At 46.6% G+C, this 51,204-nt stretch carries 50 protein-coding genes and 2 rRNA genes (1 of these 52 cut by a window edge); 5 read left to right on the top strand and 47 right to left on the bottom strand.

What is annotated here, in order from left to right:
- From BM099_RS16735 to ftsY, 13 genes are all read right to left on the bottom strand, one after another.
- On the bottom strand, positions 1-533 hold the 5' portion of the coding sequence (locus tag BM099_RS16735) for a flavodoxin family protein (protein ID WP_090729605.1). 64 nt of this gene lie to the left of the window's left edge; the window shows 533 of its 597 coding nt (coding positions 1-533); the start codon lies at positions 531-533; the stop codon falls past the left edge of the window.
- Between the two features lie 295 nt (positions 534-828).
- Positions 829-1,881: a quinolinate synthase NadA gene (gene nadA, locus BM099_RS16740; protein WP_090729606.1), complete on the bottom strand. Its 1,053-nt coding sequence runs from the start codon at positions 1,879-1,881 to the stop codon at positions 829-831.
- Between the two features lie 115 nt (positions 1,882-1,996).
- Positions 1,997-2,695, bottom strand: a complete 699-nt coding sequence (gene queC / locus BM099_RS16745) for a 7-cyano-7-deazaguanine synthase QueC (protein WP_090729608.1) — start codon at positions 2,693-2,695, stop codon at positions 1,997-1,999.
- A gap of 47 nt (positions 2,696-2,742) precedes the next feature.
- The gene (gene ybgF, locus BM099_RS16750; RefSeq protein ID WP_090729610.1) at positions 2,743-3,588 is read right to left on the bottom strand and encodes a tol-pal system protein YbgF; all 846 of its coding nucleotides are present in this window, start codon (positions 3,586-3,588) and stop codon (positions 2,743-2,745) included.
- Positions 3,588-4,130 (bottom strand): peptidoglycan-associated lipoprotein Pal, encoded by a 543-nt coding sequence (pal, locus tag BM099_RS16755; protein ID WP_090729611.1) that lies wholly within the window; start codon positions 4,128-4,130, stop codon positions 3,588-3,590. The genes ybgF and pal overlap by 1 nt, the downstream gene beginning before the upstream one ends.
- Positions 4,131-4,258: 128 nt before the next feature.
- Positions 4,259-5,548, bottom strand: a complete 1,290-nt coding sequence (tolB, locus tag BM099_RS16760) for a Tol-Pal system beta propeller repeat protein TolB (protein ID WP_090729613.1) — start codon at positions 5,546-5,548, stop codon at positions 4,259-4,261.
- Positions 5,549-5,550: 2 nt separating this feature from the next.
- Positions 5,551-6,570, bottom strand: a complete 1,020-nt coding sequence (gene tolA / locus BM099_RS16765; protein WP_090729615.1) for a cell envelope integrity protein TolA — start codon at positions 6,568-6,570, stop codon at positions 5,551-5,553.
- Between the two features lie 8 nt (positions 6,571-6,578).
- Positions 6,579-6,995 (bottom strand): protein TolR, encoded by a 417-nt coding sequence (tolR, locus tag BM099_RS16770; RefSeq protein ID WP_090729617.1) that lies wholly within the window; start codon positions 6,993-6,995, stop codon positions 6,579-6,581.
- Between the two features lie 12 nt (positions 6,996-7,007).
- Positions 7,008-7,688, bottom strand: coding sequence for a protein TolQ (tolQ, locus tag BM099_RS16775; protein WP_090729618.1), 681 nt, complete (start codon positions 7,686-7,688; stop codon positions 7,008-7,010).
- Positions 7,689-8,046: 358 nt separating this feature from the next.
- Entirely contained in the window at positions 8,047-8,445 is a 399-nt protein-coding gene (locus BM099_RS16780) for a TraR/DksA family transcriptional regulator (RefSeq protein WP_090729620.1), read from the bottom strand.
- 98 nt (positions 8,446-8,543) lie between these two features.
- Complete coding sequence (gene ruvB, locus BM099_RS16785; RefSeq protein ID WP_090729624.1) at positions 8,544-9,557, bottom strand: Holliday junction branch migration DNA helicase RuvB; 1,014 nt, start codon at positions 9,555-9,557, stop codon at positions 8,544-8,546.
- Positions 9,558-9,590: 33 nt separating this feature from the next.
- Entirely contained in the window at positions 9,591-10,220 is a 630-nt protein-coding gene (ruvA, locus tag BM099_RS16790; protein WP_090729626.1) for a Holliday junction branch migration protein RuvA, read from the bottom strand.
- A 108-nt stretch (positions 10,221-10,328) separates the two neighbouring features.
- A complete protein-coding gene (ftsY, locus tag BM099_RS16795; protein WP_090729627.1) occupies positions 10,329-11,732 on the bottom strand; it encodes a signal recognition particle-docking protein FtsY in 1,404 nt (467 codons plus the stop codon).
- Positions 11,733-11,876: 144 nt separating this feature from the next.
- Between ftsY and BM099_RS16800 the strand changes: the two genes are divergently transcribed.
- The gene (locus BM099_RS16800) at positions 11,877-13,490 is read left to right on the top strand and encodes a cation:proton antiporter family protein (RefSeq protein ID WP_090729629.1); all 1,614 of its coding nucleotides are present in this window, start codon (positions 11,877-11,879) and stop codon (positions 13,488-13,490) included.
- A 156-nt stretch (positions 13,491-13,646) separates the two neighbouring features.
- On the opposite strand, the gene prpF is transcribed toward BM099_RS16800, so the two are convergent.
- The 6 genes from prpF to BM099_RS16830 form a co-directional block, all read right to left on the bottom strand.
- Complete coding sequence (prpF, locus tag BM099_RS16805; protein WP_090729630.1) at positions 13,647-14,825, bottom strand: 2-methylaconitate cis-trans isomerase PrpF; 1,179 nt, start codon at positions 14,823-14,825, stop codon at positions 13,647-13,649.
- Positions 14,826-15,180: 355 nt separating this feature from the next.
- Positions 15,181-17,790: a Fe/S-dependent 2-methylisocitrate dehydratase AcnD gene (gene acnD / locus BM099_RS16810; RefSeq protein WP_090729632.1), complete on the bottom strand. Its 2,610-nt coding sequence runs from the start codon at positions 17,788-17,790 to the stop codon at positions 15,181-15,183.
- Between the two features lie 90 nt (positions 17,791-17,880).
- A complete protein-coding gene (gene prpC / locus BM099_RS16815) occupies positions 17,881-19,011 on the bottom strand; it encodes a bifunctional 2-methylcitrate synthase/citrate synthase (protein WP_090729634.1) in 1,131 nt (376 codons plus the stop codon).
- A 97-nt stretch (positions 19,012-19,108) separates the two neighbouring features.
- Complete coding sequence (gene prpB / locus BM099_RS16820) at positions 19,109-19,999, bottom strand: methylisocitrate lyase (RefSeq protein WP_090729636.1); 891 nt, start codon at positions 19,997-19,999, stop codon at positions 19,109-19,111.
- Entirely contained in the window at positions 19,992-20,705 is a 714-nt protein-coding gene (locus BM099_RS16825) for a GntR family transcriptional regulator (protein WP_090729638.1), read from the bottom strand. The genes prpB and BM099_RS16825 overlap by 8 nt, the downstream gene beginning before the upstream one ends.
- Before the next feature lie 147 nt (positions 20,706-20,852).
- Complete coding sequence (locus tag BM099_RS16830) at positions 20,853-21,710, bottom strand: alpha/beta fold hydrolase (protein ID WP_090729640.1); 858 nt, start codon at positions 21,708-21,710, stop codon at positions 20,853-20,855.
- 124 nt (positions 21,711-21,834) lie between these two features.
- On the opposite strand from BM099_RS16830, the gene pabB reads away from it, so the two are divergent.
- Positions 21,835-23,262 (top strand): aminodeoxychorismate synthase component I, encoded by a 1,428-nt coding sequence (gene pabB / locus BM099_RS16835; RefSeq protein WP_232349122.1) that lies wholly within the window; start codon positions 21,835-21,837, stop codon positions 23,260-23,262.
- Positions 23,263-23,345: 83 nt separating this feature from the next.
- Here pabB and BM099_RS16840 read toward each other — a convergent pair whose 3' ends face one another.
- From BM099_RS16840 to amrB, 5 genes are all read right to left on the bottom strand, one after another.
- The gene (locus tag BM099_RS16840) at positions 23,346-23,477 is read right to left on the bottom strand and encodes a DUF2986 domain-containing protein (RefSeq protein ID WP_090729642.1); all 132 of its coding nucleotides are present in this window, start codon (positions 23,475-23,477) and stop codon (positions 23,346-23,348) included.
- A gap of 100 nt (positions 23,478-23,577) precedes the next feature.
- Complete coding sequence (locus tag BM099_RS16845) at positions 23,578-23,940, bottom strand: YacL family protein (protein WP_090729644.1); 363 nt, start codon at positions 23,938-23,940, stop codon at positions 23,578-23,580.
- A gap of 60 nt (positions 23,941-24,000) precedes the next feature.
- On the bottom strand, positions 24,001-24,507 hold the full coding sequence (locus BM099_RS16850; protein WP_090729646.1) for a M48 family metallopeptidase: 507 nt from the start codon (positions 24,505-24,507) through the stop codon (positions 24,001-24,003).
- A gap of 44 nt (positions 24,508-24,551) precedes the next feature.
- Entirely contained in the window at positions 24,552-25,121 is a 570-nt protein-coding gene (gene amrA, locus BM099_RS16855) for an AmmeMemoRadiSam system protein A (RefSeq protein ID WP_090729713.1), read from the bottom strand.
- Complete coding sequence (amrB, locus tag BM099_RS16860; RefSeq protein ID WP_090729648.1) at positions 25,108-25,878, bottom strand: AmmeMemoRadiSam system protein B; 771 nt, start codon at positions 25,876-25,878, stop codon at positions 25,108-25,110. Before amrB ends, amrA begins: the two co-directional genes overlap by 14 nt.
- A gap of 64 nt (positions 25,879-25,942) precedes the next feature.
- Here amrB and amrS point away from each other — a divergent pair, with 64 nt between their 5' ends.
- Complete coding sequence (gene amrS, locus BM099_RS16865) at positions 25,943-27,019, top strand: AmmeMemoRadiSam system radical SAM enzyme (RefSeq protein ID WP_090729715.1); 1,077 nt, start codon at positions 25,943-25,945, stop codon at positions 27,017-27,019.
- A 43-nt stretch (positions 27,020-27,062) separates the two neighbouring features.
- On the opposite strand, the gene BM099_RS16870 is transcribed toward amrS, so the two are convergent.
- On the bottom strand, positions 27,063-28,040 hold the full coding sequence (locus BM099_RS16870; RefSeq protein ID WP_177201217.1) for a tRNA dihydrouridine synthase: 978 nt from the start codon (positions 28,038-28,040) through the stop codon (positions 27,063-27,065).
- A 39-nt stretch (positions 28,041-28,079) separates the two neighbouring features.
- Here BM099_RS16870 and thpR point away from each other — a divergent pair, with 39 nt between their 5' ends.
- Positions 28,080-28,607: an RNA 2',3'-cyclic phosphodiesterase gene (gene thpR, locus BM099_RS16875; protein ID WP_177201218.1), complete on the top strand. Its 528-nt coding sequence runs from the start codon at positions 28,080-28,082 to the stop codon at positions 28,605-28,607.
- Here thpR and BM099_RS16880 read toward each other — a convergent pair whose 3' ends face one another.
- The 16 genes from BM099_RS16880 to leuC all read right to left on the bottom strand — a co-directional run bounded on the left by BM099_RS16880 (position 28,608) and on the right by leuC (position 47,123).
- On the bottom strand, positions 28,608-29,825 hold the full coding sequence (locus tag BM099_RS16880) for an O-succinylhomoserine sulfhydrylase (RefSeq protein WP_090729654.1): 1,218 nt from the start codon (positions 29,823-29,825) through the stop codon (positions 28,608-28,610). It abuts the gene before it with no gap.
- A 13-nt stretch (positions 29,826-29,838) separates the two neighbouring features.
- Positions 29,839-31,365: an amidophosphoribosyltransferase gene (purF, locus tag BM099_RS16885; protein WP_090729656.1), complete on the bottom strand. Its 1,527-nt coding sequence runs from the start codon at positions 31,363-31,365 to the stop codon at positions 29,839-29,841.
- Between the two features lie 74 nt (positions 31,366-31,439).
- Positions 31,440-31,934: a CvpA family protein gene (locus BM099_RS16890; protein WP_090729658.1), complete on the bottom strand. Its 495-nt coding sequence runs from the start codon at positions 31,932-31,934 to the stop codon at positions 31,440-31,442.
- A gap of 56 nt (positions 31,935-31,990) precedes the next feature.
- Positions 31,991-32,542, bottom strand: coding sequence for an SPOR domain-containing protein (locus BM099_RS16895; RefSeq protein ID WP_244889953.1), 552 nt, complete (start codon positions 32,540-32,542; stop codon positions 31,991-31,993).
- A gap of 11 nt (positions 32,543-32,553) precedes the next feature.
- The gene (gene folC / locus BM099_RS16900) at positions 32,554-33,834 is read right to left on the bottom strand and encodes a bifunctional tetrahydrofolate synthase/dihydrofolate synthase (RefSeq protein ID WP_090729662.1); all 1,281 of its coding nucleotides are present in this window, start codon (positions 33,832-33,834) and stop codon (positions 32,554-32,556) included.
- 52 nt (positions 33,835-33,886) lie between these two features.
- Complete coding sequence (gene accD / locus BM099_RS16905) at positions 33,887-34,849, bottom strand: acetyl-CoA carboxylase, carboxyltransferase subunit beta (protein WP_090729665.1); 963 nt, start codon at positions 34,847-34,849, stop codon at positions 33,887-33,889.
- A 34-nt stretch (positions 34,850-34,883) separates the two neighbouring features.
- On the bottom strand, positions 34,884-35,687 hold the full coding sequence (gene trpA / locus BM099_RS16910; protein WP_090729667.1) for a tryptophan synthase subunit alpha: 804 nt from the start codon (positions 35,685-35,687) through the stop codon (positions 34,884-34,886).
- Positions 35,688-35,708: 21 nt separating this feature from the next.
- Complete coding sequence (gene trpB, locus BM099_RS16915; RefSeq protein ID WP_090729669.1) at positions 35,709-36,899, bottom strand: tryptophan synthase subunit beta; 1,191 nt, start codon at positions 36,897-36,899, stop codon at positions 35,709-35,711.
- 13 nt (positions 36,900-36,912) lie between these two features.
- Positions 36,913-37,539, bottom strand: coding sequence for a phosphoribosylanthranilate isomerase (locus BM099_RS16920; RefSeq protein WP_090729672.1), 627 nt, complete (start codon positions 37,537-37,539; stop codon positions 36,913-36,915).
- 59 nt (positions 37,540-37,598) lie between these two features.
- Positions 37,599-38,453 carry a tRNA pseudouridine(38-40) synthase TruA gene (gene truA, locus BM099_RS16925; RefSeq protein ID WP_232349123.1) on the bottom strand — a complete coding sequence of 285 codons (855 nt, stop codon included), beginning with the start codon at positions 38,451-38,453 and terminating at the stop codon, positions 37,599-37,601.
- Complete coding sequence (locus BM099_RS16930) at positions 38,450-41,431, bottom strand: motility hub landmark protein FimV (protein WP_090729674.1); 2,982 nt, start codon at positions 41,429-41,431, stop codon at positions 38,450-38,452. The genes truA and BM099_RS16930 overlap by 4 nt, the downstream gene beginning before the upstream one ends.
- Before the next feature lie 171 nt (positions 41,432-41,602).
- Positions 41,603-42,625 (bottom strand): aspartate-semialdehyde dehydrogenase, encoded by a 1,023-nt coding sequence (locus BM099_RS16935; protein ID WP_090729676.1) that lies wholly within the window; start codon positions 42,623-42,625, stop codon positions 41,603-41,605.
- 64 nt (positions 42,626-42,689) lie between these two features.
- Positions 42,690-43,805: an aspartate-semialdehyde dehydrogenase gene (gene asd / locus BM099_RS16940; RefSeq protein ID WP_090729681.1), complete on the bottom strand. Its 1,116-nt coding sequence runs from the start codon at positions 43,803-43,805 to the stop codon at positions 42,690-42,692.
- A 105-nt stretch (positions 43,806-43,910) separates the two neighbouring features.
- Positions 43,911-44,993 (bottom strand): 3-isopropylmalate dehydrogenase, encoded by a 1,083-nt coding sequence (gene leuB, locus BM099_RS16945; protein ID WP_090729683.1) that lies wholly within the window; start codon positions 44,991-44,993, stop codon positions 43,911-43,913.
- A 27-nt stretch (positions 44,994-45,020) separates the two neighbouring features.
- Positions 45,021-45,668 carry a 3-isopropylmalate dehydratase small subunit gene (gene leuD, locus BM099_RS16950; RefSeq protein WP_090729686.1) on the bottom strand — a complete coding sequence of 216 codons (648 nt, stop codon included), beginning with the start codon at positions 45,666-45,668 and terminating at the stop codon, positions 45,021-45,023.
- A gap of 33 nt (positions 45,669-45,701) precedes the next feature.
- The gene (gene leuC, locus BM099_RS16955; protein WP_090729689.1) at positions 45,702-47,123 is read right to left on the bottom strand and encodes a 3-isopropylmalate dehydratase large subunit; all 1,422 of its coding nucleotides are present in this window, start codon (positions 47,121-47,123) and stop codon (positions 45,702-45,704) included.
- A gap of 253 nt (positions 47,124-47,376) precedes the next feature.
- Here leuC and BM099_RS16960 point away from each other — a divergent pair, with 253 nt between their 5' ends.
- The gene (locus BM099_RS16960; protein WP_090729693.1) at positions 47,377-47,640 is read left to right on the top strand and encodes a hypothetical protein; all 264 of its coding nucleotides are present in this window, start codon (positions 47,377-47,379) and stop codon (positions 47,638-47,640) included.
- Between the two features lie 22 nt (positions 47,641-47,662).
- Here the strand turns inward: BM099_RS16960 and hisA are convergent, their stop codons facing one another.
- The 6 genes from hisA to BM099_RS16990 form a co-directional block, all read right to left on the bottom strand.
- Positions 47,663-48,424: a phosphoribosylformimino-5-aminoimidazole carboxamide ribotide isomerase gene (gene hisA / locus BM099_RS16965; RefSeq protein ID WP_090729695.1), complete on the bottom strand. Its 762-nt coding sequence runs from the start codon at positions 48,422-48,424 to the stop codon at positions 47,663-47,665.
- Positions 48,425-48,510: 86 nt separating this feature from the next.
- Positions 48,511-48,762: a cell division topological specificity factor MinE gene (minE, locus tag BM099_RS16970; protein ID WP_090729697.1), complete on the bottom strand. Its 252-nt coding sequence runs from the start codon at positions 48,760-48,762 to the stop codon at positions 48,511-48,513.
- Complete coding sequence (minD, locus tag BM099_RS16975; RefSeq protein WP_090729699.1) at positions 48,759-49,571, bottom strand: septum site-determining protein MinD; 813 nt, start codon at positions 49,569-49,571, stop codon at positions 48,759-48,761. The genes minE and minD overlap by 4 nt, the downstream gene beginning before the upstream one ends.
- A 55-nt stretch (positions 49,572-49,626) precedes the next feature.
- Positions 49,627-50,328 carry a septum site-determining protein MinC gene (gene minC / locus BM099_RS16980; protein WP_090729701.1) on the bottom strand — a complete coding sequence of 234 codons (702 nt, stop codon included), beginning with the start codon at positions 50,326-50,328 and terminating at the stop codon, positions 49,627-49,629.
- A gap of 345 nt (positions 50,329-50,673) precedes the next feature.
- Positions 50,674-50,789, bottom strand: a 5S ribosomal RNA gene (gene rrf, locus BM099_RS16985).
- A 155-nt stretch (positions 50,790-50,944) separates the two neighbouring features.
- Positions 50,945-51,204 (bottom strand): 23S ribosomal RNA (locus tag BM099_RS16990); the annotation flags it as partial.

A 51,204-nucleotide genomic window follows, 5' to 3' on the forward strand; every position in this document is an offset into this window, starting at 1 on the left:
GACTGCTTTGCAACAAGCCCGGTAAACAGCGTTCCGACGACATGGGCACCGATTACCTTAGCCGTCGTTTTAAGCTGCTTGTGTGTTCCGTTCAACCACCGTCCCAATATACCTGGCGCGGCACAGGAAGAAACCAGTATCGCCTTTTTGGGCAACAAGTCCGCTTTACGAAAAACAGGAGCATTTTGATCCCATGGCCAATATGCATACACTATTAAGCGTTCCATAAAACGTTTAAAAACTGCCGTTACAGAACCAAAATTAGTAGGCGAAGCAAGCACGTAAGCATCCGCCATCTCTATCTTATCGACCAACGCCTGCATTGCATCTTGCTGTACACATTTACCCGGATTATTACCCTTTTTCTTTGTACATTCCCTGCAATTCAGACAAAATTCAATAGGATAATCACGCAGGTCAACCCGATCAACGACAGCGCCTTCGGCCTTAAGCGCCGGCACCATTACATCCAGAGTTTGATCAGTAATACCGCCTGACCGGTATGAGCCATTGATCACAAGTATTTTAGGCATAATTTAATTACCTCCAATCAAGATTAAAGGATGCGCTTTATTATATTTAACTGGAGTCAAGCGAGCTTTAATCTCTATTGAAATGTAATAAAAAGTCTACACTGAAAAAATGACAAACGCAGGATCAGATGAATTAAATAAACGTAACAGAGACTTAAATAATAATGAGGGAAGCTTAAATAAATAAAGGAAAAGCCAAGACATCTACTGAGAAGCTTTTATTGAGAAGCTTTGCTCACTCAGAAAACCACCTGAGTGAGCAAAACCTGAGTGAACAACAAAGGACTGATATGACCTATTTATTCAGGTTGTTCGAGAAATCGAGCATACGCTGCAACGGACGGCGGGCGTCTTCAATTAACGACTCATCAACCAGCACTTCACCCTCTCCGGTTTCCAGAGCAGAGATAATATTTTCAAGACCATTCATTGCCATCCAGGGACAATGTGCGCAACTACGACAGGTAGCACCACTACCGCCTGTGGGTGCTTCTAAAAAGGTTTTACCCGGTGCAGACTGACGCATCTTATAAAAAATGCCCCGATCGGTAGCAACGATAAATGTCTCGTTAGGAAGCTCAGAGGCCGCTTTAATCAACTGCGTTGTCGAACCCACAACATCAGCAATTTCGACGACAGCATCGGGCGATTCAGGATGAACCAATATGGCGGCATCAGGGTAAACGCTTTTCAGTTCAAGGATGCCTTTAGCTTTAAACTCTTCATGAACAATACAAGAACCATCCCACATTAACATCTCAATGCCGGTTTGTTTTTGTACATATTCACCCAGATGCTTATCCGGTGCCCAAATAATTTTTTTGCCCTGCTCTTCCAGATGTTCAGCAACATTAACCGCAATACTAGAAGTGACTACCCAGTCAGCACGGGCTTTTACAGCGGCTGAAGTATTCGCATAGACCACCACTTCATGATCAGGGTGCTGGTCACAAAATGCTGAAAACTCTTCTATCGGGCAACCAATATCCAAAGAACAGGTCGCTTCAAGCGTCGGCATGAGAATGCGCTTTTCAGGATTCAGAATCTTGGCGGTTTCGCCCATGAAACGCACACCGGCAACAACCAATGTTTGCTCTGGGCGCTGTGTACCAAAACGTGCCATTTCAAGCGAATCAGAGATACATCCGCCCGTTTCTTCGGTGATTTCCTGAACAATAGCATCGGTATAGTAATGAGCAACTAAGCAGGCATTTTTCTCTTTAAGCAGTGTTTTAATTCGTGATTTGTAACGGTCGATTTCAGCCTGATCCATCTCATGTGGCAGATGTTCCTGCGCAAAATGTTCCTGAACCAGAATACGATCCGAAATGTCCTTTTTGCTCAACATAGTCAGATATCGCCAGTAAAAAATAAATGGGAGGAGTAGAATACACTATGGCGCAATAATTTTCACGCCACAGCAAATACCAGAAGACTCTCGTAAAATGATAAAATGCCAGAACTCAGGCACTAATGTAGCGTGTAGGGTCCTGCACACCCGCATCTTCAAAACCTTTAGCGCGCAAGCGACAACTATCACAAACACCACACGCGCGTCCCTCATCATCGGCCTGATAGCAGGAAATCGTATCCGCGTAATTAACCCCTAAAGACTGACCTTCGCGGATAATATCGGCTTTGGTCATATTCATCAGCGGTGTATAAATTTTAACACCCTGGCCAGAAACACCCGTTTTAGTGGCCAAATTCGCCATCTTTTCAAACGCATCGATAAACTCTGGGCGACAATCGGGATAACCGGAATAATCGACAGCATTAACACCGATAAAGATAGCAGTCGCTTCAAGCACCTCAGCCCAGCCCAGCGCTAGAGACAAGAAAACCGTGTTCCGCGCGGGAACATAAGTAACGGGAATGCCTCCCGTTTCATGATCGGGGACATCGATGCTGTGATCGGTCAGAGCCGATCCGCCAAAGTCTTCCAGATGAAGACGAATGACTCGGTGCTCGGTGATGCCCAACTGCTCAACAACACACCGGGCAGCATTTAACTCAGTCAGTGCGCGTTGCCCATAATCGAAACTCAACACATAGCAGTCAAAACCCTGATTTTTAGCCATCGCTAATGCTGTTGCAGAATCAAGGCCACCTGATAAAAGTACCACAGCCTTGCGTGCAGGCTTAGGTGCAGGCTTAATCATAACTATTTTATTCCTACTTATTTATTAAACTTTTTTGCTTAAATTTGTTATTGGCCCAGAGCACTGGCCGCCAGCTGCGCCGCTGATGTATCGGGATACTCCTTGACAACACGAGACATAAATATCATCGACTTTTCAAGATTCCCCTGCTGTTTATAAAGAATACCTAATTTATACAATGCATCTGAGGCTTTTCGTGAATCACGGTACTGATCGGCCACACGTAAAAAAGAGGCCTCGGATTCCTTCTGCTTGCCTTGCGCCAAATAAATTTCACCCAGCCAATAATAAGCATTAGCTACACGCGGGCTATCAGGATAATCAGTGAGAAAGCTGGTAAAGCTGTTTGCCGCAGCATTAAAATCACGCTCTCTGACAAGCGCAAATGCCGCCTGATAGTCACTCTGATCACCAGCCGATGAGCCGGCCGTTTCAGACGACGCCGTGGCTGATTTATCCACATTGCTTAATGAAGATGTGTTTCGGCCAGCGGTGTTTTCTTCTGCTGATGTCTTTTCTTGGGCTTTAACATCAACTGATGAAGTGCTGCGTGGCTCTTCACTGCTAACAGCGCCGCTTTCGCCCTGCATCTGGCTTTGCATAATCAAACTAAGACGTCGATCCAGATCGCGATAGCGCTCTTTCTGATCCGTTTCAATACGTTTTAAGCGGTACTCTTGAGACTCAAGCTGGCCTCTTAAACTACGCACTTCGTCTTGCAGTTGTTGAATGGTAATGATCAACTGGCTGCTTTGCGAAAGCGCATAATTGCCTGAGGCTGAGTTATTTTGATTAACCTCAATAACGGGAACAACCTGTGCAGCCTGAGCAGCCACTGCAAAAGCAGTGGCTGCCAGACAGACAGATATTCTTTTTAGGAATATCAACTTCATTAGCGCGCTACATATTTCAGTTCAACACGACGGTTCTGAGAGAGAGAATCTTCTCCTGAACCCATAAAAGCTGGTTTTTCTTCACCGAAGCTAATCGACTCAACCTGAGAGCCATTAACACCGTTTACAGCAAGAAAACGCTCAACTGCCTGGGCTCGACGCTCGCCCAATGCCATATTATATTCACGAGTTCCACGCTCATCTGCATGTCCTTCCAGACGAACAGACGCTTGCGGGTGTGTTGCCAGATATTGAGCATGTGCTTCAAGATCAGCAATACTATCGTTACGCACAGATGAAGTATCAAAATCAAAATAGAAAACAGTTTGAAGATTTGCGACATCAACTGAACCGCCCATACCTGAGCCTGAGCCTGATCCGCTCATACCGGCTCCTGAGCCAGCACCATAGGTAGTAGCAGAGCCGTTAGCTGATGAAGACAAATCGCCGTCTTCAGTTAACGTACTTGGCGAACTACAACCCACAACCCAGACAACTGATAGAGCTAGTGATATTGCTTTTGCAGCACTTGAAACGCGCATGGTAACTCCTGATTAATGACTTCTGGCCTTGGCCTGTGGTTTTGTAACTTTTCTATCTGGAACAATTTATATCTATTTATAACTATTTATATCTGTTTATAACTACAGTTGTTTGAGAACAACCTTTATTACTGTAAAAAAGGAGACCAAGCAGGCTCCCTCACATCCCCCTGTGTATTCGGCATAGTAAACCGAACACGTCCATCCAGAGAAACACCGGCTAACACACCACGACCGCCTTTCTTGGTAGCATAAAGTATAATACTACCATTAGGGGCAATCGTAGGGGATTCATCTAATCCTGTACTGGTCAGAATATCCAGGCGACCCGTTTTCAAATCCTGAACAGCAATATGAAAACCAGAAGCGTCCTGGTGAACCATGCTCAGAAAACGTCCATCCTGAGTCAAACGACCGCGACTATTATACTTGCCTTCGAAGGTTATACGCTTCAAATTCTTTGTCGGCAGATGTAATGAATAGATCTGCGGCATGCCGCCACGATCCGAGGTGAACAGCAACGACTCACCGTCAGGTGCCCAGGTCGGCTCTGTATCAATTCCATAATGACGCGTCACACGCTCCAACTGCCCGGTTGCCAGCGTTAATATATAGATTTCAGGGTTGCCGTCTTTAGATAATACCAACGCTAAACGATCGCCCTGCGGAGACCAGGCAGGCGCACCATTAAGGCCTTTAAAAGATTGAATCCGCTGACGCTGCCCTGTTGCCAGGTGCTGCACATAGATTGAAGGACGCGTACTTTCAAAGGAAACATAAGCCAGCTTACTGCCATCTTTGGACCAGGTAGGCGAAAGAATAGGTTCTTTAGACTCAAGAATCGTGCGAGGACGCGCGCCATCAGAATCGGCCATTTGTAAACGATAACGATATTTATCTTTGCCCAACATTTCTGCCGTTACATACACAATCCTGGTCGAAAACGCACCTTTGATGCCGGTTATCTGCTGGAAAATCTGATCTGCAATATAATGTGCAACATCACGTAGATTGTTACTATTACCATTGACCGTTTCAACCCATATCTGCCGCTCTTTGAGTACATCATATAACTCAACCGTTGCGGTTATTTGGCCATTAGTTGCAGGCTGAAGCCTACCAATAACCAGATAATCACTTCCTGAAATACGCCAGTCGCGAAAAAATACCTGATCACGGCTGCGAGGCGCGCTCAGCATACTTTCGCGTTTCATCATGCTGAAAAAGCCACTGCGTCCTAAATCGTCGGACACAATTTTTGCGACATCTTCACTCAACACCTCACCGTCCCAACCAAAAGGAACCACGGCGACGGGCGTTGGCGCATCAACACCTTGTGTTATTTCAACAACCAAATCTGCACGTACTGTCAAAGCCGATACCAGTAATAGAGCACCAGCCAATAATCGTTTGATCATGCTTACCACCTTAAACCTTCTGGTCGAAACTCAATAATAACCCGACGCAATTCTCTTTCAAAAAAGTGCGGATCCACTTCAGCAACACGTGTGAACTTACCAACTCGCAATACCGCTTGCTCTGCCGATTTATCAAACGCAGCATCACCACTACTCTGTATTATCTCTACACTATCGACCTCACCGGAAGGAAACAAGCGTATCATCACTTTAGCGTTCATGCCGTTACGTGTGTTACTCGGGTATCGCCAGTTTTTCTCAATCAACGCCTGAATATAGCCGCTGATTTCTGCTCGCATTTTATCAGAGCGTTCTGCAGCCGCGGCTTTACGTTTAGCTGCATTTTCTGCTGCCACACGTTCAGCTCCCTTCTGGCGTTTTGTCTCTTCGGCTAGTTTACGTTCAGCTTCTTTCCTTTTTAGCTCGTCACGCTTGCGCTTCTGTTCCGCGTCAGCTTTTTTGCGTTCATCTTCTGCTTTTCGCTTTTTATCCGCTTCCGCTTTTTTCTTCGCATCAGCCAATGTTTGAGCCTCTGCTTTTTTCTTCTCTTGTTCTTTCTTGAGCTCTTTTTCAGCCGCTATTTTACGTGCATGCTCAATCGCTTGCTGCTCTTTAAGCTTGGCTAATTTCTGCTCCTCTGCTTTACGCTGCTTCTCAGCCTGGGCTTTTTGCTGTGCTTCAGCGACAGCTTTTTGTTGCTTCTCAGCCTCCTGTTTCAATTTTTCAGCCTGACGACGCTGCTCTTCAAGCACCTGCCGTTTGAGCTCTTCCTGATGCTCCTGTGCAATTTTTTCGCGTTTCTTCTCTTGTTCCGCTTTTAACTTTTGCTCTTCCTGAAACTCTTTTTGAAGATTTTCCTGATTGCTTAACGCTTTCAAGTCAATCATTTCAGCCTGGATATGACGTGGTATTCTGCGATAGGGGTCTTCCTGCTGAAACCAGTGAGGGATCAACAATAAAAGTATGCCGCCATGCAAAATTAACGCACAGATAAACGGAATGATGTAACTGGTTATACCCACACAATACCCTACTCAGTTACCAAACCGACACTGGTGGCACCCGATTGCTGCATAAGAGACATCAACTGCACAACTTTATCGTAATAAACGTTTTTGTCTCCTCTGACCAGCAGCAATTGTTTTGGGTTCACACTCATGACTTTTTCTACCCGGGAAGCCACTTCTTCTCTACTGATCGCTTCAGTCTCGTCACCACCGATATTGATATAATAAAGACCCTCTTTATCTACCGTTACAATCATTGGTTCCTGATCCTGAGCATCAACTGGTTCAGCTGAGGCCTGAGGAAGCTCGACACTAACACCTTGTGTCAACATGGGCGCCGTTACCATAAAAATCACCAACAGCACCATCATCACATCAATGTACGGAACTACATTGATGTCGGCGTTGAGTTTGCGCTTGTTTCTTTTCCGTCTGATCATCGTATTAAACCATTAGATCGGCGAATGAATACGGCGGTGCAGAATACTGGAAAATTCATCTGCAAAGGTTTCATAGTTATTCATCAGCCATTCTGACTTAGCAGCAAAGCGGTTATAGGCAATAACAGCCGGAATTGCCGCAAAAAGCCCGATGGCTGTCGCCACCAAAGCTTCGGAAATACCGGGTGCCACAGAGGCTAACGTCGCCTGGTGCACATTCGCCAAACCCCGGAAAGAGTTCATTATTCCCCATACGGTTCCGAATAAGCCAATATAAGGGCTGGTCGAACCAACCGTAGCCAAAAAAGGAAGATGTTGTCCCAGCTTTTCTTCTTCGCGGGCCAGTGCTACACGCATACTACGCTGTACGCCTTCCATCACGGCATCCGGGTCGTAGCTTTTCTGCTGTGTCATCCGTGTATATTCTTTTATGCCTGCACAAAAAATAGTTTCAGCGCCACTGATTTTCCCGGAAGCATCCGAAATTTCACGATAGAGCTGCCCTAAATCAATGCCCGACCAAAACCTGTCTTCAAAATTACGTAATGCTTTCGCCGTGTTACGAATAACGCTAAAACGTTGAAATATCATTATCCAGGATATAAAAGAAGCGAGTACCAAAATAGCCATAACTACCTGAACAACGGCGCTGGCATTGATAACGAGGCTCCAGATCGACAACTGTTCGACCACTGCGTTTTCTCCGTAAAAAACCTATTAACCAATCAAGATTATAGGAATAGTCATTGTTTAATAAAACATCTGATCAAAGCCTGACAGGCAGATGCCATTTCTGAGATAGCGGCATGATTGAAAAGTTCATATTTCAAGCCACCAGCTTATTTGTAATAGCGCTTTGTAAGCATTTATCGCAGAGTGCGCAAACAATAGCAGGCGCGCAGATTTATACAAGAAGGGCGAAGTAAATGTAGTGGTTATTTTTTATCCGTGTCACCTTTTCCCCAATTAAACACCAGACAAAAGGCCGAAGGCTGATTTTCGTACTCGGGTAAACACTTAGACAACAAGCCCTCAGCGGCGAATCAATTAGCTACAAAGAAGCATGATGCACATCAGGATGCTGTTGCTCCTCCTTAGACTGGCAGGATAAACAGCGGGAGGATACTGGATTCGCTTTTAAACGATTCAATTCTATCTCCTCTCCGCAACCGACACACAAGCCATACTCGCCATTGGTTAAACGCTGCAAAGCCTCTTGGCATTCCTTGATTTCATGCAGGTGACGAGACATATTAACGAGGTTGATAGTTGACTCGAGGTCTGCAGATGCCTCATCACCCATATCATGAGCTTCTTTCATAGCCTGATGTACTCGCTCACCTTGCTGATCGTGGAGCTCATGCCCTACATCTTCACGTAAATTAGCGAGTAGATCCAACAGTTCGGCTTTAATTATCTTTTCTTGAGCGGCAGTCAATGAGGATGACATAATGTTTCTCTCTTATTGTTAGTATCACAGTTGCAGCATAAACTGCTGACGCGTGTACCAAAATATGCAGAGAATAAAACACGGCTTTTTTATAAGGTTTATTGACCCGTGTCAGGCTTATCAATACCAAAGTGCAGATAGGCATGATCAGTCACAACCCTCCCTCGAGGTGTTCGCATAATATAGCCCTGCTGAATTAGGAAAGGCTCAAGCACATCTTCAATGGTATCCCGCTCTTCACTGATGGCTGCTGCAAGACTGTCGATACCTACCGGACCACCACCAAACTTTTCAATCATGACCAATAATAAACGGCGGTCCATGTGGTCAAAACCACGTTCATCCACACTGAGCATATTCAGAGCCAGATTAGCCACATCCTGAGTAATAACACCGTCACATTTTACTTCTGCATAATCACGGGCGCGGCGTAATAATCGGTTGGCGATACGTGGCGTTCCACGACTTCGCTTAGCGACCTCTTTAGCACCTTCCGGATCAATACGTGAACCGGATAACCTCGCTGAACGGATAACAATCTGTGTTAGGTCCTCAATATTATAAAACTCAAGACGCTGAACGATACCAAAGCGATCACGCAACGGAGAGGTCAAAGACCCCGCACGAGTTGTTGCCCCGACTAAGGTAAAGGGTGGCAAATCCAGCTTAATTGAACGCGCCGACGGACCTTCGCCAATCATTATATCCAACTGATAATCTTCCATCGCGGGATAAAGAATCTCTTCAACATTCGGACTTAAACGGTGAATCTCGTCGATAAACAGAATATCGCCCGCTTCAAGATTAGTCAGCAAAGCAGCCAGGTCACCTGCTTTTTCGATGATCGGGCCGGACGTGGTTTTAATATCACCACCCATTTCATGCGCGATGATATTCGCTAAGGTTGTTTTGCCTAATCCGGGCGGACCAAAAATCAGTGTATGATCGAGCGCTTCTTTACGCTTTCTCGCCGCATGAATAAAAATCTCCATCTGTTCTTTAACAACAGGCTGTCCGGTGTAGTCAGCCAGTTTTTTGGGGCGTATAGCACGATCATGCTGCTCTTCCACCGGTGCACTGACAGACGAAATAAAACGATCTGCTTCGATCATGTATAACTGCCCCGTATTTCTATCAACTCATTATCAACCAGATATCATCGATTTTAACGCCAGACGAATCAGCTCTTCAGTACTGACATTCATGCCTAGCTGCTGCTCTGCCTGAATCACCGCTTTGGTCGCATGTACTGGCTTGTAGCCTAATGCCACTAAGGCGCTTTCGGCCTCTTCTCTGCAACCCGCAAAGTGCTGAGCCTGATTTGGCAGGTCCGTACCGGTTAATTGGAAATCGGCAGGTTCATCTTGCTGGAGAATTTTAAGCTTGTCTTTTAATTCGACAATCAGACGCTCTGCTGTTTTTTTGCCTACACCCGGAATACGCGTCAAGGCTGCGGCATCTTCTCGCTGCAAACAACCAATAAACTCTTCTGTTGTCATACCCGAAAGGATAGAGATCGCCATTTTGGGGCCAACACCATTCGCTTTAATCAAGGAGCGAAACAGGCTACGTTCCTTTTTATCGATAAAACCATAGAGCAACTGAGCATCTTCACGCACAACAAAATGCGTATGTAAAACAACAATCTGGCCAATGTCTGGTAGACGAAAAAAGGTATTCATCGAAGCTTCGACTTCATACCCAACTCCATGTAAGTCCAGCAGCAGATGCGGCGGCTGCTTTTCGATTAACTCACCCTTTAAGCGCCCTATCACGGCAATACTCTCATCCTGTTAAAAACATGGATAAATATACAGTACAATTAACCTAATACCAATCGATTCATACACAGTGAAATCAACAAATTAATCGTGTAAAGGTCTCTAATCAAATAACGCCGCCACAAACTCTTCTGCGACGAAAGGGCGAAGATCATCTATCTGTTCACCCACACCTATGTAACGAATAGGCAATTGCAACTGCTTAGCGATGGCAAATATAATTCCGCCCTTGGCTGTACCATCCAGCTTAGTCAATGTGATACCCGTCACTCCGACAGCATCCTTAAAGATCCGGGCCTGACTCATTGCATTCTGTCCGGTACCCGCATCCAGAACGAGCATCACTTCATGCGGTGCAGAAATGTCTTTTTTACGCATTACGCGTACGACCTTTTCCAGCTCCTGCATTAAATGATCTTTATTCTGCAAGCGCCCGGCGGTGTCCGCAATCAATACATCAACATTCTTGGTTTGGGCTGACTGCAACGCATCAAATAGCACAGAAGCGGAGTCTGCGCCGGTATGCTGAGCGATGACCGGTACGTTATTTCTTTGCCCCCATACTTGTAGCTGCTCTACGGCTGCCGCCCTGAAAGTATCACCCGCGGCCAACATAACTGACTTGCCTTCAGCCTGAAAGCGCTTAGTCAATTTGCCGATAGTGGTCGTTTTGCCCACGCCATTCACTCCAACCATTAGAATAACGTAGGGCTTGCACTGCGTATCAACCACTAGCGGCTGCTCAACCTGACCAAGCAATGCTGCCAACTCCTGCTTTAGCGACTGATGTAATGCCTGAGCATCAGCCAGCTGATTTCGCGTAACCCTATCCGTTAAGCGGCCAATAATTTCGCTAGTGGCTTCAACACCAACATCGGCCGTCAGCAGCAAGGTTTCGATATCTTCCAGTAACTCATCATCAATTTCTTTTTTACCCAGAAAAAGATTACCTAGTTTCTCAGACAAATTCGCTTTAGTCCGGCTTAACCCAGCCTTCATACGAGCAAACATACCCTGTTTAGCCGGCTCTTCGCCCGCAGCTGGTGCAGATTTTGCCGCGATTACAGGCGCTTGCTTTGCCTCATCTTCCGGCCTTGCTTCATCTGCCTGCTCTGGTTTTTCTTCATCTACCGGCTTAACTTCAGCAGCCTGTTTAGCTTCGGGTTTAACTTCGGGTTTAACTTCGGGTTTAACTTCGGGTTTAACTTCGGGTTTAACTTCGGGTTTAGCTTCGGGTTTAGCTTCTGGCTTGGCGGCGACAACGTCTACGTCCTTTTCAAGGGGCTCAGCGACCAGATCGGCAGACGGTTCTTCCTTTGCAGGTGTGATTTTTTTAGCCACTTCAGGTACAAGACTCACCGCATCAAGCTCTACAACGTCTGAATCCACAGGCTTGATATCATCGGGTTTATTTTCTTGCGTTTCTTGAGACTGCTCGACAACTTCAGGCGCCTTTTCTTGCGACTCTTCGCTGGATGAAAATATTGATCTCAGCTTCTTAAACATGCTTGTTCCTCAAAACACTTGATATGCCAAAAACTAATGAAAAAATGCAATAATAATATGTTGGTTACGGCTATGATTTCAAAAGAAATATCTTATCATAGTGCAGCGCTGCACAAACCCATTCAACGAAAATTGTAGGGAACTATGGACTTTATCTGGATTCTATTTGCATTTGTTTGCGGCTTGGCCGTAAAACTACTCTCTCTGCCTCCACTTATAGGTTTCCTGTTAGCGGGTTTCGTACTGCATTTCATTGGTGTCGCACCTACAGAGTCACTCAACACGCTAGCCGACCTTGGCATTACTCTAATGCTGTTTACCATCGGCCTTAAACTACATGTCTCCTACCTGTTTAAACGGGAAATATGGGCCAGCACACTCTCCCACATGGGCATCTGGACATTACTGTTCGGCTCCTCTTCACTATTACTTGCAGTCGTCGCGTTTCCATACTTTACAGACATGAGCTTTCAAGCAGCTGCCATACTGGGTTTTGCACTAAGTTTCAGCAGCACCGTATGCATTATTAAACTTCTTGAAGAAAGTGGCGAGATGAAAACCCGGCATGGACAAATTGCCGTGGGAATTCTGGTTATGCAAGATGTTGTTGCCGTTATTTTCCTGGTGTTTGCCACAGGCAAGATCCCGTCTATATGGGCGCTAGGCTTGTTTGGACTGATTTTTATTCGCCCGCTTTTGGATGCCTTACTCAACAGAGCCGGACATGGAGAGATGCTGCCACTTACCGGTTTTTTCCTGGCTTTGGGTGGTTATGAACTTTTCTCTCTCGTGGGTGTTAAAGGCGATTTAGGCGCTCTTTTATTTGGTGTACTACTCAGCCATCACCCAAAAGCGAGTGAACTAACAAAGTCACTGTTAAGCTTTAAAGACCTCTTTTTGATTGGCTTCTTCCTCTCAATTGGGTTCACGGCCTTACCTAACTGGTCAATGATAGGCATGGCGGCCATGATTTCCAGCCTGATTCTTATTAAATTTGTACTATTTTTCTTCATATTCACACGCTTGAACCTGCGCGGCCGCACATCGTTTCTATCCGCTCTGGCCTTAAGTAATTTCAGTGAGTTTGGTCTGATTGTCACTGCGCTAAGCGTAGATTCCGGCTGGATCAATAAAGAATGGCTGGTTATTCTGGCACTCGCGGTATCATTTTCATTTATTTTAACCAGCTTATTCTACGGCCACGCCCATCAAATTTACGGACAGTATAAAAACCTGATAAAGCGCTTCGAAAGCAACACACGCTTAACAGAAGATCTTTTTATCCAACCAGCCCGTGCTGAAATACTGGTTATTGGTCTTGGACGCGTAGGTAAAGGTGCCTTTAAAGCACTGCAAAACATGGTAGATCAACGTGTCGTGGGTATGGATGCTGACCGCTTACGTGTTAAAGAATTCCAGCAACAAGGGCTGAATGTATTTTTTGGTGACGGTGAAGACGCTGATCTGTGGGAAAGCTTTGATTCCTCTGCTATCAAGCTTGTATTACTTGCACTGCCTTCGATTGAGGATGATAAGAACATTACCATTCAACTACGTAATGCGAATTATCAGGGACAAATAGCAGCGATAGCGCGCTTTCAGGATCAGCGAGAGCAGCTTATCAATGCGGGTATTGACAATGTGTTTAACTTTTATACCGAAGCAGGTATTGGTTTTGCCGAAGAGAGCTTAATGCTAATCGGCGAACTGCCGGCAGATAAACAACCCAAGCCAGAGTTAACACTTGCCAGAGAATAATGTATCGACAATCCCATAGAGAGGACAAAAAAAACCTGCATGGCAAGAGCCATGCAGGGAACAAAGAAGTAGAAGCAAATCTGTCCTGATAGGCAGTCAGATTTACCACATCCCTACTTCAAACGGTAAACTCAATAAAACGTGAACCGCTACCACTTAAAACGAATCGCCTGGTATGCGAACCCAACCTTCCATCAGCACACGAGCACTACGGCTCATAATTGCTTTAGTTGCCGTCCATTCGCCGTCAACCTGCTTGGCTTCTGCACCCACTTTAAGCGTGCCTGATGGATGACCAAAAGTAACAACACTACGCTCACCACCGCCCGCCGCCAGATTAACCAGTGTGCCCGGAATAGCGGCCGCCGTGCCGATAGCTACGGCTGCAGTCCCCATCATCGCATGGTGCAGTTTACCCATAGAAAGAGCACGCACCGCCACATCGATATCATCGCTAGTTACTTGCTTTCCACTGGAAGAAACATAGTTCTGCGCCGGTGCACAGAAGGCAACTTTTGGCGTGTGCTGACGTGCGACTGCTTCAGAAATATCCTCAATCAGCCCCATGCGAACTGCACCGTATGCGCGAATCGTTTCAAATCTTTCCAGTGCAGCAGGGTCTCCATTAATCGCGTCCTGAAGTTCAGTGCCGTCATAACCAATTTCATCAGCAATAAGGAAAATGGTCGGAATTCCGGCATTTATCATGGTTGCTTTGAAAGTGCCTACACCCGGCACTTCAAGATCATCAACCAGGTTACCCGTGGGAAACATAGCTCCATCGCCATCAGCGGGGTCCATAAACTCAACCTGGACCTCTGCTGCCGGAAAGGTAACACCATCCAGTTCAAAATCACCTGTTTCCTGAACTTCGCCGTTAGTCATAGGCACATGCGCAATAATCGTTTTCTTGATGTTAGCCTGCCAGATACGCACGACACACACTCCGTCCTGCGGGATGCGATCTGCATCGACCAGACCACCACTAATGGCAAAGGCACCTACTGCTGCTGTGAGGTTACCGCAGTTACCACTCCAATCAACAAAGGCTCTGTCGATAGCTACCTGGCCAAACAGATAATCAACATCATGATCTGGCTGACTACTCTTATCCAAAATAACCGTTTTACTGGTGCTAGAGGTTGCACCGCCCATACCATCTGTTTGCTTGCCATAGGGATCCGGGCTACCAATCACGCGCAATAGAATATTATCGCGCGCTGCACCAGCAACCTGAGCACTTTCAGGAAGATCCTGACGGCGGAAAAATACACCTTTACTGGTACCGCCACGGATATAAGTAGCGGGGATTTTAATCTGGGGGACGTGTGACATAATTTCTTATCCTGTCTGCTTTGGCCTAGCTAATGGGCCTGTCTATTGGGGCGCTGCTAACCAATCAGCTCACTCAACTCATGCAACTCATGCAACTCATGCAACTCATGCAACAACACGGTTCAGAAAAACCTTAATAACGTCAGCTATGACGACACTTTTCTGTTAATCATCTGCTCAACTGGAGTAATTAAGGGCTTTCTTGTTTCTACTACTGTTCTTAATACTGGGTTTAAAACTGAGTTTAATACTGTGGTTAAAACCGGTATACGCTGCGCTTTTTACCGCCTGCTGCAATAACAGCAAGCGGTAAACAGCAAACAACAACGCTACCGGTTACACACCGATGTAATGCTTAAGCTTTACCTTCCAGGAAATCCTGAGCAAAACGCTGCAACACACCACCCGCCTTGTAGACATTCACTTCGGCAGCCGTATCCAAACGACACGTCATAGGCACTTTAACCGTTTCGCCATTAGCGCGATTAATGATGACTGTCAGATCTGCACGAGGAGAAATATCGCCTTCTACATCAAAGGTTTCTGTACCATCAATGGCATAGGTTTTACGTGTATCACCCGCTTTAAATTCCAGCGGCAAGACACCCATACCAACAAGGTTAGTACGGTGAATACGCTCAAAACCTTCCGCCATAATCGCTTCAACACCTGCCAGACGCACACCTTTGGCAGCCCAGTCACGTGATGAACCCTGACCATAGTCAGCACCCGCTACGATAATTAACGGCTGCTTACGCTCCATGTAGGTCTCAATCGCTTCCCACATGCGGCTCTCTTTGCCTTCCGGCTCGATACGTGCCAATGATCCCTGCTTGACGTTACCTTTTTCATCCAGGCACATTTCGTTGAGCAACTTAGGGTTAGCAAAGGTTGCACGCTGTGCTGTCAGGTGATCACCACGATGCGTTGCGTAAGAGTTAAAATCTTCTTCCGGCAAACCCATTTTGGCGCAATATTCGCCTGCGGCACTAGACGCCTGAATGGCGTTTGATGGAGACAGGTGATCGGTTGTGATGTTATCCCCAAGCACGGCCAGTGGACGCATACCTTTCATCGTACGCTCACCCGCTAAAGCACCTTCCCAGTATGGAGGGCGACGGATGTAGGTGGTCTGTGGACGCCAGTCGTACAGCGGACTGACAGACTTTTCTACCGCACCCAAATCAAACATCGGGATGTAAACCTGGCTAAATTGCTCAGGTTTAACGGCCTTGGCGACGATCGCATCGATCTCTTCATCGCTCGGCCAGATATCTTTCAGAGTGACCGGGTTACCGTCTTTATCAGTCCCCAGTACATCTTTCTCGATATCAAAACGTATCGTACCGGCAATCGCATAAGCTACTACCAGCGGAGGCGACGCCAGAAACGCTTGCTTAGCATACGGGTGGATACGGCCGTCGAAGTTACGGTTACCGGACAGTACGGCGGTGGCATACAGGTCACGATCGATGATCTCTTGCTGAATCACAGGATCCAGCGCGCCACTCATACCATTACAGGTAGTACAAGCGTAACCAACGATTCCGAAGCCTAGCTGCTCCATCTCAGACAGCAGGCCGGCTTCTTCCAGATACAGCTTGGCAACCTTAGAACCGGGGGCGAAAGAGGTCTTAACCCAAGGTTTACGCAGCAGACCCAGTTGGTTGGCTTTCTTAGCTATTAAGCCTGCAGCCACGACGTTACGTGGGTTTGAGGTGTTGGTGCACGAGGTGATAGCGGCAATAATAACCGCGCCATCAGGCATCAGGCCTTCAGCCTCTTCAGCCTTAGCCGCTGCCAGCATGTCGTCGCTGGCGATACCGCGCTCGTTCAGCGCAGAGGTTGGCAGACGGCGATGCGGGTTAGACGGACCAGCCATGTTGCGGACAACAGTAGACAGATCAAATTCAAGAACACGTTCGTATTCAACATTTTCCAGATCATCCGCCCATAGACCTGTCAGCTTAGCGTACTGCTCAACAAGAGCGACCTGCTCAGGTTCACGACCAGTCAACTTCAAATAATCAATTGTCTGCTCATCGATGTAGAACATACCCGCAGATGCACCAAACTCAGGCGTCATGTTGGAGATAGTTGCACGGTCACCGATCGTTAGGTTTTTAGCACCTTCACCGAAAAATTCCAGATAAGAAGAAACAACTTTCTGATTACGCAAGAATTCAGTAATGGCCAGTACGATATCAGTCGCTGTAATACCTGGCTGACGCTTACCGATCAACTTCACACCAATGATGTCAGGTAGGCGCATCATAGATGGCAAACCTAGCATGACGGTTTCAGCTTCAAGCCCACCCACTCCAATCGCGACTACACCTAAGGCATCTACGTGAGGGGTATGAGAGTCAGTACCGACACAAGTATCCGGGTAAGCAACGCCGTCACGCGCCTGGATTACCGGAGACATTTTTTCCAGGTTAATCTGGTGCATGATGCCGTTACCCGCAGGGATCACATCGACGTTATCGAATGCAGTCTTACACCACTCGATAAAGTGAAAGCGGTCATCGTTACGACGATCCTCAATCGCACGGTTCTTTTCAAATGCATCGGGATCAAAACCAGCCGCTTCTACCGCCAGAGAATGGTCAACGATCAGCTGAGTAGGCACCACAGGGTTTACTTTAGATGGGTCACCACCTTGTTCAGCAATTGCATCACGCAGGCCTGCCAGGTCAACTAAAGCTGTCTGGCCTAAAATATCATGACAGACAACACGTGCAGGATACCAGGGGAAATCTAACTCACGTTTGAATTCAATAAGCTGCTTCAGTGAGTCGGTCAGGGTTTCTGGCTCACAACGACGTACAAGCTGCTCGGCTAACACGCGAGAAGTGTAAGGAAGTTTTGCATAGGAACCAGGCTGAATATCTTCGATTGCCGCACGTGTATCGAAGTAATCCAGTTTTGTGCCCGGTAATGATTTGCGATATAAAGTATTCATAGCTTACTCCATCGAGTAATGTTCAGAGAGGCCGGGCAGGCACTAAAAATGCCTACCCTCTTCTTAATCAACGTTAAAAACCAATCAAAATCAGCCGCGGTTTTCGATATCAACCCATTCAGAAGAATCAGGGCCGGTATAATCGGCGCTCGGACGTATGATTCGGTTATTCGCACGCTGCTCCATAACGTGTGCAGTCCAGCCTGCAGCACGCGAACATACAAAGATCGGAGTAAACAACTTAGTTGGAATACCCATGAAGTTGTAAGCAGAGGCATGGAAGAAATCAGCATTACAGAAAAGCTTTTTCTCACGCCACATAACCGCTTCCACACGCTCAGAGACAGGGAATAACACCGTATCACCTACCTGTGCAGACAGTTTACGAGACCATTCTTTGATGATGGCATTACGTGGATCAGACTCACGATAAATTGCATGCCCAAAGCCCATAATCTTATCTTTACGCTCCAGCATACCCATGATTTCAGCTTCCGCTTCATCAGGCGTTTTCCAGTCTTGAATCATATCCATGGCCGCTTCGTTTGCACCACCATGCAAAGGACCACGTAGTGTTCCAATCGCAGCGGTTACACAGCTATGAATATCAGACAGCGTAGAAGCGCATACACGTGCTGTAAAAGTAGAGGCGTTAAACTCATGCTCTGCATACAAAATCAGAGACGCATGCATAACTTTAACATGCAATGGATCTGGTTTTTTACCATGCAGCGTCCACAAGAATTGCTCACCGATAGAATCCGCATCCGTTTCTACGTCGATACGTTTGCCATGATGACTGAAGTTGTACCAGTAGTTGATCAGACCCGGAAATACCGCCAACATACGATCAACATGATCCAGCTTACTATCGAAAACCCACTCGGTTTCAAGATTCCCCAGCATCGAACAACCCGTACGCATGACATCCATCGGATGTGCGTTGGCAGGAATTTGCTCCAAAACAGTTTTTAGTGCTGCCGGTAATGAACGCATACCTTTCAGACGGGCTTTATATGCATCTAACTCTGCCTGTGTTGGCAAAGTTCCATACAACAACAGGTATGCCACTTCTTCAAATTGAGCTTTATCAGCCAGTTCTTTAATGTCATAACCACGGTAAGTCAGACCTGCACCGGTTTGCCCCACAGTACAGAGTGCAGTCTCACCAGCAGACTGACCACGCAGGCCCGCACCACTCAGTTTATTTGCTTCTGCCATCCGGTTTCTCCTTCTGTCATTGGGAGGGTTACCCTCCCGTGCCAGTTTATTTCTAATTATTGAGTTAAAATCTTGCGATTACAGCTAATCAACAAATTTACTTATTTTTACCTTCTGCAAAAAGCGCATCTAATTTCTGTTCGAAATCGTGGTAGTTCAGGAAATCGTAAAGCTCCATACGTGTCTGCATCGTATCAACAACCGCTTTCTGATCGCCATCGCGCAGCAGAGCTTCGTATACATTCAATGCTGCTTTGTTGGCCGCACGAAAAGCGGAAAGCGGATACAGCACCATTGAAGCACCATTAGCTACCAGCTCTTCAGTATTAAACAAGGGGGTAGCACCAAACTCAGTGATGTTCGCTAGCAAGTGGGCACCATTAATACCGTCCGCAAACGCTTTGTAATCTTCCAGTGTATGCACAGCTTCAGCGAAGATGCCATCAGCACCGGCTTCAAGGCATGCCTGAGCACGATCTACGGCAGAGTTAAGACCTTCCATCTGGAAAGCATCGGTACGTGCGATAATAAAGAAATCATCATCTGTTTTAGCGTCAACAGCCGCTTTAACACGATCAACCATTTCCTGAGGGGAAACGATCTCTTTATTCGGACGATGCCCACAACGCTTCTGAGCAATCTGATCTTCGATATGAACGGCGGCAGCGCCTGCTTTAGTCATCTCTTTAATAGTACGAGCGATGTTGAAAGCTCCGCCCCAACCCGTATCAATATCAACCAGCAAAGGAGTTTCTACAGCGCTGCTTATACGACGCACATCTTCCAGAACATCGTTCATGGACGTCATACCCAGATCAGGCAGACCATACGAGGTATTAGCCACACCACCACCGGAAAGGTAGATAGCTTTGTGGCCGACACGCTCAGCCATCATGGCATGATAAGCGTTTGTTGTACCAACGATCTGTAGTGGTTTTGCTTCTAGTAGCGCTTTGCGGAAACGTCCGCCTGCAGTCAGTTTAGCCATGTTTTTCCCCTTTGAGGTCAGTTGATATATTCAGCTTCTCTTCAATGTTCTTGCGCGCTGCACTAACATGCCGGCGCATCAAAATCTCTGCTAACTCGGGATCCCTCGCCTCAATCGCATCAACAATCTGTCGATGCTCTTTGAGTGCACGCGTAGGACGAGAACTCGATATACTGAATTGATAGCGGTACATACGTACCAAGTGGTAAAGGTCACTGCCGAGCAGTTCCAACAATGTGTCGTTTTTACTGCCCTGCACGATTCGGTAATGAAAATCCAGGTCACCCTCTTTTTGAAAGTAGGACTGACCATCCAGCTGTGTTATTGAGCGATCATGTTCATCTAATAAGACTCGCAAACTGGCTATCTCTTCATCTGTCATGAACTCTGCCGCCATGCGACATGCCATGCCTTCTAATGCTTCGCGAACCCGGTATATTTCGATCAGTTCTTTTTCGTTAAGCTTTACGACTCGCGCACCAATGTGTGGTTTACGCTCAATTAAACGCAGTGCTTCAAGTCGTCTCATTGCTTCTCGTAAAGGCCCACGACTGATACCGTAAATACGTGCCAGCTCAGGCTCACTAATCTTCTGGCCGGGAGGTATTTCACCCACGACGATGGCATTTATTATTTGTTCGCACACTTTATCAGCTAGCGTGCGACTTTCTACCGGAGCATCATTCATTATTTTTATATCTGCCATTACAACCTGCCTGCTAGGATTGTCGACAATCTGTTATAAAACCAACGATACATCGCCATTTTAGGCGCGTCAACCGTATAAAAGAATAAAGTTGTCAACACTATACAAAAGTTTAAGAGTTTTCCCTTACTATTATCCGACTCAAGACTAGCGAAACCTCAGGGTCTCCTCATTCATTATTCTGGCTATCTGTCGCGGCTTCTGAAAAGGTAAAGAATGGTCTGTCCCGGGCACCATAAAATAGTGCCAATTCGGCAAGCCTTCTGCCATATCTCTATGGTATTGATGCATCAGATCAACACTCAAGCCGCCTATGAGACTGGTCACATCCCCTTGAGCGGCAACTAACGACTCTCTATCAATACTGTTAATCGCTTCGGTTACACAATCCAGCGCATAGGCAAAACCCAACGGCCTTCGCCCTAAACGCGACGCGGTCAGGTCATCAATTTGTACTGAAGTCCTTCGATTTGGAGAGATAGTGTCCATAAAATTTCGAATACCAATATCCCGGTTATCACTACGCAAGTGATTTGCTGCCTCACTATAACGCTGCCGCAACTGAAGCGTAGAATTCCAGCAAGGGCGATCCAATAATGCCGACTCTAATAAAAACTGCTTTTTCACCCGCTCTGAGTGCTGTTGTTTAAACAGCATGCATACCATCCCGCCAAGAGAGTAACCTCCCAGATCAAACTCCCACCAGCCAAGATGGTCCACCAGCGCATTCAAATCTGCCACCAGCACCTGAGCACTGAAAGGATATTCGCAGCGATCAGGGTAATAGGTATCTCCCATCCCGCGCTGATCAGGCACTAATATCTCCTGCCACTGCGTAAGCATTGATGCAATCAAGCCCCAGGTATCTTCCCCGGCAACTCCCGCGCCATGCAGTAATACTAGTTTTTTATCATTATCTATTTTGGGGTTTTTGTAGATACGGTAGGTAATGACCTGATCTGCTAAATGCAGCTCTTGTCGACTGGCATTCTGGCCTTTTCGCATAAATGAATCCAATTCCTATAGATTGTCTACAATCCAGTATACGTGAATCAACCTACAGATAAACACAGGCAAAGAGTAACTCTCGTTATCCATATGCTCGCTATCCATAAGTAGGATGCGTAAAATGCAGTTCTTTTTTCACTATAAGGTTCATCGGGTGCTTAAGCGCATTTCACTGTCATATAAAACCAGCACAATCCGCTACTTTGAACGTATCAGAGGCATGGGTAATGCCGTTCTGCTAGACAGTGGTAAGCCCGACAGTGAGCGAGGACGTTTTGATATTCTGGTGGCGGCTCCGTTATGCCAGTTAAGCTACCAACATGGCGTACTCACCGGTCATAACCTGCCTATTGATATTTCAACGAATCAGGATCCGTTTTCAGCACTTGAGGCGCTCTATCAGTACTCACGAAGCAGTCAGACTGAAGCGCCCACAGAGAAACTGACAGAAACACATGACGAGTTACCATTTAATGGAGGGCTGGTAGGTCATTTCAGCTACGATCTGGGCCGGGCGGTGGAAGACCTACCCGATCAAGCCATCAATGATACGCTTTTACCGGAGATGCATGTCGGCTTGTATAGCTGGTCCATTATTATCGATCACCACACGCAAACTGCCTGGTTGAATGGATCACACCTTATTAGTGCCACGGCCTTTGATAAAATTGCAGAGCAAATTTCTAAAGCAGCACCCCATGTAAATCCAGCATTTCAACTAACTTCCGGGTTTGCCAGTAACCTGAATGAGACAGAGTACCATCAGGCATTGGCAAAAATTGATGACTATATCCATGCAGGCGATTGCTATCAGGTCAATCTGGCACAACGATTCAGCGCAACGTGCAGCGGAGACCCATGGCACGCTTATCAACAACTTCGCACTGCCGCGCCAACACACTACGCTGCCTATTTCGATACGCAACATGGCGCCGTTCTGTCGCTGTCTCCTGAGCGCTTTTTAGCGACCGATAAAGACGGCCATGTCATTACCCAGCCAATTAAAGGTACACGCCCTCGCGGAACAGACCCGCAAAAGGATCAACAGCTGGCAGAAGAGCTACGCCATTCTAAAAAAGATCAAGCTGAAAATGTCATGATAGTCGACCTGCTGCGTAACGACCTTAGCAAAGCCTGCCAGCCCCATAGCGTCAAGGTTCCTTCTCTGTTTGCCGTTGAGAGTTATAAAAATGTACATCATCTGGTGAGCACAGTCATCGGCACACTGGAACCTGACGAGTCACCGGTAAGCCTTCTGCGACACTGTTTTCCGGGCGGCTCTATTACTGGCGCGCCCAAAATAAGATCTATGCAAATCATTGACGAACTGGAGCCACATCGGCGTAGCATCTATTGCGGCAGTATTGGCTACATCAGTACCACCGGTCAGATGGATACCAGCATTACCATTCGAACACTACTGGTCGAAAATAATAAGATCCATTGCTGGGCAGGCGGTGGAATTGTGGCCGATTCAATTAGTGAGATGGAATATCAAGAGACTTATGACAAGGTTAACAACCTACTTTCTACGCTAACGGCACTCTGAGCCTACCATTACAAAACGCTGCTAATCGTAACAAGATGTATAAGGAAAGAGGCTAAGACACTTCGTTATGGCAATCCCCCCATTCATTCTGGGTTTTCGGATTTAGCTCGGTCTTCTTTCGAGATGTAACGCGGCTTGGTACTAGGGTTGAGCTTACTATTAGCCTTTTTGGCTCGCTTAATAAGAATGCTATTTATTTTTTTCTTTCTGTTCATGATTTCACTGCAGCTTTATAAAAATATGTACGAAGCTTATTGTAAAGCTATCTGGCTGAATATGATAATTAGCCGTCAGCTCTGTATGTCAGGTTACAGGCTAAGCGACAAACGATTGCCACGATAACAGCGCTTGCTTAAAGTCGGGCAAGCCACAACCGGCATACGATTCTTCATCATACAGGTTAGTTTCTTCTGGAAGCTCATCATCAAAACCAAGGTCAAGCGCTAACGCAACGACTTCAATTTCATTTTGATTGAGCCGCAATTGAAACTCTTTACCCGACTGCTGGTAATCGCTTATTGTGCCTTGTTCCAGTGTTTCAACAATTGCCACTAATTGATTAATTTGCTGCTGATCATCAGACAGCTCTTCAGAAAACCAACGACCTATCGCTTCGGCCCCCATGGAAAATTTAGCCCGCGGACGTCCTAACTCATCAATACTAAATTCGTAGTCCATAGCGCTCTCTGTTAATTACTGATCTGAATGTTACTTAACGGGCGCGCATTCTACAGCAATTTAAGAATAAAGCGCCCCATTGCGTTCCAAGTGCGTTAGATATAAACGCATCTCAAACTCTAACTGATGGTATTCGGGCAGCATATATTGGCAAAGCTGATAAAAAGCTTTGTTATGCTCTTTCTCTTTGAGATGGGCCAACTCATGCACAACAATCATATTCAAAAACGCTTCAGGCGCTTTTTTAAAGATAGCACTAATACGTATCTCATTTTTACTTTTCAGTTTGGCGCCCTGTATCCGCGACACATAACTATGCAAACCTAACGCATTATTGATCACATGTATCTTGCTGTCATAAGCAATTTTGCTCAGCGGAACTGACTTTTTTAAATAGCGATTTTTTAGCGCCATGACATATGCACGTAAATATTTATCGTTACTGATGTCGTGCGTATCCGGATATTTTTTCAGCAAAAAATCAGCCAAACGTTGCTGTTCAATCATTTGTTTAACTTGATTTTGCAACTCTGGCGCGTACGCGGAAAGGTATTTCAAAGAGGACATAAAGAGGCACCACACATAACTAACTTACTAACTCATTTACTCAATCAATAATCAGGAAACTCGGAACATTTAATCGCCTGATAGAGCGAGACTCGGATTGATGGACTCCAATAATCATCAGGCAACCCTGCCTTACGCTTTAAATGCAGTAAAAAATCCTCCTGCCTTGGTAACGTTTCCCATACGGCCGGTAAGAAGGTTGCTCTGTGCATGCCCTCTTCCAGTATGACGCCATCAATACCTGGGCGAAGTATATCACGCAGCGCTTGTTCACTATCGATATTCAATGCAACGGGGGGGGTCAATACAGAAACTTCTATCTGCATCAAAGGAAACTCATTGGCCGTTAGCGGTGAAAACCGGGCGTCACGAAACGCCGCATTATAAGCATTCTGCCAAACATCCAACATAAGAGGCTGACTGGCGTGAAGTGACCCTATACAACCACGCAACATTCCTTGCAGCTTCAGCGTCACAAAGGTCGCAGCGTTTTCATCCGATAACAATTCTGCGGGATTCTGATCCCACTGCCCGGACAACGCCTGCTGAATGGACCTTCTGGCACAAGCAACGAGCGCCTTTTTTTTCTCGTCACTCAGCTCAATAGACGACATAACAACCATAGCCAACTACTCGGTTTTTATCGCCGACGGTGTCACCACTATTACCGAGCGCCATTTTTTTTATCGTCATGCTCTGCCTTTTAACCGCCAGTAAAAAACCATTCAAAGCATGACAGCCACACGCCTCTGTCGGCTTAATATCATGATCCGCATTCATTATTTTGAGGTCAGTATGTGCATCAATCTGTAACGCGTTTTCATAGGTATGAAAATGGCTCAGATCTGTACTAATAATAACGAGAGTCTTCGGCTCAGCCAGTAGTGGCTCAATAATATCCGCCATTACTGAAGCCGGGCACTCACCCACCACCACCGGCACGATGGGGGCGCTAATGTGTAAATATTGCAAAAAAGGCAGCTGCACCTCTAAACAATGCTCTTGGGCATGAACATCGTCGGAAGCGATCACCGACGGAAGTTTTAACAATGCAGCAGTCGCTTTCTGATCGACGGGTAACTCACCCAAAGGAGTAGAGAAGAATTCACTTTCAGGTACAGCGCAGCCTTCTAACGGCACCCTATGATTTGGACCAAAAAGATAAACCCTGTCGAAAGATTCACCCTTTTTCAATAAGCTGAAACCTTGCCCTGCAATGGCCCCGGAATAAATATAACCGGCATGCGGTACAATTAATGCTTTCGGATGAGTAGGGCTGCGTGATGGCAACATTTCGGATAATAAGTGGTATAAATCCGTTTTGGTTGGCGGATAAAATAGCCCGGCTACAGCAGCAGGTCGAATACTCATAATGCTACCCTCCCCGATCAATATATTTTATATTGTCTATATAGATAGTAAACCGGCGGGACTTATGAATCCAGATCATCAGGAAACTCTTTTCTGGCATCGACTGGATGCGAAACGTATTCAGTGTGATCTTTGCCCTCATCACTGCTCTTTGAAAGAGGGGCAAAGAGGGGTTTGTTACGTCCGTGGAAATGAAAACGGGCAAATGAAGTTACACACGTATGGACGCTCCAGTGGTTTTTGTATTGATCCTATCGAAAAGAAACCACTCAATCACTTCTTGCCGGGATCCGCGGTGCTTTCCTTTGGTACGGCGGGTTGTAATCTCACCTGTAAATTCTGCCAAAACTGGGATATGAGTAAAGCCAGAGATATGGACCGGCTTTGCGACCAGGCTTCAGCTGAACAACTCGCATTAACTGCTCAGCAATATGGGTGCCGCTCAATCGCCTTTACCTATAATGATCCGGTTATTTTTCTCGAATATGCTGAAGATGTTGCCACTGCCTGCAGAGCAGCCAATATAAAAAGTGTTGCGGTAACAGCCGGTTACATTTCCGACATCGCCCGCCCGCGCTTTTTCTCATCTTTTGATGCCGCCAATGTCGACCTGAAAGCCTTCACCGAACGCTTTTACCAACATATCTGCGGCGGCCAACTCAGCACGGTGCTCGATACCTTACTCTATCTCAAACACGAGACAACGCTCTGGTTTGAGATCACTACACTATTAATTCCCGGTGAAAATGACTCCGATAAAGAGATAGAAGCATTATCCCAATGGATTCGAAATAACTTAGGGCCGGATGTACCGTTACACTTTTCGGCGTTTCACCCTGATTGGAAAATGCAAAACACCCCTCCAACCCCAACATCTACTTTATTAAGAGCACGCAAGATAGCCTTAGCAAACGATATCAGATACGTATACATAGGCAATGTACACCATGCTGAAGCGAGCTCCACCTACTGTCATCAGTGTCATGCCCTGTTAATTGAACGCGACTGGTATGAACTCGGCGAATGGCATATTCGAGATGGAAAGTGTGAAAAGTGTCAGACGCCTATCCCGGGTATTTTTGAGGATCAGCCCGGCGACTGGGGCGCCAAACGCAGAGCAGTGCGCATCAACCCGGCTTAAAAGGTGACCTATTTAAGACTCAATCCTGCCTAATAATCAAAAGTTAAAGTTCGCGCTCCAGAATAGAGCGCAGGTCATTCAAATCGTTGATAGTTTTAACTTCAAAGAAAAGTTTTTCAGCTTCACCACGTTGCGGACGCATCATATGTAGCCACTGTTTAATACGACCATGAACATATTTAGGTGGCAATTTCTGTTCTACAAAATCAAAATACTCGAGCAACAGCAGGATGATTTTTGACCATGCCTCTCCTTCTGAGCTTTGCCCTAACTGGAAACTTTTAATCATTAAGCCTAACTCGGGCCTGGCAATCAGACCCCGGCCAATCATCACATCATCACACCCACTGAGTTCACGGCAACGCTGATAATCTTCACAGTTCCATACTTCCCCATTGGCGACAACAGGCAGGTCGACCCGCTCTTTTATGCGCCCGATCCACTCCCAGTGCGCCGGTGGTTTATAACCTTCTACTTTTGTACGCGCATGCACAGCCAGACTATTGGCCCCCGCTTCCTGAATAGCCAAGGCATTATCTATCGCCAGGGATTTATCCAGGTTGCCGAGGCGCATTTTCGCCGTCACCGGGATATTAGCCGGCACGGCCTGCCGTACCGCTCTTACGATGTCATGAATGATATCTGGCTCATCCAGCAAGACGGCACCACCACGGTGTTTGTTGACTGTTTTGGATGGACAACCAAAGTTAAGATCAATGGCAGGCGCACCCATCTGCGCAGCACGCTCAGCATTCATGGCCAACAGTTCTGGCTCGCTGCCAAGCAGTTGAATAACAACAGGAATACCCGCGGCAGTGCGACCCTGAGTTGCTAGTTCAGGTGCAGATTTAAGAAACTCCTTTTCAGGCAACACATAGCCTGTAATGCGGATAAACTCTGTCACACACAGATCCACCCCGCCTAAACGGCTGATAAGATGGCGCATAGTCGCATCAACTACGCCCTCCATCGGAGCGAGAATGATTTTACCTGTCTGTGTATTCACTTTAGTGGCGTTCATGTTTATGCTTTAATCACTATAAAAATTGAGGGATCTCGGATGCGTCTTTTTATCGCGATAGACATACCCGACACCGTGCAACAACAGATTTCTCAGCTCTATTGTAATTTCCACGGCGTCAGCTGGACACCACCGGAAAGATTGCATATCACCTTAGCGTTTTTAGGCAAGGTGCAAAAAAAATGGCTACCACACTTAAACCGCCAACTGGAAACAATCAACTTCGATCCTTTCACGCTACATTGCGATCGATTTGGCAGCTTTCGTAGTGGTGATATTTGGCTAGGCGTGACACCTGAAGACCAGATAACACAACTTCATAAACAGATACTTGATGCACTGGATAAGATTGATATGGGCTTTGAAGGGAGGCCGTTTAAACCTCATATTACACTGGCGTATATTCGGAAAAATGAAGAGCATCTGGTTTTAAATGTTTTAGAAAACCGCAGGACATTCGAAACATTGAGCTTTACGGTAGATCACTTCAATCTAAAAAGCAGCTGGCGGCGTCCTTCCGGCTCACTGCATCGTATCGAAGCGATCTACTCCGCTCAATCTGAATAATCAGAGCGCATTTAACCCGAGTTGCATATCGGCACGAATATCCTCGATATCTTCATGCCCGACTGACAAACGAACCAGGTTAGGCTTAATACCGGCTTCTGCTCGCGCTTCTGGCGTCATGCGCCCATGAGTCGTGGTTGCAGGATGCGTGATAGTCGACTTCACATCGCCAAGATTAGCGGTTATCGACACCATCTGCGTGGCGTCAATAAAGCGCCAGGCAGCATCCTGGTCTCCGCTCACTTCAAATGACAGTACACCACCAAACCCATTTTGCTGCTGGATTGCCAACGCATGCTGAGCATGACTTTCAAGACCTGTATAATAGACCTTTTCAATACCCGGCTGTTGTTGCAGCCAGATTGCCATCTCCATAGCATTACGCTCATGTGCTTCCATACGGATCTTCAGTGTTTCGAGCCCTTTATGGAAAACCCATGCATTGAACGGGCTCATACACGCACCACCCGTGCGGATAAATCCATAGATCTCTTCCATGAGCGTATCCGAACCCACAACAACCCCACCCACACATCGCCCTTGTCCATCAAGATACTTGGTTGCTGAATGAATAACGATGTCAGCTCCTAATAGCAAAGGACGTTGAAATACAGGTGTTAAAAAACAGTTATCCACGGCGAGCCAGGCATCGTGTTTATGCGCTATAGCCGCTACTGCTTTAATATCTGTCAGTTCACCCAGTGGATTTGATGGCGTTTCCAAAAATAGCAAACGGGTGTTAGCCTGAATAGCCGCTTCCCACGCATGCAGGTCCTTAGGATCTACAAATGTCGTACTGATACCCGCACGACTCAGATATTTTTCAAATAGTGAGATAGTAGAACCAAAAACACTGCGCGAACAGACAACATGGTCTCCCTGCTGCAACAAGGCCAGACCAATGCTCAAAATAGCGGCCATACCTGATGAGGTAGCAACAGCACGCTCAGCACCTTCCAGAGCAGCCATACGTTTTTCAAAGGCATGCACCGTCGGGTTAGTAAAGCGAGAATAGATATTCCCCTCTTCATCACCGCTAAAGCGCGCCGCCGCTTCTCGTGCGGAGGAATAAACAAAACTGGAAGTCGGAAAAATAGCGTCGCTATGCTCGCCTTCAGCTGTGCGGGTTTGGCCCGCTCTGATAGCTAGTGTAGAAAGACCTGCTTCAGCCAACGTAAACTGTATACGCTGCTCCCGCTCAAAGCCTGGTTTTGCCATTATCAGTATCCCCTTATGATATTTCTGTATGAAGGTCAGCAGGCGCTTCGTCTTCGTGATCAACAGTTTCCGGGACTACCTTAGCAGCATCTTTACGTTTCTGATTGAGACGGTCTAAGTACGCAGAATCGATATCGCCTGTCACATAGTAGCCATCGAAAACTGACGAATCGAAATTATTAATTTTGTCAGTGTTGCCTGCAGCGACTGACTCCTTCAAATCATCCAGTTCCTGGAACAACATCCAGTCAGCGCCAATGGCTTCACCTATCTCATCACGGCTACGATTATGTGCAATAAACTCTTCAGGCGAAGGCATATCAATACCATAAACATTAGGAAAGCGAACCGGAGGCGCAGCTGACGCAAAATAAACCTTACGCGCCCCTACATCTCTTGCCATCTGAACGATCTGCTTGGAAGTTGTTCCGCGTACAATCGAATCATCGACCAGCATCACAACCTTATCCTTAAACTCAAGCTCAATCGGATTCAGCTTGCGACGTACTGAATTAGTGCGCTGCGTCTGACCCGGCATAATAAATGTACGGCCGATATAACGATTCTTGATAAACCCTTCCCGGAAAGTAACATTAAGGTGCTTAGCCATTTCCAGTGCAGATGTTCGGCTGGTATCCGGTATAGGCATAATCACATCAATGTCATGATCAGGGAAAATACTTGTGACTTTTTCGGCAAGCTTCACACCCATGCGCATACGCGCCTGATGTACATTAACATTATCGATAATTGAATCAGGGCGCGCCAAATAAACAAACTCAAACAAACAGGGTGTCAATTCAATCTTTTCTGCACATTGACGGGTAAAAACGTTACCGTCCATGTCAATGAAGATAGCCTCTCCCGGCTCGATATCACGAACACGCGTAAATCCGGCAATATCCAGCGCTACACTTTCAGAAGCAACCATACATTCTTCACCCTCGGGTGTTGAACGCGTACCATAAATAAGAGGACGAATACCATGAGGATCCCGAAAAGCCAACACACCATAACCGGTAATAACAGCGACGACGGCATAGCCACCCTTGACACGTTTATGCACCTTAGACACTGCTTCAAAAATATCTGCAGGCTCCGGCTTTAACTTTCTCTGATGCTGCAACTCATGCGCAAAAACATTCAACAACACTTCTGAATCGGAGGTAGTGTTGATATGACGCAGATCTTCACGAAACATCTGTTCAACCAGCTCATCAGCATTGGTTAGATTGCCATTATGCGCCAGTGCAATACCGTAAGGTGAATTCACATAAAATGGCTGCGCTTCTGCAGCACTGGAACTACCGGCGGTTGGATACCGGACATGGCCGATACCGACATTACCCATCAGTCGTTTCATATGACGAGTACGAAACACTTCATTAACCAAGCCGTTATCTTTCCGTAGAAAAAACCGGTTACCTTCACAGGTCACCATACCTGCGGCATCCTGCCCACGATGCTGAAGCACAGTTAACGCATCAAAGATTGTCTGATTAACAAGTGATTTGGCTACAAGCCCAACAATACCGCACATTTAAACTACCTCAAGGGGATCAGAAAAAGCTGTTTGAGCTGCCATCAGGCCTCTCTCGTATCTAAACGCTTATTTTAACGTCCTGCGTTCCAGATCAATTGCCCCACTTCCGTGGCAACGTCTCTGGACCATGCTTCCATCAAAACAAAATGAGGAATCAACTGTGATCCCTGCCACCAGGCATCTTGTACAGCCGGAGTCCCTCCCAGCAAAGCAACAAGCACGACAACTACCAGTGCACCACGCGCCAGCCCGAAGCCCATACCTAATATTCTGTCGGTACCACTTAAACCGGTTGCCTGTACTAACAAGCTAACCAAGTTACTCACCAACGCCCCTACAATGAGGGTCATTATAAAGAGTATTGCAAACGCAGACCCAATACGAAAAGATGGTGTCTGAATGTAATCAGCCAAGACAGTAGCTAACGCATCAGTAAACAACCGGGCGATAACAAAAGCAGTGACCCAAGTAAGCAAGGATAACGCTTCTCTGACGAAGCCCCGCTTAATGCTGAAAAGCCCTGAAATTCCGACAATACCCAAGATTGCCCAGTCGGCCCAATTCATTTATTTCTACCTATCGAGTTTGCGCGCATTCTAACAGAGGGCAAAGGTGAACCCAATCACTGAGTCGTGAATCTGAAAATTATTCCATCCACACCATAATCCCGCTTCAGCGATTCCTTTAACTGATCCAGTCGATCACGTGACATATCCGGTCCAACATACACTTTAAAGAGATCCGCATTTTTTCGTGTATAGACTTTATGGCCAGCCTCAACCAACTTATTTCGCAATGCACGAGCATTTGACTCATCTTTAAAGCTTGCCAACTGAAGCGTCCAGGCAACCGGGACATTTTGCTCATCCAGTTGAGGCCTATCGTTATCAGTGCTGACAACAGGTCGTTTCTCTTGCGCTACTTTTTGTTCATCCGGTTGATTTTCAACCAAAACGATGACTTTTTCAGGTAGCGCAACAGCCTCTGGATATTCAGAAGTATCGGGCAGCAAGGCAGACTCAGGTTGAATCTCAACAATGTCCGGCATGGCCGGCGCAACCGGGATACGACTTTCCAGATGGCGCTCACGATACCCTTCACCCGTAAGAAACAAAGGGAAAAGCAAGGCAGCAGCAATAGCGAGTACAGATAAACCTAATAGCCGTCGTTTCACACTATCTTCCATTAATCCACTTCTCTTTTAAGAACACGGTAAGCATCACCCACTGTATAAAAAGAACCCGCTACTACAATTTTTTTGCTGGTAGGAAGATCCGCTAAAATGAGATGACTGATCGCCGCATCGACGCTGGCATGGCACATCACGCTTGCTTGATTCATCTGGGGCAGATATGCCCTTAGCTGTTCAGCCGTCTGCCCCCTTGGCACATCCAATGTCACCAGATGCCAGGATGTAACAACCGCCGCCAATGATTGCATAACTGAAGCACAATCTTTATCAGCCAGCATACCCAAGATCAGGACAACGCCGTCAGCTTCAGCTTGTTTTAACTGGTCTGCCAAATAAGCGGCCGATTGTGGATTATGCGCAACATCGAGAATAAACAGACGCCCCTGATATGCGACTTGCTCCATGCGACCGGCGACATAGGCAGTCTGCAAACCCGCGGCCATACTTTCTGGCGAGCACAGCAAACCTGAAAGCAAAACCGCCTGAATAGCCGTGGCTGCATTCTGCACAGGTAGTTGTGGTAACGGAAGATCTGAAAATGAAACAATATTGCCCTGCAGGTCACGGCCTTCCCAAGACCAGCGTCTGTCGTTCTTAATATGATACTCATAGGACTGGTTCACTTGGCGCAACTCACAGCCAAGCTCCCTGGCATACTCAGCAATTGAAGCGGGTGGTTTCAATTCACCACAAACGGCAGGCTTCTCTTTTCTGAAAATACCCGCTTTTTCCCAGCCGATTTTTTCACGGTCATCGCCCAGCCAGTCAACATGATCGATATCAATCGTCGTAATAACGGCCACATCAGCATCCAGAACGTTAATCGCATCCAAACGCCCACCTAAACCCACTTCCAGTATGGCCACATCCGGTTGCTGCTCAGCAATCAACCACAACGCCGCTAATGTCCCCATCTCAAAGTAGGTTAGTGAAATATCACCACAGGCCTGATCTACGGCAGAAAATGCAGAAACAAGCTGCTGATCAGTGACTAATCCACCATTCAGACGGACGCGTTCGTTATATATTTGTAAATGCGGTGAGGTATAACACGCTGTTTTATAACCCGCCTGACGATAAATAGCATCAAGCATCGACACGGTTGAGCCTTTACCGTTTGTGCCAGCGACGGTAATGACGCACACCTGTCGAAAATCCAGATCCAACCTGGTGAATACTTGTTGTACCCGCCCAAGCCCCAAATCAATTGCAACCGGATGATTTTTTTCCATCCAGCCTAACCATTGTTCAAGTGTAAATTCTGATCTATTCATTAACACTGCTTACCAAAAGAAAGGCCGGCGTTCACCGGCCTCAAACCACCTATCAGACATCCGAGTCTTTTATCGGCTGAGTAGGCGCCTGCTTATCACTTGCCTGAACTTTGCTCTTGGCGTCGACCTGAACAACTGCCGCCTCAACTTCAGCCGGGACAGCAAAGCGATGCGTAAACATTGAAAGAATCGAATGCAAACGCTGACGCATTTCAAGCCGGGAAACAATCATATCCACCTGACCATGCTCCAATAGGAACTCAGCACGCTGAAACCCTTCAGGTAATTTCTCTCGCACGGTTTGCTCGATAACACGCGGGCCAGCAAAGCCCACCAGCGCTTTAGGCTCAGCGATGTTCAGATCTCCCAGCATCGCCAAACTGGCAGAAACACCACCATAAACAGGATCGGTCAGTACCGAAATATACGGAATACCCGCCTGACGCATTTTCTCTAATGCCGCACTGGTTTTAGCCATTTGCATCAAGGAGATTAACGCTTCCTGCATACGCGCACCACCGGATGCTGAAAAGCAGACCAACGGGATCTTCTTTTCCAGCGCAACGTTGACGGCACGAACAAAGCGCTCACCAACTACCGCCCCCATCGATCCACCCATAAAGCGGAAGTCAAATGCAACCGCCACGACAGGCATCTCTTGAAGCTTACCCTGCATAGCTACCAGCGCATCTTTTTCACCGGTTTCTTTTTGAGCCGCCGATAAACGATCTTTATATTTTTTGGTATCGCGAAACTTAAGCCGATCTACCGGCTCCACTTCCGCTGCCAGCTCGGTAAACGAGCCTTTATCCAGAAAGGACTCCAAGCGCTGACGGGCCGCCAGACGCATGTGATGATCACACTTAGTGCAAACATTGAGGTTTTTTTCTAACTCAGGAAGATACAATACCGCTTCACACTTAGGACACTTCTTCCAAAGACCTTCAGGGACGCTCGCTCTTTTGTTCTCTGAACGTACGAGCGAGGGAACAATTTTGTCTAACCAATTACTCATGCTTATCTAAATCCCATTTGATAATTCGTTATTCTCAAGCGTCCATCGCACTACGCATTTGTGCAAGGATAGCCGCGACATCAATAGCAATCTCTTCAGGCTGATCTGCTTTTTCAGCAATCGCATTCACCAGCACACTACCCACGATAACGCCATCAGCAATTTTAGAGACCGCCGCTGCAGAAGCACCATCGCGAATCCCGAAACCGACACCGACGGGCATACTTGTATGACGGCGTATCACTTCAAGCTTACTGGCTACTTCATTAACATCCAGCGCTGCAGAACCCGTAACACCTTTAACTGATACGTAATAAACATAACCAGAGCCATATTCACAGACTTGCTCAATACGGCTTTCATCAGTCGTTGGAGCCAATAGATAAATCACATCTAGCGCATATTTTTTCATGATAGCAGCAAACTCAACAGACTCTTCTGGTGGCAAATCCACCGTCAGAACACCGTCCACTCCTGCCTCACTTGCTTTGTGTGCAAAATTTTCGTAACCAAGCGCTTCAATAGGATTAAGGTATCCCATCAGCACAACCGGTGTTGTCGCGTCTTTACTACGAAACTCTTTCACCATATCTAATACATCAACTAAGCGTGTACCGTGACTCAATGCACGCTCACAAGCCAACTGAATAACCGGCCCATCCGCCATAGGATCAGAAAAAGGCACACCTAATTCAATAATATCAGCGCCCGCCTCAACCATGGCATGCATCAACGGTACAGTGACCGTTAGTTGTGGATCTCCTGCGGTAATGTAAGGGATCAACGCCTTACGACCCACCGCTTTCAGAGATTCGAAACTTTGATTAATACGACCCATCTTCAAAATCTCCTTAGTGATTTAAAGCTCAATACCATCAATACCAGCAACGGTATGAATATCTTTATCACCACGACCCGACAAGTTAACCAGTACAATCTGATCCTTATCCATCTCTTTAGCGACTTTAATTGCATGAGCAACAGCATGACTTGACTCTAAAGCAGGCATGATACCCTCAACGCGGGTGAGCATTCGAAAGGCACTTAACGCCTCTTCATCTGTGACAGAAGCATATTCAGCCCGTCCAGAGTCCTTCAACCACGCATGTTCAGGACCGACACCTGGATAATCAAGACCTGCAGACACAGAATGCGTACCCATAATCTGCCCCGCATCATCAGACATCAAATAGCTTCTGTTTCCGTGCAGCACACCCGGACGACCGGCGCACAGCGGCGCAGCGTGCTGTCCGGTTTCAATGCCATAGCCGCCCGCTTCAACACCAATCATGCGAACACTGCTATCTTCGATAAACGGATGAAATAAACCAATCGCATTAGAACCACCACCCACGCAGGCAACCAGCACATCCGGCAAACGACCTTCATGTTGCATACACTGCTGACGAGCTTCGCGTCCAATCACACACTGAAAATCACGTACCAGCTTCGGATAAGGATGTGGACCTGCCGCGGTACCGATAATATAAAACGTATTATCAACATTGGTGACCCAATCGCGCATCGCTTCGTTCATCGCATCTTTTAATGTGCGAGTGCCTGACTCAACGGCGACAACTTCTGCGCCCAGCAGCTTCATACGATACACATTAAGCGATTGACGATGCACATCATCAACCCCCATATAAACTTTACACTCAAGCCCTAAACGTGCTGCTACAGTAGCAGAGGCAACACCATGCTGCCCGGCACCCGTTTCAGCAATAATACGAGGCTTACCCATAAACTTAGCCAGTAAAGCCTGCCCAATTGTATTATTGATTTTATGCGCACCGGTGTGATTCAGGTCTTCGCGTTTTAGGTAAATTTTTGCGCCGCCGACCTGTTTTGTCAGGCGTTCGGCAAAATAGAGGGGTGATGGACGGCCCACATAGTGAGCTAAATCACGATCAAACTCTTTTTGGAATTCTGCATCTTTAGATAGCTGCTCATAGACCTTTTCCAGGTCCTGAAGTGCTCCCATCAAGGTTTCAGATACAAAACGACCACCGTAAGGACCAAAGTGGCCTCGCTCATCAGGCAGCTGCATTAGAGCAGCCGGATCAGTTATTATTGGCACGTGCCACCTCTTCAAAAAAACATTTAATTTTATTCGCGTCTTTAAGACCCGCAGATGCTTCCACCCCTCCGCTGACATCAACAGCATAAGGAGCTACTTGTTCTATTGCCTGCGCAACATTCTCAGCAGATAAACCACCAGCAAGCACTATAGATGAGCGCATTGAAACAGGTATTCGCGACCACTCAAATGACTCTCCGGTTCCGCCGGGAACGCCGGGTTTATAAGCATCAAGCAATATACCTCGCGCTGATGAATAACAACCCACTTGCTGAATCAGATCCATATCCGGTTTCATGCGTAACGCTTTAATGTAAGGCCTGCCAAACTGCTCGCAATACTCAGGCGATTCGTTTCCATGAAATTGAAGCAGATCAACCTTTGTCAGTAAAATAATATCCCTAACAACATCGGGGTCCGCATCCACAAAAAGCGCAGTGGAGGTAATAAACGGCGACAAACCAGAGATTATTTCAGCAGCCACAGCAGGCTCGACATAACGCGGGCTTGGCTCATAAAAAACGAAACCCAATGAATGCGCCCCTGCCCTAACAGCTAAATGAGCATCCAGGCTACGAGTGATCCCGCAAATTTTTACGCGTACTGCCATGATTAAATCGATACATGATTAGACAAAGAAGCGATTCTAACAGAACTAACAGCTCAACGTTAGCCAGTTATATTAACGAAGTAAGGCCCGAGTTCAGATTTTGGTAGTGAATAAGTATCTGGATATTTCACATCAACAAAATAGAGGCCCGCAGACGGCGCAGTGATACCACCGGCACAACGGTTTTTCGCCTCCAGTACTTCTTTAGCCCAGACAGGCAAAGCTTCGCCTGCACCGATTGTCATCAGCACACCCGCTATATTCCTGATCATATGATGTAAAAAAGCATTCGCCCGGACATCGATCACGATCAAGTCACCAGACTGATAGACATTCAACTCCTTAACATCACGAACAGGGCTACTGGCCTGGCATGCCACAGCACGATATGAAGAAAAATCATGCTTTCCTACCAGATAGGTAGCGGCCAATTTCATTTTCTCGATATTCAACGGCTTGTATGTCCAGGTAATACCTTTCGTCAACAGTGCCGGCTTAACTTTGTGACTGTATATTAGATAACGATAGCGACGTTCAAGTGCGCTAAACCTAGCATGGAATGTATCATCAACCGGTACCGCCCAACGTATAGCAATATCATCCGGCAAATTAGTGTTTCCGCCCAGCACCCACGCCCGGTTTTCACGTTTTGCATGGCTATCGAAATGAATTATTTGATAGGTACCATTTACACCCGCATCAGTCCTGCCAGCACACACAACCGCTACCGGCTCGTTGGCTACAACAGACAACGCTTTCTGCACATGCCCCTGTACAGTAGGCACTTCATCGTTCTTCTGAATTTGCCAACCGTTATATCGGGCACCCGCATACTCTACACACAGCGCATACCGATAAAGGGCGACCGAAGTCGCCCCTTTTTCATTATTCAATGACTCTATTTCACGAATCAAGCAAGCCCCTCCAGCAACTCCTGAGCTTCCTCTTTCTGGGCATCACTCCCTTCCTGAGCAATCTCTTCAAGAATATCTCTGGCACCCTCGACATCATCCATATCAATATAAGCCCTGGCTAAATCCAGTTTTGTTTCAACTTCATCAGCACCGTCCAAAAAGCCTAAAGCATCCAGAGAATGATCTTCTTCAGATGACGTTTCTTCCAAAGCAATATCGTTATCTGTGCTGTTCAGTAATGCATCCAGCTCGCCATCCAGCTCTGCATCAAGATCATGCTCAATATTAGAGGTTAATTCCCGCGTAACTTCTTCATCCGAAGGCGTGCCTGGCAGTTCGTTTTCTTCGCCTTCAAGATCAAGGTCATCAAGATCGAAACCTGCCAAATCCATTGTTTCTTCTTCTGGCTCAGGCGTTGTTTCTACATCCAGATCAAGCCCAACAGGGTCTTCCAATAACTCCGCAACTTCAGCGGGAGACTCAACAATGTTTTCAACGACATCTGCTGCATCAAGCGATTCTTCTAAATCAAGCGCGTCGTCTAAATCAAGCGCATCCTCTAAACCAAACTCTTCAGTAGCAAGCTCGTCAGCAACAAGTGTTTCAGGAGTCAGCGCATCTTCATTTTCACTAACATTCAGGTCACTCAGTGGCTCATCTTCAGGCGTGATGTCGTCAGCTAAGAGCGAATCCAGATCTGCCATCAGATCAGTTTCAAAGTCCAGATCATCTTCATTGTCGGCTACGTCAGTCGCAACTGTAGGCTGCTCATCACCAAGATTATCCAGATCAAAATCAAGACCATCAAGATCAGCTTCAAGATCACTCAGGTCCTTACTCAGTTCTGAGGGCTTTTCTTCTGTCAGATTAAACTCAAGCTCGTCATCATCTGCCGAGGATACTTTCTCAGCAACAGCAGATACCTCTGCCGCATCAGAAACAACAGGACTCTCTTCGAACGAGCCCAACCCCAGCGACTCCAGGGTATCTTCAGCATCTGATAGATCTGAAATAGGATCAACCATATCCATACCCGAGTGTTCGTTAGCACCCCGGGACTTATCCAGCGTACCAAGCTCATCGCTATCGTCGGCCAAAAGCTCATCAAGCGCTGTGTCTGCTTCTACTGTCTCATCGGACAAATCATCTAATTCAAACTCTTCATCCAAATCAACCGATTCATTTTCGTCTGGCATCTCAAGAGCGGTATCATCAGCATTTTTCAGCTCTGACAACTCATCCAGCCCCAGATCAAACTCATCATCCTCAATTTCGTCTTGCTCACCTAAAATCGAGCCTAGCAAGTCGTCTTCATCCGGCTCGTCGATGACCTTTTTTTCAGAAGTCGCTACGGAAGGTTCTGCAACATCATCTATATCGATAGCCTCAAGATCACTATCAAATGACTCATCCAGATCCAGATCCATATCTAAGTTCAGATCATCAATATCATCGTCCAGATCAAAATCACTGGCGGCAAGGGTATCAGTATCTTCCTGTGATACTGCTGCTGCTGCTGCTGCTGCTGCTGCTGCTGCTGCTGCTGCTGCTGCTGCAAGATCATCAGATGTTTTTTCCGACACAGCAACTTTATTGTCCGACTTTTCATCAATAACCGGAGAGAAAAACTCTTCCTCTTCAACCGCATCTTCGGTTTTTTTCTTACGACGCAGTATCAGCCCTAAACCAACCAAGGCTGCGATAAGTCCACCACCAATACCAGCCAAGTACTCAGGGGTCTGTAGTATCTGATTCAACAAGCTTTTTTCAGCGACCGGAGGCGGTGGTTCAACAGGGACTGCTGGTTGATTAACTTGATTTTGCAATGCCGCCAACTGCTGATCTTTCAGTTCGATTAGTCGCTGCAAGGAATCAAGCTGCTGCTGAATAGCATCTAATTTATCATTTAGATCGACATTATCTCTTTCCAGACGATCTAGCGATTCAGAAGAAACAGCCAGCTGATTTTCTAACCGTTCATTTTTTTCAATCAACGTTTGTTTTTCAGGATCATCCGCCTGATTATTCTGATCGCTTAACGCCGCATCATCCTTATCAACTGACTCTGCAGGTGTTACTACTTTCAGCTGCCCTTTGTCAGCTTCATCTGCTTCTTCAGATTTTGCGGCGTCACTCTTTAAACTTTTTTTTGTTCCGTCTATTGGTGCTTTATCGGTAACCGGAGATTTTTGCTGCTTCCACAATGATGTTTGTCTATGAACTTCTGCTGCAGCCGCCTGTGATGAAACAGCCCTCGCTTCGGCTTCTGTTGGAAGGTTAAGCACCACACCCGCTTTTAAGTTATTAATATTTCCATCGAGAAAGGCTTGCGGGTTTTTCTGATGCATCGCGACCATCATCTGGTATGACGAAATATCCGGCGCTACACGATTCTCAATAGCCAAGCCCCAAAGCGTATCTTTAACATCCACATACGTCTGAGTTTTTTTATCCATACGCGTACGGATATTCGATACACCGGAAGTACTACGTGCAACCGGCGCAGCGGCCTGCACGTTTGAACGTGTCTGTACAGGAGCCGATACAGCGGGCTCGACAAGCCTCTGCGTTGGAGCCGGATCAAATACCGGAGGATCAAGCAACAGTGTATATTCACGCACCAAGCGCCCGCTAGGCCAATTCACTTCAACTAAAAAGTTGATAAACGGCTCTTTTACCGGCTCCCGCGAGGTGAGTACTATTACGCCACTACCATTGGGACTCACTTTCACCTGGAAACGGATATCAGACAGCGCCCTTTGCTGACTCATCCCAGCCAGCGCGAACTCATCTTGATCAGCCATCCTGGGACGGATCTGCAATGGATTCAAATCACGTATCTGGTGCAACTGAATTTCTGCATTCAGCGGCTCATTTAAAGCCGATTTTATCTTGATATCACCAAGCCCTAACGCATTAGCCTGTGTCGATACAAGAGCACCTGCAACAGCCAGACTCAAAGTAAGTTTGCGCAGCATTTTATATTCCTTAAGTTACCTACTGATTATTTCTTGCATAATCAGCAGGTTGCCGATCCGATATTTGTTCAAAGTATTGTTAATAAGTAGCAATCGGTCAAGAAACTGGGCAAATAAGCGTGAAATTTGCCTAATTATTCTTTTTTTAGCGATTAATATGCTGATTAATGCCTACAGATAGTCATTAATCAGCAACTCTGCGATCTGAACTACATTTAAAGCAGAGCCCTTTCGAACGTTATCGGCCGTGATCCAAAAACTTATACCCTGATGTCCATTTAAATCTTCCCTAATCCTGCTTACAAACACAGCATCACTTCCTGCAGCATCCGTGACTGACGTTGCAATATCCATTTCATCGCCTTTATCAACAACCTCAATCCCTTCTGATGCCTGTAAAATATCAGTGACTTCATCAGCGCTGATATAGGCCTGCGTCTCTATACCAACAGATTCGCCATGACCAAAAAACACCGGCACCCGGACACACGTCGGATTTACTCTAATGGAGGTATCATCCAGCACTTTTTGCGTATCCCAGACAATCCCCATTTCATCCCGGGTATAACCATTTTCCAAAAAAGCACCTACCTGGGGTATGTTATTAAACGCTATTTGCTTCTTGTAAACCTGCGATTCTATTTCACGCGCATTCAACAGCTGTGCGGTTTGTTTTGCCAGCTCTTCAACACCTTTTTTTCCTGAACCAGATACGGCCTGATAGGTGGAGACCGTAATTAACTCGATACCTACGGCTCTATGAATCGGCGCTAAAACCATCAACATCTGAGTCGTCATACCATCAGGTGTACTAACAATATGCCTGATGGAAAAATCGGCAAGTCGATATGCATTAACTTCTGGAATAACAAGCGGAACATCCGGATCATTGCGAAATGCAGCACTCGAGTCAATAACAACACAGCCAGCATCAGCAGCGATAGGCGCATATTGAGCAGACACTTCTTCTGGCGCACAGAAAAAGGCAATTTGTGCCTGACTAAAGTCAAAATCAACAACACTCTGCACTGTTACGCTATGCCCCTTAAACGATATTTTTGTAGCTTCGCTTTGCTCACTAGCCAACAGATATAAGTCACCGACAGGAAAACTGCGCTCTTCCAAAATGCTCAGTATATTTTCGCCAACCAATCCGGTTGCACCAACAACAACGACATTAAACGTTCTTTCCATCATACCCTCAAAAACAAAATAGCCCGAACAGTGTCGGGCTATTGAAAACTATATGAACTGCTTATCAGGCCCGTTCAATCAAAATCCGCAGCATACGACGCAACGGCTCAGCCGCACCCCAGAGTAACTGATCACCGACACTGAAAGCATTCAGGTACTGGCCACCCATTTTCATCTTACGCAGACGGCCTACCGGGACGCTCAGAGTACCTGTAACTTTAGCTGGTGTCAGCTCAGAAGCAGTAATATCGCGCGAATTCGGAATAACTTTTACCCAGTCATTCGCTTCAGCGATCATCGACTCAATTTCATCCAGGGGTACGTTCTGCTTCAACTTAATGGTGAAGGCTTGACTATGACAACGCATGGCACCGATACGCACACAAGTTCCATCAATTGGAATAGGGCTATCAGAGCGACCCAGAATTTTGTTCGTCTCAACAAACCCTTTCCACTCTTCTTTGCTTTGTCCATTTTCCAGCGCAACGTCGATCCATGGAATCAAACTACCCGCCAGTGGAACACCGAAATTATCAACCGGCATGTCCGAACTACGAATCGTCTCAGCGACTCGCTTATCGATATCCAGAATTGCACCGTTGACATCCAGTTGACCCGCTACAGAGTTATGGATAACACCCATCTGACTGATTAGCTCGCGCATGTGACGGGCACCGCCTCCGGATGCGGCCTGATAGGTCATGGAAGTCAACCACTCAATATGACCGGCTTTAAACAGACCGCCCAATCCCATTAACATCAAGGAAACCGTGCAGTTTCCGCCGACAAAGTTTTTAACACCCGCCGCCAGGCCTTTATCAATTACTTTTCGGTTTACAGGATCAAGAATAATGATACTGTCATCATCCATTCGCAATGTGGATGCTGCATCGATCCAGTAACCTTTCCAACCGGACTCACGCAGCTTTGAGAACACCTCTTTCGTGTAGTCCCCGCCCTGACAAGAAATAATCGCGTCCATGGTCTTCAGTGCTTCAATATCCATGGCATCTTTCAGTGCCGGAATCGATTTACCAATATCCGGGCCCGCTTCGCCAACCTGAGAAGTGGTAAAAAAGACGGGCTCTTCGATGTGATCGAAATCACGCTCTTCCATCATGCGTTGCATCAGCACAGAACCAACCATTCCACGCCAACCGACAAAACCTACACGTTTCATTGGTATCCCCAATTAAAAAAAAGTACATAGTACAAAAACATAAAAGCCGGCTTCCGAAGAATCCGACTAACGGCATATTATGTGCTGTTCAGAAACTAACGAACATTAGCCTTTAAGAGCAGCCACAACCGCATCACCCATTTGTGATGTGCTGACAGCGGTCATACCCTCCGACATAATATCGGCAGTGCGCAGATTCTGATCAAGCACCTGACTAACGGCCGCTTCAATTTTGTCTGCAGCTTCGCCAGCATCCAACGAGTAACGTAACATCATAGCGACTGAAAGAATCGTTGCCAATGGGTTTGCTTTACCCTGACCAGCAATATCCGGTGCAGAACCATGACATGGCTCATACATGCCTTTACCATTCACATCCAAAGATGCCGATGGCAACATGCCGATAGACCCGGTTAGCATAGCAGCAGCATCCGAAAGAATATCACCAAACATATTACCCGTAACCATAACATCAAACTGTTTTGGCGCACGTACTAACTGCATCGCTGCGTTATCAACATACATATGGCTCAGTTCAACATCTGGATAATCCTTCGCTACCTCTTCCATGATCTCACGCCATAACACAGTCACTTCAAGTACGTTAGCCTTGTCGACTGAACACAACTTCTTACCTCGCTGACGAGCGGCCTCAAAAGCTACCCGACCAATACGGCGGATCTCATTTTCGTCATAAACGTAGGTATTAAAGCCTTCACGAATACCGCCTTCTTTAACCCGGATACCGCGTGGTTGACCAAAATAGATCCCCCCAGTCAACTCGCGTACTATCAGAATATCCAAACCCGATACAATTTCAGGTTTCAACGATGATGCATGCGCCAATTGTGGATATAGAATAGCCGGACGCAGGTTACCAAATAAGCCAAGGTTTGAGCGGATGCCCAATAAACCTTTTTCCGGACGAATCTGGAAATCAGGATTGGTATCCCATTTAGGACCACCCACAGCCCCTAACAGGATTGCATCCGCTTTTTGTGCCGCTTCGAGTGTAGACGCTGGTAAAGGAACGCCATCGGCATCGATTGCCGCCCCGCCCACCAATGCTTCTGTGAATTCAAGATCTAATGAGAACTGTGAATTAACCAGCTCTAATACGCGCTTAGCCTGTGTAACAATTTCAGGGCCGATGCCATCACCAGGAAGAATCAGAACATTTTTACTCATCTTAAAATCCTTAACATATCTATTTTGTTATTTGATGGCATCAAACAACCAGGGTGTTTCCTGACGACGGCGAGCTTCATAAGCAGCGATTTCATCAGCATACTGCAGGGTTAAACCTATATCATCCAGACCATTCAGTAAGCAGTGCTTACGAAACCCGTCTACCTCAAAGGAAAAAGTTGCACCTGAAGGCGTAATAACGAGCTGTTTCTCCAGATCTACGGTCAACTGATAGCCTTCAGTAGCGTCAACCTCGTTAAACAGCTGATCGACTTGATCATCATTAAGGATGATAGGCAACAACCCATTCTTAAAGCAGTTATTGTAAAAAATATCTGCAAAACTTGGTGCTATCACACAGCGAATGCCGAAATCATCCAACGCCCACGGCGCATGCTCACGGCTGGAACCGCAACCAAAGTTTTCACGCGCAAGCAATACAGCGGCGCCTTGGTAACGCGCCTGATTTAATACAAAGTCAGGATTAACAGGGCGACCCGCACAATCCTGATCAGGCTGACCTTCATCCATATAACGTAATTCATCAAACAGGTTAGGACCAAAACCCGAACGCTTAATCGATTTCAGAAACTGCTTCGGAATAATCATATCCGTATCGACATTGGCACGATCTAACGGTGCAGCGATACCAGTAACCTTTGTAAAACTTTTCATTCTATTCTTCCTCTAGCTGAAGCTTACGCTACCTTAGCTGCCCATTAATTCACGAACATCAATGAAATGTCCGGTTACAGCGGCTGCAGCTGCCATCGCAGGGCTTACCAAATGAGTTCGCCCACCAAATCCCTGACGCCCTTCAAAATTACGGTTACTGGTAGAAGCACAGTGCTCACCATTACCTAATTTATCGGGGTTCATTGCCAAGCACATTGAGCAACCAGGCTCACGCCACTCTAAACCTGCTTCAATGAAAACTTTATCCAGGCCTTCTTTTTCCGCCTGCGCTTTCACCAAACCAGAGCCAGGCACAACCAGTGCCTGTTTGATAGTGGCTGCCACTTTACGACCTTTAACCACCTCGGCGGCTGCACGTAAATCTTCAATACGTGAGTTTGTACAAGAACCTATAAAGACACGATCCAACTGAATATCTGTAATCTTCTGATCGGCTTTTAATCCCATATATTTCAATGCGCGGCGAATACCATCCGCTTTAGTTGGATCAGATTCTTTATCTGGGTTAGGCACCGTTGCACCCACATTTACTACCATCTCTGGCGATGTTCCCCAAGTCACCTGAGGGAGAATATCTTCTGCCCGGATTTGAACGACCTGATCAAACTCAGCATCATCATCAGACACAAGCTCTTTCCAGGCAACTGCTGCTGCATCCCACTGCTCACCCTTAGGTGAAAACGGACGGCCTTTAAAGTAATCAATGGTGGTTTGATCTACAGAAACAATACCGACACGAGCACCCGCTTCGATGGCCATATTACAGATGGTCATTCGACCTTCCATTGAGATGTTGTGAATCGTGTCGCCGCCAAACTCAATGGCACAACCATTTCCACCGGCCGTACCGATCACACCGATAATATGCAACACTACATCTTTAGCTGTGACACCAGCACCTAGCGGACCATCGACACGCACCAACATGTTTTTCATTTTTTTGGCGATAAGGCACTGAGTTGCCATCACGTGTTCAACTTCGGAAGTACCGATACCATGCGCTAACGCACCAAATGCGCCATGGGTAGACGTATGAGAATCACCGCACACCACCGTAGAACCTGGCAATGTCATACCCTGCTCAGGGCCAACAACATGCACAATACCCTGACGTGTATCGTTCATTTTGAACTCAACAACGCCGAAGTCGTCACAGTTATCATCCAGTGTTTTCACCTGAATACGCGAAACCGGATCAACGATCAGATCAACGCCCCCTGAACGCTCGGTGGTAGGCACGTTATGATCGGGCGTAGCCAAATTGGCATCAACACGCCACAATTTACGACCCGCAAGACGCAGCCCTTCGAATGCCTGCGGCGAGGTGACTTCATGAAGAATCTGACGATCGATATAGATTAAAGAGCTGCCATCTTCACTCTGGCGAACAAGATGTTGATCCCATAATTTGTCATATAATGTTTTACCCGCCATCAGAGAGCTCTCCTGTATCCGGTTGTATGGGCACCTCACAACAGCTTAGCTATTATTAAGTCACCCCTGATTATGACGCTATCCTAATAGAGCATCAGAAATTATACAAATTCATATTTTTTATACTTTTGATTCCTGAAAGGAATAGCAAATAAAATGCAAACTACCAACTATTTTACTGAACTGCTTTATATCAATGTTTACCGCAGCCAACTCGTTAAAATAAGCGCGATAAGTAACAGCGGATAACAGTATGAAGCCAGACACAACAACCGCAATGCACAACCTGATTAATGAGGTTCGGTTTACCGTTCCCTTTGAGCTACCCATGAGTGAGCTATGTTCAGGTATCTGTACAGGATGCTCTAAAAAACTGATCGATTTTCTCGACATGGAGTTGGGGGAGTGGGAGCAAAGACTTAAGCAAGGGGAGAAGCCGGGCCTGGGAGATATCAATAAACTCGCCAAGACCAGCCAGAAGATCTATCGTGTTCTGCAGAAAAACAAGTTAGTCTGATATTTAAAAATCAAAACTACTGTTATCCGTTATGTTGATTCCATTCAATACATTCATTAAGCGTGACACCATTACCACCAAAAATATCCAGCGCACTGCCAATCGTTAAATCCACCTTCCCTGCGGATAACTGATGCACCAACGCAAGATCTTTCAGCGCGCGCGCACCACCGGCATAGGTCACAGGAATCGTCGTAATATCGCCTAACAATTTCACTAAATCCTGATCGATACCCGCCTGCAAACCCTCTACATCAGCAGCATGGATCAAAAACTCGGCGCAATGCTTTTCCAATTCTTGCAAGGTCGGCAGATCAATCACCGTATCCGTAACAGTCTGCCAGCGGTCTGTGGCTATATTCCATCCATTTTCTGTGCGACGACAGCTCAGATCCAACACAAGTTTCTGAACTCCGGTTTCCGCTTTAATCTTCTCCAGACGCTCCCATGAGAACCGCCCGTGTTCAAACAGATAAGAGGTCACAATAACATGCGAGGCTCCGGCCCTTAGAAATCCAGCAGCATTTTCGTGATTGACCCCACCACCAAACTGTAGCCCGCCGGGCCAGCTCTGCAGGGCCAGTAACGCTTGTTCTTTATTCCCTGGACCCAACGCAATAACATGCCCGCCAGTAAGGTTATGCTCACGATATAGGTGTGCATAGTGTGCTGCATTATAAGCACTGACAAAGTTAGTGGTAGCACCCTGGTCATTCAGACTACCACCCACTATTTGCTTAACCTGCCCCTGATGCAGATCGATACAAGGACGAAACTGAGTCACTCTCATCTCCGGGTTAAAAAAGGCGCCTAACACATCATCAGAGATCCGCTAATCACGCCTTGGTTGTAGGCTAACGACTTAGCGGACTACTCAGGCAAAGTAATATTTAATTCCAACACGGAACAATCATCAGTGTTATCCAACTGCACGGAGACCTGATCCGAATCGATATTCACATATTTGCGAATTACATCAATGATCTCCTGTTGCATCAGCGGCAGATAATCAGGCTGCAGACGCTTATTACGCTCGTGTGCAACAATAATCTGCAAACGCTCTTTAGCAACCGAAGCTGAACGCGTTTTTTCCTTCTTTAAAAAGTAATTGAAAATGCTCACTTTTTGCCTCCCAGTAGCCGCTTCAGGAATCCTTTTTTCTGCACTTCAAGGAAGCGGTGTTCAACTTCTTCGCCCAGCAAGCGCGATACAGCATCAAGATACGCCTGCCCAGCCTCAGACTCCTGATCCAGAATAACTGGAGCACCTTGGTTCGACGCTTTTAATACAGCCTCAGATTCCGGAATAACACCCAATAAAGGTACAGCCAGAATATCTTCAACATCAGCAACACTTAGCATCTCAGTAGCCGCGACACGCTCAGGACTGTAGCGGGTCAGTAGCAAATGTTCCTTCACTGAACCACCCTGCTCCGCCTTCAAAGACTTGCTCTGCAAAATACCAATGATACGATCTGAGTCACGTACAGAGGAGACTTCCGGGTTAGTGACAACAATGGCTTCATCTGCAAAATACAACGCCATCTGCGCGCCCTGCTCGATACCTGCGGGTGAATCACAAATGATATATTCAAAGTCTTCAGACAGATCATTTAACACGGTCTGTACGCCTTCCATAGATAAGGCATCTTTATCACGTGTCTGCGATGCAGGTAGTATATACAAACCGGGGGTACGCTTATCTTTAATCAGCGCCTGATTTAAACTGGCTTCCTTTTTAATCACGTTAACAAAGTCATACACAACCCGTCGCTCACATCCCATGATTAAATCAAGATTACGCAAACCCACATCAAAATCGATCACGACTGTTTTAAAACCACGCAGCGCCAAGCCTGTTGCGATTGCAGCACTTGTCGTTGTTTTACCTACGCCACCCTTACCGGACGTCACTACAATAATTTTAGCCACTGGAATTCCTCATTAACTGTTTTGATCAACCCATTCGTCCGCACAATGCCTCTGGCTAAAGCGCTGCAACCTGAATGGATTCACCTTCTAAAAATGCATGTGCCGCTTGTTTCCAGCACTGCTCACGCAGCTTATCATTCAATATAAAATAGCCAGCAATAGAGACTAACTCCGCTTCCATCTGACGACAGAAGATACGTGCATCTGTATCGCCTTGAACACCCGCTAAAGCACGCCCACGTAACGGGGCGTAAACATGAATATGGCCATCCGCTAATACCTCAGCACCTTCGCTAACCGCCGCCATTAAAATCAGATCAGCGCCTTCTGCATACACCTGCTGTCCGGAGCGAACCGGCTTGGTAATAACTTTACTGGGGCGAAAAATAGCCGCTTTTTCATCCACACGTTGAGCAGGCTCAACCTGAATTTCAGTTGCCCGGGCATTTGATGCGGGTAAGGACGCCAGCCCTAATCGCATGACGGTTGACGCCAACTTTCCGCCAACCGCTTTACAAGCAATCGGCTGTAACCCCAACTCACGACAGGAACCGACAACTTGATGTAGTTGTTCGGCTTGAAGCTCACCATCATACGAAGCAAGGTTGAGAACAAGAGGAGATGCGTTGAAAAATTGCGGAGCTGAATCAATTTTTTGTTTTAACTGCTCAAAAAACTGATCCGGTGAATAATCATATAGATCCATAACAACCGCCGTCACAGCGGTGCCTTTCATCTGAAAACAAACATTTGCCATTCAGCAATCCTAACCTACCAATAAAAACCGACACACTAGCTAACCCGTCTGCCCTAGCCGTTTGTACGCGTGAGCAGAATAATCAAATAACAACTAGTTCAGAGCGCTACTTTAGCAAATACATCCAATATCAGGAAACGAAACCGACCCCATATTGATAAATTTATGACGCAAGTGCAAAAATCAATGACTTACTGCTGTGTAAAGGGAAACTACCAAGATATAAGCGCTCCATTTCCTATCAATTATCCGTAATTAGCCGCTTTCAACTTGCTAGTTTTCACTACTTTTCCACGGCTATAAAAAAACCCCGATCACAGCGTGATCGGGGTTTCTCTATTAGGTGCTTGGCAATGACCTACTCTCACATGGGGAAACCCCACACTACCATCGGCGCTAAAACGTTTCACTGCTGAGTTCGGGATGGGATCAGGTGGTTCCATTTCGCTATGGTCGCCAAGCGTAAACTGTCACAACGAGGATTTGATGAATGTTTTCTGTTGGTATCTTTTGTCTGTGTCTGTGTTAACAAGCGCTAGTCTGTAACTTTATCTCTTACGGTGATGCCTACTTCATTCAGCATCACAACATGCTTCCCACACGCCTTTGGCGTTATATGGTCAAGCCTCACGAGCAATTAGTACTGGTTAGCTCAACGCCTCGCAGCGCTTCCACACCCAGCCTATCAACGTCTTAGTCTTAAACGGCTCTTTAGGGGAATCAAGTTCCCAGCGAGATCTCATCTTGAAGGGGGCTTCCCGCTTAGATGCTTTCAGCGGTTATCCCGTCCGAACGTAGCTACCCGGCAATGCCACTGGCGTGACAACCGGAACACCAGAGGTTCGTTCACTCCGGTCCTCTCGTACTAGGAGCAAC

It is taken from the genome of Neptunomonas qingdaonensis, assembly GCF_900113275.1.
Lineage (GTDB): Bacteria > Pseudomonadota > Gammaproteobacteria > Pseudomonadales > Balneatricaceae > Neptunomonas > Neptunomonas qingdaonensis.

Coding starts and splice junctions, on each gene's coding strand:
- nadA (WP_090729606.1), bottom strand. CDS start 1,881: ATGTTGAGCAAAAAGGACATTTCGGATCGTATTCTGGTTCAGGAACAT.
- queC (WP_090729608.1), bottom strand. CDS start 2,695: ATGATTAAGCCTGCACCTAAGCCTGCACGCAAGGCTGTGGTACTTTTA.
- ybgF (WP_090729610.1), bottom strand. CDS start 3,588: ATGAAGTTGATATTCCTAAAAAGAATATCTGTCTGTCTGGCAGCCACT.
- pal (WP_090729611.1), bottom strand. CDS start 4,130: ATGCGCGTTTCAAGTGCTGCAAAAGCAATATCACTAGCTCTATCAGTT.
- tolB (WP_090729613.1), bottom strand. CDS start 5,548: ATGATCAAACGATTATTGGCTGGTGCTCTATTACTGGTATCGGCTTTG.
- tolR (WP_090729617.1), bottom strand. CDS start 6,995: ATGATCAGACGGAAAAGAAACAAGCGCAAACTCAACGCCGACATCAAT.
- BM099_RS16780 (WP_090729620.1), bottom strand. CDS start 8,445: ATGTCATCCTCATTGACTGCCGCTCAAGAAAAGATAATTAAAGCCGAA.
- ruvB (WP_090729624.1), bottom strand. CDS start 9,557: ATGATCGAAGCAGATCGTTTTATTTCGTCTGTCAGTGCACCGGTGGAA.
- ftsY (WP_090729627.1), bottom strand. CDS start 11,732: ATGTTTAAGAAGCTGAGATCAATATTTTCATCCAGCGAAGAGTCGCAA.
- BM099_RS16800 (WP_090729629.1), top strand. CDS start 11,877: ATGGACTTTATCTGGATTCTATTTGCATTTGTTTGCGGCTTGGCCGTA.
- prpF (WP_090729630.1), bottom strand. CDS start 14,825: ATGTCACACGTCCCCCAGATTAAAATCCCCGCTACTTATATCCGTGGC.
- acnD (WP_090729632.1), bottom strand. CDS start 17,790: ATGAATACTTTATATCGCAAATCATTACCGGGCACAAAACTGGATTAC.
- prpC (WP_090729634.1), bottom strand. CDS start 19,011: ATGGCAGAAGCAAATAAACTGAGTGGTGCGGGCCTGCGTGGTCAGTCT.
- prpB (WP_090729636.1), bottom strand. CDS start 19,999: ATGGCTAAACTGACTGCAGGCGGACGTTTCCGCAAAGCGCTACTAGAA.
- BM099_RS16825 (WP_090729638.1), bottom strand. CDS start 20,705: ATGGCAGATATAAAAATAATGAATGATGCTCCGGTAGAAAGTCGCACG.
- BM099_RS16830 (WP_090729640.1), bottom strand. CDS start 21,710: ATGCGAAAAGGCCAGAATGCCAGTCGACAAGAGCTGCATTTAGCAGAT.
- pabB (WP_232349122.1), top strand. CDS start 21,835: ATGCAGTTCTTTTTTCACTATAAGGTTCATCGGGTGCTTAAGCGCATT.
- BM099_RS16840 (WP_090729642.1), bottom strand. CDS start 23,477: ATGAACAGAAAGAAAAAAATAAATAGCATTCTTATTAAGCGAGCCAAA.
- BM099_RS16845 (WP_090729644.1), bottom strand. CDS start 23,940: ATGGACTACGAATTTAGTATTGATGAGTTAGGACGTCCGCGGGCTAAA.
- BM099_RS16850 (WP_090729646.1), bottom strand. CDS start 24,507: ATGTCCTCTTTGAAATACCTTTCCGCGTACGCGCCAGAGTTGCAAAAT.
- amrA (WP_090729713.1), bottom strand. CDS start 25,121: ATGTCGTCTATTGAGCTGAGTGACGAGAAAAAAAAGGCGCTCGTTGCT.
- amrB (WP_090729648.1), bottom strand. CDS start 25,878: ATGAGTATTCGACCTGCTGCTGTAGCCGGGCTATTTTATCCGCCAACC.
- amrS (WP_090729715.1), top strand. CDS start 25,943: ATGAATCCAGATCATCAGGAAACTCTTTTCTGGCATCGACTGGATGCG.
- BM099_RS16870 (WP_177201217.1), bottom strand. CDS start 28,040: ATGAACGCCACTAAAGTGAATACACAGACAGGTAAAATCATTCTCGCT.
- thpR (WP_177201218.1), top strand. CDS start 28,080: ATGCGTCTTTTTATCGCGATAGACATACCCGACACCGTGCAACAACAG.
- BM099_RS16880 (WP_090729654.1), bottom strand. CDS start 29,825: ATGGCAAAACCAGGCTTTGAGCGGGAGCAGCGTATACAGTTTACGTTG.
- purF (WP_090729656.1), bottom strand. CDS start 31,365: ATGTGCGGTATTGTTGGGCTTGTAGCCAAATCACTTGTTAATCAGACA.
- BM099_RS16890 (WP_090729658.1), bottom strand. CDS start 31,934: ATGAATTGGGCCGACTGGGCAATCTTGGGTATTGTCGGAATTTCAGGG.
- folC (WP_090729662.1), bottom strand. CDS start 33,834: ATGAATAGATCAGAATTTACACTTGAACAATGGTTAGGCTGGATGGAA.
- accD (WP_090729665.1), bottom strand. CDS start 34,849: ATGAGTAATTGGTTAGACAAAATTGTTCCCTCGCTCGTACGTTCAGAG.
- trpA (WP_090729667.1), bottom strand. CDS start 35,687: ATGGGTCGTATTAATCAAAGTTTCGAATCTCTGAAAGCGGTGGGTCGT.
- trpB (WP_090729669.1), bottom strand. CDS start 36,899: ATGCAGCTGCCTGATGAGCGAGGCCACTTTGGTCCTTACGGTGGTCGT.
- BM099_RS16920 (WP_090729672.1), bottom strand. CDS start 37,539: ATGGCAGTACGCGTAAAAATTTGCGGGATCACTCGTAGCCTGGATGCT.
- BM099_RS16930 (WP_090729674.1), bottom strand. CDS start 41,431: ATGCTGCGCAAACTTACTTTGAGTCTGGCTGTTGCAGGTGCTCTTGTA.
- BM099_RS16935 (WP_090729676.1), bottom strand. CDS start 42,625: ATGGAAAGAACGTTTAATGTCGTTGTTGTTGGTGCAACCGGATTGGTT.
- asd (WP_090729681.1), bottom strand. CDS start 43,805: ATGAAACGTGTAGGTTTTGTCGGTTGGCGTGGAATGGTTGGTTCTGTG.
- leuB (WP_090729683.1), bottom strand. CDS start 44,993: ATGAGTAAAAATGTTCTGATTCTTCCTGGTGATGGCATCGGCCCTGAA.
- leuD (WP_090729686.1), bottom strand. CDS start 45,668: ATGAAAAGTTTTACAAAGGTTACTGGTATCGCTGCACCGTTAGATCGT.
- leuC (WP_090729689.1), bottom strand. CDS start 47,123: ATGGCGGGTAAAACATTATATGACAAATTATGGGATCAACATCTTGTT.
- BM099_RS16960 (WP_090729693.1), top strand. CDS start 47,377: ATGAAGCCAGACACAACAACCGCAATGCACAACCTGATTAATGAGGTT.
- minC (WP_090729701.1), bottom strand. CDS start 50,328: ATGGCAAATGTTTGTTTTCAGATGAAAGGCACCGCTGTGACGGCGGTT.